Raw genomic sequence first — 51,410 nt, 5'->3', positions numbered from 1 at the left:
GGTTGCGGCAGGCGGTTTTCCAAAGCGAAGCCAGCCGAAAGCAACTCGGTGAGAAACCAAAGAAGGCCGTCCCAATCCGGGGCGGCCTTTTTCGTTAAGTCCCCAAAACATTGGTTGCACACATCTTGGTGTCGCACGCGAATACGCCAAGCTTGCGTTGAGTGGCGCCCCTCGACACAATTGCAGTCAGAAATGTCCTGTAGGGGAGGATAATGGGATGACCAAGCATGTTGAGATCGGCCGGACTGGGGTCAGGTTGCCGCAAATAGGGTTCGGTTCAACAGGGCTGGGAAGCATTCCACAGATATATGGATACGAAGTAGACGAAAGCCGTGCACTGGATACCATCAGGACAATTCTCCAACGTCCGGATGGCTTCATTGATACAGCGCGCGGGTATGCGTTGGGCCGAAGCGAAGAACGTATCGGGCAAGTCATTCGTGAGCTGGGCGGGTGGCCCGAGGGCCGGGTTCTGTCCACGAAACTGGACCGCGACATGGAGAGCAACAGGTTTGATGCGACACAAGCGCGAAGGTCGCTTGAAGCAAGCCTTGAAGCCCTTGGCGTCGACCAGGTGGATGTTCTTCACCTTCATGACCCTGAATACGCCGCAGATCTTTCCGAAGTGACCGGCACGGGCGGCGCGCTTGATGAGCTGTTTCGGATGAAGGAAGAGGGCTTGGCCAAAGCTGTGGGGCTTGCCGGTGGTCGAATTGACGTCCTGATGCCTATGCTACGCGATCGTGAGTTCGACGTCCTTCTGACGCACAACAGGCATACAGTCGTCAACATGAATTCCGCTCCGTTGATTGAACTTGCGCGTTCCAAGGGAGTGACCGTTCTGAATGCGGCGCCTTATTCCGGAGGAATATTGGCCAAGGGAAGTTCCGCTCATCATTTCTACGTATATCGGCCTGCAACCGAAGCTGTTCTGGGCCCGGTTCGTGCTGTCGAGAGTCTCTGTTCCCGCTACGATGTCCCGTTGGGGGCGCTAGCGTTGCAATTCTCGGTCAAAAACGCAGATATAGCTTCGACAATCTGCGGCGCGACATGGCCGCAGCACGTGGACCAGACATTCGAATGGGCCGACTGGTCTATCCCGGATGCGGTCTGGACAGAGCTGGCGGAATTGGGGCAATCCCAAAACGATCCTGAAGCCGGGTAGGGTCTTCAAGATTCAGCGCGGCGGCTCAACGCTCGTTGGACAATCCGCATTTGGGACTTGGTGGCATTTCCCCCTTGCCAAACAGCGCCAACCCCACTAAACCGCGCGAGTTCTCGGTGAGAACGTGAAGGCGGGGTGATTCCCGCCTTTTGGGTTCGATGAGGGTTGGCGATGAGCGCCCGTCCTCCTCTCAACTCCAACGCCTGAAAAAAGGCTGTAAATATGCAAAGCCAAAACATCCGTATTCGGCTGAAGGCATTTGACTATCGCGTCCTGGATGCCAGCACGCAAGAGATCGTCAACACTGCAAAGCGGACCGGCGCGAACGTGCGCGGCCCGATCCCGCTGCCGAACAAGATCGAGAAGTTCACGGTTCTCCGTGGCCCTCACGTTGACAAAAAATCCCGCGATCAGTTCGAGATCCGTACGCACAAGCGTCTTCTCGACATCGTAGATCCGACCCCCCAGACCGTGGACGCGCTGATGAAGCTCGACCTGGCCGCTGGTGTGGACGTCGAGATCAAGCTGCAGTCGTAAGATCGGAGGGTATTGATGATGCGCTCTGGTATTATCGCAAAAAAAGTCGGCATGACCCGCCTGTTCATGGAAGACGGCAAGCAGATCCCTGTAACCGTTCTTCACCTGGACAACCTGCAGGTCGTTGCACAGCGTACCGCTGACAAAGACGGCTACACCGCCGTTCAGCTGGGCGCCGGTGCCGCCAAGGCAAAACGCACCTCGAAGGCCATGCGCGGCCACTTCGCCGCCGCCAAGGTCGAGCCCAAGCGCAAGCTGGCCGAGTTCCGCGTGTCGGAAGACGCGCTGATCGAAGTGGGCGCCGAGATTTCGGCAGATCACTTCCTGGCTGGTCAGAAAGTTGACGTTTCGGGCACCTCGATCGGTAAAGGCTTTGCCGGTGCAATGAAGCGCCACAACTTCGGTGGTCTGCGCGCCTCGCACGGTGTTTCGATCAGCCACCGTTCGCACGGTTCGACCGGTCAGTGTCAGGACCCGGGCAAGGTGTTCAAAGGCAAGAAGATGGCCGGTCACATGGGTGCTGCCCGTGTTACCACCCAGAACCTCGAGGTCGTCAAAACCGACGCCGACCGTGGTCTGGTCTTCATCAAAGGCGCCGTTCCCGGACCGAAATCGGGCTGGGTTACCGTCAAGGACGCCGTCAAGAAGAAAGCACCGGAAGGCCTGCCTTTCCCGGCTGCTGTGAAATCGGCTGCAACCGAAGCACCTGCGGAAGAAGCACCCGCGGAAGGTGGTGAAGCATGAAACTTGATGTAATCAAACTGGACGGCAAGAAAGCCGGCAACATCGAGCTGGATGCGGACCTGTTCGGCTTGGAGCCGCGCGCGGACATCCTGCACCGTGTGGTCCGTTGGCAGCGCAACAACGCGCAGGCTGGCACCCACAAGGTGAAGACCCGCTCGGAAACCAGCTACTCGACCAAGAAGATCTACCGCCAGAAGGGCACCGGTGGCGCACGTCACGGTGACCGCAACGCGCCGATCTTCCGCAAAGGTGGCATCTACAAGGGTCCGACCCCGCGTTCGCACGGCCACGACCTGCCGAAGAAGTTCCGCAAGCTGGGCCTGCGCCACGCACTGTCGGCCAAGGCCAAAGCCGGTGAGCTGGTCGTGATCGAAAGCGCCGAAGCCGAAGGCAAGACCGCCGCACTGGCCAAGCAGGTTGCAAACCTGGGCTGGAAGCGCGCTCTGGTCATCGACGGCGCCACCGTGAACGAAGGGTTCGCCCGCGCAGCCCGCAACATCGAAGGTCTGGATATCCTGCCGTCGATGGGCGCAAACGTCTATGACATCCTCAAGCGTGACACCCTGGTGCTCACCAAGGCGGGTGTCGAAGCACTGGAGGCTCGACTGAAATGAGCGCGAAGGCAGAACACTACGACGTGATCCGCAAGCCGATCATCACCGAGAAAACGACCATGGCGTCCGAAAACGGCGCGGTTGTCTTTGAAGTGGCGATCGACAGCAACAAGCCGCAGATCAAAGAGGCCGTCGAGGCACTGTTTGGTGTGAAGGTCAAGGCGGTGAACACCACCGTGACCAAAGGCAAGGTCAAGCGGTTCCGCGGCCAGCTGGGCAAGCGGAAAGACGTCAAGAAGGCCTATGTGACCCTGGAAGAGGGCAACACCATCGACGTGACTACCGGTCTCTGATCGGACCCGTCCTTGGAGAGAGATGAAAGCCCCCGCCGAAAGGCGGGGGTTTTTTGATTTTAGACCTAAGTTGACTGACTGTGTTTCAAGGTGACCGAAACTGATGCGCAAAGAAGCGATTGAACTTGAGTTTGAGGTCTGACAGATTTCGACCCAGTGTCGTTCAACAGTCTTGCGATAGAAGAAATACTAATGATCCCCAAGCCAGCTCAGCAGGCGCGGTCGGACGGCCGCCGCGATTTTTGGAACCAGTTCTATCAGAGTTCTGCAGAGTCGTGGGAGTTGTCGCTACCATCGCAGTTCGCTGCGTTTGTGGCCAACGAAATTGATCGGAAGGCGCATGTTGTTGACATCGGGTGCGGCAACGCTCGTGACAGTTTTTTCTTTTCGCGACACGGGTTTCTAGTGACCGGATTGGACGCATCAGAAGTCGCTGTTGCCTCAGCCAGAGAACACACAAAGACACAGGGTGGAGACGGTCTAGAATTTGCAATTACAAACCTCAAAGACGGTATGGTTCAACAGGTGCTATCCAATCGGCGCGCGAAGGCGGTCTGTATCTATGCGCGCTTCTTTTTGCACGCAATCACTGATGACGAAGAAGATTCCTTGATCGATGCCCTGCATGAGGGGTGCCAGCCGGGGGACATTGTTGCGTTCGAGTATCGGACGCTGGCGGACCGCGACACAACAAAAGTAGCACCGCCGCATTTCCGGCGCTATCTATGCGCCGCGGAGCTGGACGAAAAAATGAAGCAATTTCAGTTTACCAAACGATACGGTGTCGAAGGAGTCGGGTTCGCAAAATACAAGGCAGAGGATGCGATCGTCGCCCGGGCAATCTATGAAAAAGGCCTATGACCGAAACAGAAATCATCAAAAAGCTGGCGTCGCTTCGTGCTGTTGTGTTTGAACATGCAACAGCACAGTCCGCCCTTCCGCGTCCGCGCAAAATCCGTCTGGCCGTTCAAGCCTTGCAAGATCCTGTTCGGGACTTGAACAACCCGGCGTTGTTTGACGATTGGGAAGAAATCGATCTTCTGCTTTGTTGTCACCGGCGATCAAGGGCCGCGCGAACGCATGGCAGACTCAAGCGGATGGAAAGACGCTATGCGCGCAAGGGGCAGGAAGCGCGGTTTGCGGCGTTTTTCGAGTGTGTCAAACAGGCTCTTCACCCCGATTTCATCACGCCGCATGGCTATAACAGAACCTTCGGGGAAATGAATACCGGCGACATTTTCCTGAAGCTCGAAGCTGAGTTGGCACCCGTCATCCAACTCGGCAAACCGATATTCCTTTACGCTGGTGCGTTGCTGGGCTACGTGCGCGATGGTCGATTGATCGACCATGACGATGACGTAGATTTTGCGGTGCACATGGGTGAGTCCACGCTTGAAGACATACCCGAAAAATGGGCCATGTACCAAAAAGCCCTGTTGGAAAGCGGCTGTCTGGATGCCACGCCATCAACCCGAAGCTCTCCTATATTCAAGGTGAGAAATGGGTTGGGGATCGACATTGATCTGTTTCCGGCCTGGACTGAAAACGGACGCTTCAGCGTCTACCCTTACTCTTTCAACGGCGTGCCCGAGAGTTCGATCTTTCCGCTCAGAGCATTAAGTGACGGGCAGATTATGCTGCCGCATGACCCGCCGGCCCTGCTGGTCCAGAGTTATGGGGAAAACTGGCGCATACCGGACCCGCTTTTTCACTTTGACTGGTCAGGCGCACGCCGCACGTTCGCTCCCTTGATCCAACATGATTTCAGTATCAAGTGACAGTGCTCACTAAGAGAGTGTGTTGCACCCTATTGCCCCCCGCCCCCAACCCTGCTAAACGCTCCCAATCTTGCGGCCTCGGATTCGTTCCGGGGCCTCTGATATTTGCAGCCGGGGACCTTCGGGGCCCTATAACCTGGGCACCTACGGGGGCCTCTCACATAGCGGGGATTGATCCTCGCGCTTGCTAAACGGAAGACAGAAAGCATGGCACTCAAGTCGTACAAACCGACGACGCCGGGCCAGCGCGGGCTGGTGCTGATCGACCGTTCGGAGCTTTGGAAAGGACGTCCGGTCAAGTCTCTCACTGAGGGTTTGACCAAATCGGGCGGCCGGAACAACACCGGACGGATCACTTCACGCCGCCGTGGCGGTGGCGCAAAGCGTCTCTACCGGATCGTTGACTTCAAACGGAACAAACTGGATGTGGCGGCAACCGTCGAGCGGATCGAATACGACCCGAACCGGACCGCGTTCATCGCACTGATCAAATATGACGATGGCGAGCAGGCCTATATCCTGGCGCCGCAGCGTCTGGCGGTTGGCGACAAGGTCATCGCTTCGGCCAAGGCCGACATCAAGCCCGGCAACGCGATGCCGTTCTCGGGTATGCCGATCGGTACCATCGTGCACAACATCGAGATGAAGCCCGGCAAGGGCGGTCAGATCGCACGTGCCGCGGGCACCTACGCCCAGTTCGTCGGCCGCGATGGCGGCTATGCCCAGATCCGTCTGAGCTCGGGCGAGCTGCGCATGGTGCGCCAGGAATGCATGGCCACCGTCGGTGCCGTGTCGAACCCCGACAACAGCAACCAGAACCTCGGCAAAGCCGGTCGTATGCGCCACAAGGGCGTGCGTCCGTCGGTCCGTGGTGTTGCCATGAACCCGATCGATCACCCCCACGGTGGTGGTGAAGGCCGGACCTCGGGTGGCCGTACGCCGGTTACGCCTTGGGGTAAGGACACCAAGGGTAAGCGTACCCGCAACAAGAACAAAGCGTCCCAGAAGCTGATCATCCGCTCGCGGCACGCCAAGAAGAAAGGGCGTTAAGAAATGTCTCGCTCTGTTTGGAAGGGTCCTTTCGTCGACGCTTACGTGCTGAAAAAAGCCGAAGCTGCGCGCGAGTCGGGCCGCAACGAAGTCATCAAGATCTGGTCGCGTCGTTCCACCATTCTGCCCCAGTTCGTGGGTCTGACCTTTGGTGTGTACAACGGCCAGAAGCATATCCCGGTAAACGTCTCGGAAGACATGATCGGTCAGAAGTTCGGTGAGTACTCGCCGACCCGGACCTATTATGGCCATGCCGCAGACAAAAAAGCGAAGCGGAAGTAAGTCATGGGCAAGGAAAAGAACCCCCGCCGCGTGGCTGAAAACGAAGCAATGGCAAAAACCCGTATGCTTCGCACCAGCCCGCAGAAACTGAACCTGGTTGCGCAAATGATCCGCGGCAAGAAAGTCGAGAAGGCTCTGACCGACCTGACTTTCTCGAACAAGCGTGTCGCGCAGGACGTCAAAAAGTGCCTGCAGTCCGCAATCGCGAACGCCGAAAACAACCACAACCTGGACGTGGACGAGCTGATCGTCGCCGAAGCATGGGTTGGCAAGAACCTGGTCATGAAGCGCGGTCGTCCGCGTGCCCGTGGCCGTTTCGGCAAGATCATGAAGCCGTTCTCGGAGATCACCATCAAGGTGCGTCAAGTTGAGGAGCAAGCCTAATGGGACATAAAGTCAATCCGATCGGCATGCGCCTTCAGGTCAACCGCACCTGGGACAGCCGTTGGTACGCAGATACCAAGGACTACGGTGATCTTCTGCTGGAAGACCTCAAGATCCGTGAGTTCATCAAGAAAGAGTGCAAGCAGGCCGGCATCGCCCGTGTGATCATCGAACGTCCGCACAAGAAGTGCCGCGTCACGATCCACACCGCGCGTCCCGGTGTCATCATCGGCAAGAAAGGCGCGGACATCGAGGTTCTGCGGAAGAAAATCGCGCAGATGACCGACAGCGAACTGCACCTGAACATCGTCGAAGTGCGCAAGCCGGAACTCGATGCGCAGCTGGTTGCCGAGTCGATCGCTCAGCAGCTGGAGCGCCGCGTTTCGTTCCGCCGCGCGATGAAGCGGTCGGTTCAGAACGCCATGCGCATGGGCGCCCTGGGTATCCGGGTGAACGTCGCTGGTCGTCTGGGCGGCGCCGAAATCGCACGGACCGAATGGTACCGCGAAGGCCGCGTGCCTCTGCACACCCTGCGTGCCGACATCGATTACGCACATGCCGAAGCGATGACCCCCTACGGGATCATCGGGATCAAGGTCTGGATCTTCAAAGGTGAGATCATGGAGCACGATCCGCAGGCACGTGACCGTAAAGCACAGGAACTCCAGGACGGCCCTGCACCTCGTGGTGCTGGTGGCGGTCGTCGCTAAGGAGGGAAAGATATGCTTCAACCAAAGCGTACAAAATTCCGCAAGATGCACAAAGGCCGGATCAAGGGCGAAGCCAAGGGCGGCTCTGATCTGAACTTTGGCACCTACGGTCTGAAGGCCCTGCAGCCCGAGCGCGTCACTGCACGCCAGATCGAAGCTGCGCGTCGTGCCATGACCCGTCACATGAAGCGTCAAGGTCGCGTCTGGATCCGGATCTTCCCGGATACTCCCGTGACCTCGAAGCCTACCGAAGTCCGTATGGGTAAAGGTAAAGGCTCGGTCGACTATTGGGCAGCCAAAGTGAAACCCGGTCGTGTGATGTTCGAGATCGACGGCGTCAACGATGAAATCGCGCGCGAGGCTCTGCGCCTGGCTGCGATGAAGCTGCCGATCAAGACCCGTGTGGTGGTCCGCGAGGACTGGTAAACCGGTCTTGCCAAGACTTCAGAAAACCCCGCCGAACCGGCGGGGTTTTTTGTTTTTCGGATGGTTTGGGTTAGGCTCAGCTTCAGCCTTTGATATTTTGGAAAAGCCTAGAACAGGGGGCCTCAAATGGTTTCGACGTCAGAGATTGAAAAGATTGACGACGGCTTCTTTGCCGCACTGAACGCTATGTTCGCGGGTGACGTTGCGCCGATGGAGGCGCTGTGGTCGCATGCGGACGATGTCATCTATATGGGGCCGTCACCCGATCTGTTCCACGTCGGGTGGAAAGTCACGGATCAGGATTGGGTCGCGCAGGGTCGGGCGCATCTGGGCGGGTCGATCAAAGTGCTGAACCGGCATGTTGTGGTTGGGGATACGCTTGCCACTGTGCATCACGTCGCCGAGGCGTCGGGGCAGGGCGATGGGTCCGGTATCCGGATGCGCGGCACGAATGTCTATCGCCATGAAGGTGGAGCGTGGAAGCTGATCGCGCATCACAGTGACCCGTTGCCCTATATTGACTTGTGACAGCAGCAGGGGTTTTCCCGATTCGAGGAAAGTTCCTCTATCGCGCCTTGTTGTCGAATGGGGTAATGGACGCCCATGGCACAGATTGAATCACTCTTCGTTACCCGTCTCTACCGCGCCGCTCTGTCTGAGTTCGATCCAAGGATCGATCCGGAGGAGCTGGAGAACTCGTGCCTTGTCATCGCTGAGGATGATGAGGCCGGGCTGGAGTGGTGCGAAAAGAACGGCTATCCGGGTTACACCAGCTATGCCTCGTTGACTGATCTGCCGTGGCGGTTCCCGATCTTTCAGGATTTGGTGAAGACTTTGGATCAGCACGTGGCTGCATTCGCAAAAGACCTTGAGTTTGATCTCGATGACCGGGAATTGAAGCTGGAGGATCTTTGGATCAACATCCTGCCCGAGGGTGGAATGCATGCCAGCCACATCCATCCGCACAGTGTGATTTCTGGAACGACCTATGTGTCAATGCCGGAAGGCGCCAGCGCGCTGAAGCTGGAGGACCCCCGCTCGGGCCGCATGATGGCCGCGCCGGTGCGCCACAAGGGCGCCCGACGCGAATTGCAGCCCTTCATTTATATGAAGCCGAAGGTCGGCGACGTTCTGCTGTGGGAAAGCTGGCTGCGCCACGAGGTGCCCATGAACATGGCCGAAGAAGAACGGATTTCGGTGAGTTTTAACTATAAGTGGGAGTGAACTCCTTGGGTCGTATTCAACTGCCGGCATTGTGCCGGTTTGATCTGCGCCCATAGGCGACGACTGTCGTCGTCCTGCGAACCGAAATCGATGCGTGACCGAAAGCCCCATTCCGCAGCCGTTCTCTGGCGCCGGTCGGTTCGAGATGCCTATACCTTCCCTGTGAAAATAAAGGCAGGTCCAGCGCAAGCCCCCTTTTGATCAGCTCCGCGCCGATGTCCTGCCCATTGGGTAGGTATGCAATTCCAACTAACCGGTCATAGGATGTTTCGCCGTTCAGCTTGACGGTAATCTCCTGACCCTTGCAGATTTCGACCATCGTCCACTTTGCCTTTAGGCCCCATGGCATGTCCAGCTCGGGCGCATCAATGCCGGCTAGACGGATCTTTGTTCCACGGACAATGATTGTGTCGCCATCGATCACATAAGCGCGCCCCGTCAGAACGCGGTTGGAGGGAACAACACTCGGCTGTTGTCGCGGGATTGCGCGGTTCCGTGTGGAGGCTTGCGGAGGTTTTTGATGGCCTCTATGACGGGCGACAAGGCGTGGCTTTCTTGATTTTAAAACAACTAGAAGTGCCGCAAACCCAATTAGGACAACCAGTTCCATTTTTTCCACCGTTCCTAAGTCAGCGGGATAAAGATACTTCAAGGGTTTCACGTGTCTTTTGAGTTTCTGCCAAACCCGTTTCCACAGAAGACAACGCGCAAGTGGTCAGGTTCTGACGTGACCCGTTGGTTGCCCGGTTCTGGTTGCAAAACTTCCTCTTGCCACCCACCCACCAAACCCTTATACGGCGGCATCCTGCGGTCTCCCGGCGTTGTCGGGCGATTCGCATGTCTATCATTCATCCACCAGGTCCAAGGTGACCCGTGTACGGGGCCTTCTGGTGTTTTGAGCAAAGGAAAAGGCGATGAACGCCCAAGAACTGCGTGAAAAGACCCCGGACCAGCTCCGCGAGGAACTGGCCAACCTGAAGAAAGAAAGCTTCAACCTGCGCTTTCAACAGGCCACCGGTCAGCTGGAAAACACTGCTGGTATCAAAGCGGCTCGCCGCAATGCTGCCCGCGTCAAAACCATTCTGAACGAAAAGGCCGCTGCCGCGGCATCCGAGGAGTAATCAGATGCCCAAGCGTATCCTGCAAGGCACCGTGACCAGCGACGCCAACGAACAGACCATCACCGTTCTGGTCGAGCGCCGTTTCAAGCACCCTCTGCTGCAGAAAACCGTTCGTAAGTCCAAGAAATACCGGGCTCACGACGAAAAGAACGCCTTCAAGGTCGGCGACACCGTACGCATCATCGAATGCGCGCCGAAATCGAAGACGAAACGTTGGGAGGTTCTGGAGGCCTAAGCCTCCGGGACTTTTCCATTTGTCGAAACCCTGGGGGATTTAACAAGACCAGCCCCCACAGGTCGGGAGAAACCACATGATCCAGATGCAGACCAATCTGGATGTCGCTGACAACTCCGGCGCCCGCCGAGTTCAGTGCATCAAGGTCCTGGGTGGTTCCAAGCGTAAATACGCCTCCGTCGGCGACATCATTGTCGTCTCGGTGAAGGAAGCCATCCCGCGCGGCCGCGTGAAGAAAGGTGACGTCCGCAAGGCCGTCGTCGTGCGCACCGCCAAAGAAGTCCGTCGCGAAGACGGCACCGCGATCCGCTTCGATCGCAACGCCGCCGTCATCCTGAACAACAACAACGAACCCGTCGGTACCCGTATCTTCGGCCCCGTTGTTCGTGAACTGCGCGCGAAGAACTTCATGAAGATCATCTCGCTGGCTCCGGAGGTGCTGTAATCATGGCTGCTAAACTCCGCAAAGGCGACAAGGTCGTCGTGCTGGCCGGCAAGGACAAGGGCAAAGAGGGGACTATCACCTCGGTCGACCCCAAAGCCGGCAAAGCTGTCGTTGATGGCGTGAACATCGCCATCCGCCACACCCGCCAGTCGCAAACGTCGCAAGGTGGCCGCCTGCCCAAGGCGCTGCCGATCGACCTGTCGAACCTGGCCCTGCTGGACAAGAACGGCAAGGCAACCCGCGTCGGCTTCCGCATGGAAGGTGACAAGAAGGTTCGTTACGCCAAGACCACGGGGGACGTGATCGATGCTTGATGCTGCAACCTACACCCCGCGTCTGAAAGCTCAGTACGCTGAAACCATCCGTGCCGCTCTGAAAGAAGAGTTCGGCTACAAGAACGATATGCAGATCCCCAAGCTGGAGAAGATCGTTCTGAACATCGGCTGTGGTGCCGAGGCGGTGAAGGACTCGAAGAAGGCGAAAGCCGCGGTCGAGGATCTGACGGCGATCGCCGGTCAGAAGGCCGTTTCGACCAAGGCGAAGAAGTCGATCGCGGGTTTCCGCGTCCGTGAAGACATGCCGCTGGGCGCCAAGGTGACCCTGCGCGGCGACCGGATGTACGAATTCCTCGACCGTCTGATCACCATCGCGATGCCTCGCGTACGTGACTTCCGCGGTGTGAAACCGTCCTTCGATGGCCGTGGCAACTTTGCCATGGGCATGAAAGAGCACATCGTGTTCCCGGAAATCGACTTCGACAAGGTCGATGAGGTCTGGGGCATGGACATCGTAATTGCCACCACAGCGAAAACCGACGCTGAAGCAAAGGCACTGTTGAAAGCTTTCAACATGCCGTTCAACGCGTAAGCGCCGGGAGGATTGAGACATGGCTAAAAAAGCAATGATCGAACGCGAGAAGAAGCGCGCACGCCTGGTGGCACAGTATGCCGAAAAGCGTGCGGCTCTGAAAGAGATCGCGAATGACGAGAGCAAGCCGATGGAAGAGCGTTTCAAAGCGCGTCTGAAACTGGCGAAACTGCCGCGCAACAGCTCGGCTACTCGTCTGCACAACCGTTGTCAGCTGACCGGTCGTCCTCACGCTTACTACCGTAAGCTGAAGGTCAGCCGTATCGCGCTGCGCGAGCTGGGTTCTGCTGGTCAGATCCCCGGCATGGTGAAATCGAGCTGGTAAGGGAGAGACAGATATGAACGATCCTATCGGCGATATGCTCACCCGTATCCGCAACGCGCAAATGCGCGGCAAGTCCACCGTTATCACTCCGGCGTCGAAACTGCGCGCCTGGGTTCTGGACGTGCTGGCGGACGAAGGCTATATCCGCGGCTATGAAAAGACGACCGGCGAAAACGGTCATCCGGCTCTGGAAATCAGCCTGAAATACTACGAAGGCACCCCTGTCATTCGCGAACTGAAGCGGGTCTCGAAGCCCGGCCGTCGCGTATACATGGGCGTCAATGACATCCCGCAGGTTCGTCAGGGCCTGGGCGTGTCGATTGTCAGCACTCCGAAAGGTGTGATGTCGGACGCAAACGCTCGCTCCAACAACGTTGGCGGCGAAGTGCTCTGCACCGTCTTCTAAGGAGGTCTGCAATGTCTCGTATTGGTAAGAAACCGGTCGAGCTGCCCAGCGGCGTTACCGCCTCTGTGTCGGGTCAGACCATCGAAGTCAAAGGTCCGAAAGGCACCCGCAGCTTCACCGCAACCGATGACGTCACCCTGACGGTCGAAGACAACGTGGTCAAAATCGACCCGCGTGGTTCGTCCAAGCGTGCGCGTCAGCAGTGGGGCATGAGCCGCACCATGGTCGCCAACCTGGTGACCGGTGTGACCGAAGGCTTCAAGAAGGAACTGGAAATCCAGGGCGTGGGTTACCGTGCTCAGATGCAGGGCAACACCCTGAAGCTGAACCTGGGCTACAGCCACGATGTTGATTTCGTTGCTCCGGAAGGTGTCACCATCACCGCGCCGAAGCAGACCGAGATCGTTGTGGAAGGCATCGACCAGCAGCTGGTGGGCGAAACCGCGGCGAAAATCCGCGAGTGGCGCCGTCCCGAGCCGTACAAAGGCAAAGGCATCCGCTACAAGGGCGAGTTCATCTTCCGCAAGGAAGGCAAGAAGAAGTAAGGACGAACACAATGGCAAACAGCAAAAGAACCCTGTTTCTGAAGCGCCGCCTGCGCGTTCGGAACAAACTTCGCAAGGTCAACGCGGGTCGTCCGCGTCTGTCCGTACACCGTTCGAACAAGAACATCTCCGTTCAGCTGATCGACGACGTACGTGGCGTGACCCTGGCCTCGGCCTCGACCCTGGAAAAGGATCTGGGTGTTGTTGGCAAGAACAACGTCGAAGCGGCCACCAAAGTGGGCGCAGCCATCGCCGAGCGGGCCAAGAAGGCCGGCGTCGAAGAGGCTTATTTCGATCGTGGCGGCTTCCTGTTCCACGGCAAGGTGAAGGCAGTTGCCGACGCTGCGCGTGAAGGCGGCCTGAAAATCTAAGACCTGTGGGCGGGTTTCGATCCGCCCCGATGATCCGGGGGCCTCGGCGTCGGTCGAGGCTCACTTGGATTGAAGAAAACGGCGTCAAGCGCCACATGAGAAAAGGGATGCCAAATGGCAGAACGTGAAAACCGTCGGGGCCGTGGCCGCGACCGTGAAGAAGCACCGGAATTTGCCGATCGTCTGGTCGCAATCAACCGCGTGTCGAAAACCGTAAAAGGTGGTAAGCGCTTTGGCTTCGCCGCTCTGGTGGTTGTTGGCGATCAGAAAGGCCGCGTGGGCTTTGGCAAAGGTAAAGCGAAAGAAGTACCTGAAGCCATCCGCAAGGCGACCGAGCAAGCCAAGCGTCAGATGATCCGCGTGCAGCTGCGCGAAGGCCGGACCCTGCACCACGACATCGAGGGCCGTCACGGCGCCGGTAAAGTGGTCATGCGCACCGCACCGGAAGGTACCGGTATCATCGCCGGTGGTCCGATGCGTGCCGTGTTCGAAATGCTGGGCGTAAAGGACGTTGTGTCCAAGTCGCTGGGCTCGCAGAACCCGTACAACATGATCCGAGCCACCATCGACGGCCTGAAGAAAGAACAGAGCCCGCGTTCGGTTGCCGCGCGTCGTGGCAAGAAGGTCGCCGATATCCTGCCCAAGCGGGATGAAGCACCGGCTGAAGCCGAAGCGTAAGGAGAGCGAGCAATGGCAAAAACCATCGTCGTCAAGCAGATCGGTTCGCCGATCCGTCGCCCCGCCGAACAGCGCGCAACCCTGATCGGTCTGGGCCTGAACAAGATGCACAAGACCCGCGAATTGGAAGACACTCCGTCGATCCGCGGCATGGTCAACAAGATCCCGCATCTGGTTGAGATCATCGAAGAGCGCGGCTGAGCGCCAACTTCGAAAGCCTAATGAACGCCTCCGATCTGATCGGGGGCGTTTTCATTTTTGGCCGTCGCCTGCGCGGAATGTCGGAAGACCGCCTTTTGCGGTGAACTAGGGCAAGGCCTGGCCAGGAATTTGCAGGTAGACACCTTTTTGCCCTCCGTCCTGACCCTGAAATTAAAACATAGCCAAACGGCTAACTTTTTCTTGACGCGGGTGGTGCGTTGAAATACTTAGCCTTATGGCTAACAAACTCGATACTTTTTTTTCTGCGCTGGCCGATCCGACCCGGCGTGCCGTGATCGAGCGGCTGATCACTGGCCCAGCGGCCGTGTCCGAGCTGCACGAAGCGCACGACATGACGCTGCCATCGTTTCTGAAGCATCTCGGCAAACTGGAATCCGCTGGAATGATCCGTTCGGAGAAGATCGGTCGGGTTCGCATGTTGCATATCGAAGCCGCCCCGATCGCCGAGGCGGAAGGTTGGTTGAAACAACAACGTCACCTCTGGGAAGGCCGGCTGGATCGCCTGTCTGCACTTGCCGAGCAAATTGAGAAGGAATCCGACGATGGCTGATTACGAAACTTTGATCCTGGAACGCGAGATTTCCTGCGCTCCCGACCGGCTGTTTCAGGTGTTGACCGACCGCGAGTTACGCCAGAAATGGGCCGCACCAGACGATGAAAGCGTAGTTCTGATTGATGTTTTTGACTGTCGACCCGGAGGCCGTGAGGAAACGCGGTGTGGACCGAAAGAGGCGCCAGAGTTCAATACGACCAGCCTGTTCCACGTGGTCTCGCCGGAGTTTCTTTCATTGACCGAAACACTGGTCATTCAGGGAGAGTTGGTCTCGGTCTCGCTGTGCGGACACGAAATCATGCCGAATGGCCAAGGCAGTACGCTGCGCGTCACGTTGCAGATCACAAGCCTGGCCGGGCCAGAACTATTTCAGGACTACAAAGGTGGCTGGTCTGCTGCTTTGGACAACCTGTCCCGGCTTGCGGCCGGTAGCGGTCACTCCTGATTTGCGCCGCTATGCCAAAAATGCATAGCGGCCAGTCCAAAACCATCGTTGTTAGCGATAACTGAAGTCCCTATCTCAACCCTGTCCAAGACAGGAACCAAGTAAGTGACATCGGGGAATACGCCCCGACATTCGAAAGGAAATGAGATAATGGCACACACAGCGACCCTGACACATGGCGGCTTCAACCTGACCGCCCGTATCGCAAACCTGATCGAGCGCGTGAAAGAAAACCGCGCCCGGGCCAGCGAATACACCCGCACGTATACCGAGTTGCAGCGTCTGAGCGACCGCGAGTTGAACGACATCGGCATCCGCCGGTGCGACATCGCCGACATCGCCCGCGAGCACGCCTACTGCTCGTAAGATACGGGACGACAACATATGAAGCAGAGGCGCCCAAGTGGCGCCTCTTTTGTGTTTACGGATCCCAAACGGGCAGGAAAATAGTTGCTACCACAACTGCGACGTTGCGCGGCGCCGGGAATTGGGTCACTCCAATGCAGGCAAGCCGTCAAGGCATGAACACATTGGGCAGAGAGGGCAGAACATGGCACGGGACTTCCAGATTGCAATGCTGTGGGTCGAGGGGCCGCTCAGCTTTTTGGAACTGCTGTGCATCCAGTCTTACTTGGATATGGGCCACAGCGTGCGGCTTTATACCTATAGCAATGTGACGAACATCCCCGAGGGTGTCGAGCACCGTGATGCCCGCGAGATCCTGCCGGATTCCGAATTTATCACGCATGAGCGTACCAATAGCCCCGCGCCGCATTCCGACAAGTTCCGCTACCGGATGCTGGCTCAGGAGCCCGACCTGATCTGGGCCGACACCGATGCCTATTGCCTGAAACCCTATTCAACGGCGAATGGTCATTACTATGGGTATCTCGAGGGTGAGGTGGCGATTGGGGTTCTGGGCCTGCCGCAGGACAGTGAAACTCTGGCCAAGCTGATCGAGTACACGAATGATCCCTACCGTGTCCCGCCCTGGCTGCCCCCGCGCCACCGTCGGCCGTTGGAAGAGGCGCGGGACGCCGGAAACCCGACCAACGTTCCCGAGGCGTTGTGGGGGGTGTGGGGACCAAAGGCATTCACCTGGGCATTGAAGGAAACAGGCGAGATAAAATACGCCCTGCCAGAGCATGTTTTTTACCCGATCAATTTTTCGCGGCGCCGGGCCCTTGCCCGGCCGAACGAAAATCTTGACCGGTTTTTTCACGAGGATACCGTCTCGATCCATTTGTACGGGCGCCGGATGCGGGCGATCATGCGCAAGAACCATGGTGGAATACCACATCCCGACAGCCTGGTCGGGCGACTTGTGGCCAAACATGGAATTGTGCCCCAAGACGCGCCCATTGCTGGCCGCGACGACTGAGCCGCTGCGGCAGGGCAATCAAAACTTGCAACTCGGGGCGCGAGGCTGTACTGCGCTCCGGTGGCGTGTTTGCCACAAGAATCAAAACCAAGAAATGCCGTGTTTGGCCCATCACGCTTCGGGGTCATTTCCGGCTTAGGAGAAGCGACATGAAACTGCACGAATTGCGCGACAATCCCGGCGCCGCACCGAAACGGACCCGCGTTGGCCGTGGTCCCGGCTCGGGCAAGGGTAAAATGGGTGGCCGCGGTATCAAAGGCCAGAAATCCCGTTCGGGTGTGGCCATCAACGGCTACGAAGGCGGCCAGATGCCGCTGTATCAACGCCTGCCCAAGCGCGGCTTCAACAAGCCGAACCGCAAGGAATTCGCCGTCATCAACCTGGGCCTGATCCAGAAATTCGTCGACGCCGGCAAACTGGACGTTAAATCGGCCATCACCGAGGACGCACTGGTTGCCTCGGGTCTGGTGCGCCGCAAGCTGGACGGTATCCGCGTTCTGGCCAAAGGCGAAATCAGCGCCAAGCTGAACCTCGAAGTGACCGGCGCGTCGAAAGCGGCGATCGAAGCCGTGGAAAAAGCGGGCGGTTCACTGAAGGTCACAAAAGCCGCTGCGGCAGAGTAAGCGCTTGTGAGCGGGCGCCGACCCGCTTACATAGACCTCAGAGTTTTCCAAGACGCCGCCCGAGCCGGAAAACGGTTCCGGGCGGCGTTTTCATAAGAGAGACCGATTTATGGTATCAGCAGCAGAACAAATGGCAGCCAACACAAGCTGGGCTGCTCTGGGCAAGGCCACCGATCTGCGCAACCGCATCCTGTTCACGCTGGGTTTGCTGATCGTCTATCGTCTGGGCACCTTCATTCCGGTGCCGGGGATCGACGGTCAGGCGCTGCGCGAGTTCATGGAACAGGCGGGGCAGGGCATCGGTGGGATGGTTTCGATGTTCACCGGCGGGGCGCTGGGGCGGATGGGTATCTTTGCCCTCGGCATCATGCCCTATATTTCGGCATCGATCATCGTACAGCTGCTGACCTCGATGGTGCCCGCGCTCGAACAACTCAAGAAAGAGGGCGAGCAGGGCCGCAAGAAAATCAACCAGTACACCCGTTTCGGCACCGTCGCGCTGGCCACCGTTCAGGCCTATGGCTTGGCGGTTTCGCTGGAATCGGGCGATTTGGCCACTGATCCGGGCCTGTATTTCCGCCTGTCGACGATGATCACTCTGGTCGGTGGCACCATGTTCCTGATGTGGCTGGGTGAGCAGATCACCGCGCGCGGCATCGGCAACGGCATCTCGCTGATCATTTTTGTCGGCATCATCGCCGAGGTTCCGGCTGCGCTGGCCCAGTTCCTGGCCTCGGGCCGTTCGGGCGCGATCAGCCCGGCCGTGATCGTCGGCGTGATCGTGATGGTGATCGCCGTTATCACCTTCGTGGTGTTCATGGAACGCGCGCTGCGCAAGATCCACATCCAGTACCCGCGCCGCAATGTCGGCATGAAAGTCTATGAAGGCGGCTCGAGCCACCTGCCGGTAAAGGTCAACCCGGCCGGCGTGATTCCGGCGATCTTCGCCAGCTCGCTGCTGCTGCTGCCGGTCACGATATCGACCTTCTCGTCGGGTGCGGCGAACGGACCGATCATGTCGTGGCTGCTGGCCAATTTCGGACCGGGACAGCCGCTGTACCTGCTGTTCTTCGCTTCGATGATCGTGTTCTTTGCGTATTTCTACACGTTCAACGTGTCGTTCAAACCGGATGACGTGGCGGACAACCTGAAAAAGCAGAACGGTTTCGTGCCCGGCATCCGTCCCGGAAAGAAGACCGCCGAGTATCTGGAATACGTGGTCAACCGCGTACTGGTTCTGGGCTCGGCCTATCTGGCGGCGGTCTGCCTGCTGCCTGAAATTCTGCGCGGCCAGTTCGCCATCCCGTTCTATTTCGGCGGCACCTCGGTTCTAATCATCGTCTCTGTGACCATGGACACAATCCAACAGGTTCAGAGCCACCTGCTGGCGCATCAATACGAAGGGCTGATCGAAAAGTCCCAGTTGCGCGGTAAAGGCAAGAAACGCGGCAGGAAGGGACCCGCTCGTCGATGAATATCATTCTTCTGGGCCCCCCGGGGGCAGGCAAGGGTACGCAGGCACGTCACCTGGTTGAAACGCGGGGCATGATCCAGCTCAGCACCGGTGACATGCTGCGCGAGGCCCGCAGCTCGGGAACCGAAATGGGCAAGAAGGTGGCCGCGATCATGGACGCGGGCAAGCTTGTCACCGACGAGATCGTGATTGGCTTGATCGAAGAGAAGCTAACCACCGAAAAGGGCGCTGGCTTCATCTTCGACGGCTTCCCGCGCACCTTGGCCCAGGCTGACGCCTTGTCGGCTCTTCTGACCAAGCTGGGCCAGTCGCTGCACACCGTGATCGAAATGCGCGTGGATGACGAGGCCCTGGTTGATCGGATCACTGCCCGGTCGACCTGTGGCGGTTGCGGCGAGGTCTACAATGACAAGACCAAACCGATCCCGGCCGATGGTAAATGCACCAATTGCGGCAAAGAAAACGATTTCGTCCGTCGTGCCGACGACAACGAGGAAAGCCTGCGCACCCGGCTTATGGAGTATTACAAGAAGACCTCGCCGTTGATTGGCTATTACTACGCCAAGGGCGATCTTCGACCGGTGAACGGGCTGGCGGACATCAAGGAAGTCCGAGCCTCGATCGCAGCCATATTGGGTTAAGCTTGCAAAGGGCTTGACGCCAAGCGCAAAAGCCCATATCGACCCCCATCCCTTTGGGGAATCAATCGCGCACGCGGGATTCGTTCCGCTTGTATAGACCACCTCGTATAATGCTGAACCCTCTGGCCACACTGCCACGGTTAGGCGTTGTGAAAAAAGGTTCTGGAATTACGGAACCGCAACGAAAGGAAAGTGACACGTGGCACGTATTGCCGGCGTAAACATCCCGACTGCAAAGCGGGTACCAATCGCCCTCACATATATCACCGGTATCGGCAACACCTCGGCCAAAGCGATCTGCGAAGCCGTTGGCATCGACACGACCCGTCGCGTCAATGAACTGTCTGATGCCGAAGTTCTGGCCATCCGCGAATACATCGACGCGAACTTCACCGTCGAAGGTGACCTGCGTCGCGAAGTTCAGATGAACATCAAGCGTCTGATGGACCTGGGCTGCTATCGCGGTCTGCGTCACCGCCGCAACCTGCCGGTTCGCGGTCAGCGTACCCACACCAACGCTCGTACCCGCAAAGGCCCCGCAAAGGCCATTGCTGGTAAGAAGAAATAAGGGAGGGTCTGACTGATGGCACGTGACAAGACTCGCGTTAAGCGCAAAGAGCGTAAGAACATCGCATCGGGCGTCGCCCATGTGAATTCGACCTTCAACAACACCAAGATCCTGATCTCGGACGTGCAGGGCAACGCCATTTCGTGGTCGTCGGCCGGCACCATGGGCTTCAAGGGATCGCGGAAATCGACCCCCTACGCCGCTCAGATGGCTGCAGAAGATGCAGGCAAGAAGGCGCAGGAACATGGCGTCAAGACGCTGGAAGTCGAAGTTCAGGGCCCCGGTTCGGGTCGTGAATCGGCTCTGCGTGCGCTGGCTGCCGTGGGCTTCAACATCACGTCGATCCGCGATGTGACCCCGATCGCCCACAATGGCTGCCGCCCGCCGAAGCGCCGCCGCGTCTAACCGATCGAATTACCAGGCTGGGGCCGTGTTTTTACACGGCCCCGGTTCGCCGTTTTGAAACCTCGGGCGTCTGCACCTGATTGGTCATGGGGCGCAGACAGGAATGGAGGGATTACATGATCCACAAGAATTGGGCAGAATTGATCAAGCCGACCCAACTGGAAGGCAAGCCGGGCAACGATCCCGCGCGGCAGGCAACCCTGTTTGCGGAGCCGCTTGAGCGTGGCTTTGGTCTGACCCTGGGCAACGCGCTGCGCCGTGTTCTGATGAGCTCGCTGCAAGGCGCCGCCATCACCAGCGTCCAGATCGACAACGTCCTGCACGAGTTCAGCTCGGTCGCAGGCGTTCGTGAAGACGTCACCGACATCATCCTGAACCTCAAGCAGGTCGCTCTGCGCATGGAAGTCGAAGGGCCCAAGCGCCTGTCGATCAATGCCAAAGGCCCCGCAGTTGTCACCGCCGGTGATATCAGCGAAAGCGCCGGCATCGAGGTTCTGAACCGTGATCACGTCATCTGCCACCTGGACGATGGCGCCGAGCTCTTCATGGAACTGACCGTCAACACCGGCAAAGGCTATGTCTCGGCCGAGAAGAACAAGCCCGAAGATGCGCCCATCGGCCTGATCCCGATCGACGCGATCTACTCGCCGGTCAAGAAAGTCGCCTATGACGTTCAGCCGACCCGTGAAGGCCAGGTTCTGGACTATGACAAGCTGACCATGAAGATCGAAACCGACGGCTCGATCACGCCCGAGGACGCGCTGGCCTTCGCCGCCCGCATCCTGCAGGATCAGCTGTCGATCTTCGTCAACTTCGACGAGCCGGAATCGGCCGGTCGCCAGGACGAGGACGATGGTCTGGAGTTCAACCCGCTGCTGCTGAAGAAAGTGGACGAGTTGGAACTGTCGGTTCGTTCGGCGAACTGCCTGAAGAACGACAACATCGTCTACATCGGCGACCTGATCCAGAAGACCGAAGCCGAGATGCTGCGCACCCCGAACTTCGGCCGCAAGTCGCTGAACGAGATCAAGGAAGTGCTGTCCGGCATGGGTCTGCACCTCGGCATGGATGTGGAGGATTGGCCGCCCGACAACATCGAAGATCTGGCGAAGAAATTCGAAGACGCGTTCTAAGCGCGTCTTCTCCAATGCCCGGGCTGCCGGGGACCGTATGGGCATTTCCGCCCCAAGGAGAGCCGGTGACACGCATCGCCGGCCAGACAAAGCAAAACGCGAAAGAAGGAATTGAAAAATGCGTCACGCACGTGGTTACCGCCGCCTGAACCGTACTCATGAGCACCGCAAGGCCCTGTTCTCGAACATGGCCGGCTCGCTGATCGAGCACGAACAGATCAAGACGACCCTGCCCAAGGCAAAAGAACTGCGCCCGATCGTTGAAAAACTGATCACCTTGGGCAAGCGCGGCGATCTGCACGCCCGCCGTCAGGCCGCAGCTCAGCTGAAGGAAGACAAGGACGTCGCCAAGCTGTTCGAGGTTCTGGGCCCGCGCTACAAGGACCGTCAGGGCGGCTATGTCCGTATCCTGAAAGCTGGCTTCCGCTATGGCGACATGGCTCCGATGGCGATCATCGAATTCGTTGATCGTGACATCGACGCCAAAGGCGCAGCCGACAAGGCCCGCGTCGCCGCCGAAGAAGTGGACGTTGACGAAGAATAAGAACCGGCTGCATTGCCGCTTCAAGGCCCCTGTCCGGATATCCCGGTCAGGGGCTTTTTCTTGTGGATCGCCTCGCTCACGGCGGACATGGCAGCGGCAAGGTTTCGCGTGCTCTATTGCATTCGCGTGCCGACCTCCGCATATCTTCGGCGGATGATGAACGGAGCTGTCATGATACGCACGATCCTGGCCGTATGCCTGATGACACTGGCCACCCATGCCGGTGCCGAGACACGGGTTCCTCAGTCACAGGTCGAGATTTCGATGGGTTTTGCCCCGGTGGTCAAAAAGGCGGCCCCGGCGGTGGTAAACATCTATGCCAAGATCGTCCGGCCTGGACGCAGCAGTCCGATTTTCACGGATCCGTTCTTTCGCGACTTTTTCGGCGGTGGGTTCGGTGCACCGCGGCCGCGGGTGCAAAACTCGCTGGGGTCGGGCGTCATCCTGACCGAGGACGGCTATGTCGTCTCGAACTATCACGTTGTCGGCACCGCGACCGAGATCCGGGTCGTGACCACGGATCGTCGCGAGTTCCAGGCCGAGGTCGTTCTGGGCGACGAGGAAAGCGACATCGCCATCCTGCGCCTGCGGGACGCGCAGGGACTGCCGTTTCTGCGTCTGCGGGATTCTGACCATGTCGAGGTGGGGGAACTGGCCCTGGCCATCGGCAACCCGTTCGGCGTGGGGCAGACCGTGTCGTCTGGCATCATCTCGGGGCTGGCGCGGTCTGGCACCGCCACTGGCAATGCACGGGGCTATTTCATCCAGACAGACGCGCCCATCAACCCGGGCAATTCCGGTGGCGCCCTGATCGACGTGAATGGTGACCTGATCGGCATCAACACCTCGATCCTGACGCGGTCGGGTGGATCCAATGGGATTGGCTTCGCCATTCCGGCCAATCTGGTCGCAGAGTTTCTGCGGCAGGCCCAGGAAGGAAACGTTGGTTTCGTCAGCCCTTGGGCGGGTATGGCCGGACAGACCATGAGCGCCGACATCGCCGAATCCCTTGGGCTTTCGTTGCCGCAAGGCGTTGTGATCTCGGACCTCCATCCGCTCAGCCCGTTGGCCGAGGCCGGCCTGCGGGTCGGGGACATCGTCACGCATGTGGACGGCGAAGAGGTGAATTCTCCGGCTGAGATGAAGTTCCGCATGTCTGTGGCGGGTGTTGGTGGGACATCCGTTCTGACCCGGCTCCGCGGTAGCGAGCGTGCTGAGGTCAGCGTCGATCTGGTGCCCGCGCCCGAGACGCCTCCGGCCGAGGAAACCACTCTAGACGATCGCACGGTTCTTCCGGGAATGACGGTTGCGCGCATCAACCCGGCAATGATTGCCAAGATGGGCCTGCTGCTGTCGCAGACCGGCGTGGTCGTGGTCGACCCCGGCCCCTACGGCGCGCGGGCCGGGTTGCGGCCCGGCGATGTCATCAATGCCGTGAACGGGCGACAGGCTGAACGTCCGCGTGACGTCGTTCGGGCGCTGCGCGATCCGGGGCGGCGGGTGCAGATCGACCTGGTGCGCGGTGGCAAACCCGTGTCGTTGCGGTTCAGGCTGTGACCGCATGAGTGACCTGTTCGACACCGAACGCCAGGCCTCGGAACCGGCCCCGAACCGCCCGCTGGCCGACCGGCTGCGGCCCCAGGCGCTGTCCGAGGTGATCGGGCAGCAACAGGTTCTGGGCCCCGAGGCGCCGCTGGGGGTGATGCTGGCGTCGGGCAGTCTGTCCAGCCTGATCCTCTGGGGGCCGCCGGGGGTGGGAAAAACCACGATCGCGCGGCTACTTGCCAAGGAAACCGACCTACATTTCGAACAGATCAGCGCGATCTTCACCGGCGTTCCCGACCTCAAGAAGGTGTTCGAGGCTGCCAAGTTGCGGCGGCGGAACGGCCGGGGGACGCTGTTGTTCGTGGACGAGATCCATCGTTTCAACAAGGCCCAGCAAGACGGGTTCCTGCCGCATATGGAGGACGGGACGATCCTTCTGGTGGGCGCGACCACCGAAAACCCCTCGTTCGAGTTGAACGCCGCCGTGCTCAGCCGCGCGCAGGTGCTGGTGCTGGAGCGGCTGGGGCTGGCCGATCTGGAACGCCTGACGCAACGCGCCGAAAAAGAGCTGGGCAAGGCGTTGCCCCTGACACCCGCGGCGCGGGACGCGCTGCAGGAGATGGCGGATGGAGACGGCCGGGCGCTGTTGAACCTGATCGAACAGATCGCGGCCTGGTCGGTAGACGCGCCGCTGGACCCCGACGCGCTGGCCAAGCGCCTGATGCGCCGCGCCGCGAAATACGACAAGTCGGGGGACGAACACTACAATCTGATCTCGGCGCTGCACAAATCGGTGCGCGGGTCCGACCCGGATGCGGCGCTGTACTGGTTCGCCCGGATGCTGACTGGGGGCGAAGATCCGCGATACTTGGCCCGCCGCATCACCCGAATGGCGGTCGAGGATATCGGACTGGCCGATCCGCAGGCCCAGTCGATCTGCCTGCATGCGTGGGAAGTTTACGAGCGGCTCGGGTCGCCCGAGGGTGAGTTGGCGCTGGCGCAGGCGGTCGTGTATCTGGCGCTGGCGCCCAAATCCAACGGGGCCTATGTGGGCTACAAGGCGGCGATGCGCCTGGCCAAACAGTCGGGCAGCGAGCCGCCGCCCAAACACATCCTGAACGCGCCGACCGGGTTGATGAAGGATCAGGGCTATGGCGCGGGCTATGCCTACGACCACGATGCCGAGGACGGGTTCTCGGGGCAGAACTACTTTCCCGAGACCATGAAACGCCCGGTCCTGTACCAGCCAGTCGAACGCGGGTTCGAGCGCGAGTTGAAAAAGCGTCTGGACTACTTTTCGAAACTGCGCAGTCAACGCAACGGGTCGTGACGCAAGGTCAAATCAGGCCGTGCCGTCGCGTTTTGCGCGACACCTAAGGCGCGGCCGGGTTTCCCTAGGGTTGCATGCCGCCAGGGAGGAGCGCAGATGACCGTTTCCATAGACAAGACAGACGACGTGTGGACCATCATCCACGACCGGCCCCAGGCCAGAAACGCCGTGGATGCCGAACACGCGGCAGCCCTGGCCGAGGCCTTCATCGCCTTCGAGGACAGCGCGGCCAAAGCCGCCGTGTTCTGGGGCAAAGGCGGCAATTTCTGCGCGGGCTGGGACCTCAAGATGGCAGCCACGCTGTCCGACCCGGACCTGCGCGAGCCCTATTTCGACAAGCATGCTTTTCCGATCGGGGCGGCGCCGTCGCTGCTGGGCCCGATGGGTCCGTCGCGGCTGGAATTGTCAAAGCCGGTCATCGGCGCGATCGAAGGCGCCGCTGTTGCCGGCGGCATGGAACTGGCCTTGTGGTGCGACATCCGGGTGATGGCCGAGGACGCCTATATGGGCGTCTATTGCCGCCGCTGGGGGATCACGCTGATGGATGGCGGTTCGGTGCGGCTGCCGCGGCTGGTCGGGCAGGGCAAGGCGCTTGAGATTGCGCTGACAGGGCGCAAGGTCAAGGCTGACGAGTGCGAACGGATCGGCCTGGCCGAGAAAATCGTGCCGCAGGGTGAAGCACGCACGGCGGCCGAAGCGATGGCGCAAGAGATCGCCCGGTTCCCGCAGGAGGCCGTCCGCGCCGACCGCCGCTCGATCATCGAAACCCGGGGGATGCCGATGCGCGAGGCGTTGAAGGTCGAATGGGCCAACGGACTGGACGCCATCCGCCGCGAGGGCACATCCGGCGCGGCTCGGTTTCGCGATGGGGCCGGGCGGCACGGAGATTTCACCGATATCTGAGCGGCCTTGGCCCTGCGAACCCGTCAGCCTGCTTGACTCTTGCCTTGCGGCGCGCGACAGACGCGGATGTTTTCTGAGGCACTGACACGGGCGATTTTCCGGGCGCGCAGCATCCGGTCGCAAGGGGTATTGGCATGAGCGGCGTACAGATGATCACGGTCGAGCCGGGCGACGGCCACCAGCGGTTGGACCGCTGGTTGCGGCGCCTGTTCCCGCATGTCAGCCAGGGCCGGATCGAAAAGATGTGCCGCAAGGGTGAACTGCGCGTGGATGGCGGCCGGGTCAAGGGCTCGACACGGTTGCAGGCGGGGCAGGTGGTGCGCGTGCCGCCCCTGCCGGACCCGGATCACAAACCGGCCCCGGCCCGCCCGCGCGTGACCGATGCCGATGCGAAAATGATACAGTCTTGCGTGATCTACCGGGATGACCACGTGCTGGCACTGAACAAGCCCCATGGCCTGCCCGTTCAGGGCGGCAGCGGCCAGGCCCGGCATGTGGACGGCGTCGCCGAGGCGCTGCGCTTTGGCTATGACGAGAACCCGCGGCTGGTGCACCGGCTCGACAAGGACACCTCGGGCGTGCTGCTGATGGCGCGTACGCGCGAAGCGGCCAAGGGGCTGACCGCGGCCTTCCGGCATCGCAACACGCGCAAGATCTACTGGGCGCTGGTGGCCGGCGTGCCGACCCCGTATCTGGGCGAGATCAAGACCGGGCTGGTCAAGGCCCCCGGTCATGGCAAGCAGGGCGAGGGCGAAAAGATGATCGCCGTCCATCTGAACGAGATCGACAGCACACCGGGTGCCAAACGGGCCCATACGCTCTATGCCACGCTGTATCGGGTGGCGGGGCGTGCATCTTGGGTCGCGATGGAGCCCGTCACCGGCCGCACGCACCAGCTGCGCGCGCATATGGCGGCCATCGGGCACCCGATCATCGGCGATGGGAAATATGGCGGTTCCGGTCAGGAAAACCTGGGCGATGGCTGGGGCGCACAATTGGGCGGGGTCATCAGCAAGAAGCTGCATCTGCACGCGCGAACCGCGTCGTTCAAGCATCCGATTACCGGCAAGCAGATCACGATCAACGCTCCGCTGCCGCCGCACATGAAGGACAGCTGGGATACTTTGGGCTGGACCGAAGATCTGGCCGCCGAGGACCCGTTCGAGGAGTTGCAATGACCGCGCCTCTGCGCCTGGTTCTGTTCGATGTCGACGGGACGCTGGTGGACAGCCAGGCCAGCATCGTGTCAGCCATGACCGCCAGTTTTCAGGCTCTGTCCCTTCCGGTGCCAGATCGCGCGGCGATCCTGTCGATCGTGGGGCTGTCCTTGCCGATTGCAATCGCGCGCCTCGCGGCGGATCAGTCGCAGGCAACTCAACGCCGTTTGGTCGAGGGCTACAAAGAGGCGTATCACGCTCATCGGCTTGAGATGGGGGCGGCAAGTTCACCGCTCTATCCCGGCGCGCGCGAGGTTATCGGATCGTTGCAGGCCGTGCCCGAGATCCTTCTGGGCGTGGCGACGGGTAAATCGCAGCGGGGGTTGAATGCCTTGCTCGAGGCGCACGGGTTGGATTCGGTCTTCGTCACCCGTCAGGTGGCGGACCATCATCCATCCAAGCCGCATCCCTCGATGATCGAAACGGCGCTTTTTGAAACAGGGGTTTCGACCGGTGACGCCGTGATGATCGGCGACACCAGCTTTGACATGGAAATGGCGCGGGCCGCCGGGGTTGCGGGGATCGGCGTGGGCTGGGGCTATCATGAACGGTCGCAGCTGGGTGCGGCGACCGCGGTGATCGACCGGTTCGAGCAGCTGCCCGGCGTCCTGTCCGCAGTCTGGGGATAACGATATGAGTGAGTGGAAACCGAAACGCTTTTGGACAGCCAGTGCCGTGGTCGCGACCGATGGCGGCTATACCGTCGAGTTGGACGGCCGCCGGGTACGGACACCGGCCAAGGCTGCTCTGGTCCTGCCCACCCGGGCCATGGCCGAGGCGGTGGCCCGCGAGTGGGACGCGCAGGAAAAGGAAATCGATCCGGCGACGATGCCCTTCACCCGCTCGGCCAACGCGGCAATCGACAAGGTGCAGCATCAGCACGCGGAAGTTGCCGACATGTTGTCGGACTATGGCGATTCGGACCTGCTCTGCTATCGCGCAACCCACCCCGAAGCCCTGATCGCACGTCAGCGCCGCGAATGGGATCCCGCGCTGGACTGGGCCGCGGAAACGCTGGGCGCCAGACTGATCCCGGTCGAAGGCGTCCGGCATCAGCCTCAGGCCCCCGAGGCGCTGGATCGGCTGCGTCGGCAGGTTCACGACCTGGACGCGTTCCGTCTGGCGGCGTTTCACGACCTTGTGAGTCTGTCGGGTTCGTTGATTCTGGGTTTTGCCGCTGCCCAAAACTGGCGCAACCCGGAGGAGATATGGCGCATTTCTCGGCTGGATGAATCGTGGCAGGCCGAGCAATGGGGGGATGACGACGAGGCGGTCCAAGCCGCCGAACTGAAGAAGATCGCCTTTTTGCACGCGAAAACCTTCTATGATCTATCGGTTTGAGCCTTTCTGGTCCTGATTTGAGAGGCTTGGGCAGTTGCCTTGCCGGGAACATATCGTTTTCACTGATCCGACCCTTGACGTTTGTTTATGAATGCGCCCAAACTCGGGCGCACTAAAGGGGAGACACCTTTGGGGTAACCTATCCGGCTACCTTTGTGTGTCGGACAAGATCCGTCCCGGGATGGGGCGGGAAATCAGGAAGAGGTAAAAATGAAAAAATCCGTAATCTTGGGCGCGGCGACGATTGCCGGTCTTGCTGCCGGCGCGGCCGCGGCAGGAACCATGGACGACGTCAAAGCGCGCGGCAAGCTGAACTGCGGTGTGACCACCGGTCTGGTTGGCTTTGCTGCACCTGACGCGAATGGCGAATGGCAGGGCTTTGACGTTGCTGTATGCCGCGCAGTAGCCGCCGCCGTTCTGGGTGACGCGAACGCTGTTGAATTCGTTCCCACCACCGGCAAGACTCGCTTCACCGCTCTGGCTTCGGGCGAAGTTGACATGCTGGCCCGTAACACCACCTGGACCTTCAGCCGCGACGTCGACCTGAAGTTCGAATTCGTGGGTGTGAACTACTACGACGGTCAGGGCTTCATGGTGCCCAAGGCACTGGGCGTCAGCTCGGCCAAGGAACTGGACGGCGCCACTGTCTGCATCCAGACCGGCACCACCACCGAGCTGAACCTGGCGGACTTCTTCCGCTCGAACAACATCAGCTACGAGCCGGTTCCGATCGAAACCAACGCCGAAGCGCAGCAGCAGTACCTGGCAGGTGCCTGTGACGTTTACACCACCGACGCTTCGGGCCTGGCCGCAACCCGCGCCACGTTCGAAAACCCCGGTGATCACGTTCTGCTGCCCGAAATCATCTCGAAAGAGCCGCTGGGCCCGCTGGTCCGTCACGGCGACAACGAGTGGGGCGACATCGTTCGCTGGACCCTGAACGCTCTGATCTCGGCCGAAGAGCTGGGCATCACCTCGGCGAACATCGACGAGATGGCTGCAGGTACCGAGAACCCGGAAATCAACCGTCTGCTGGGTAGCGAAGGCACCCTGGGCGAGATGCTGGGCCTGGACGCACAGTGGGCCATGCGCGCCATCAAGGCGGGTGGCAACTACGGCGAAGTGTTTGCCAAGAACATCGGTGAGGAAACCCCGATCGGTCTGGCACGCGGTCTGAACGCACAGTGGACCGATGGTGGCCTGCTGTACTCGCCGCCGTTCCGCTAAAATCCACGGAAAAGGGCGCAGGGCAACCTGCGCCCTTTTTTGCAAAACAGAATGCTACGGGCTGCTCGGGAGCGGGGAAAACCCTGCCGGGAAGGAAGCGTCCGAAAAGCACGGGGATCCCAAAATATGTCGACTATGACTGACCCACCGAAGGCTGACTTTCGGTTGTCGATGCTCATAAACGATACACGCTATCGCTCTCTTACATTTCAGGTGATCGCGGCAATCGTTATTGCGCTCAGCATCTGGTATCTTGGTAACAACCTGATCCAGAACCTTAGGGCCGCAGGGCTCAACATTTCTTATTCTTTCCTGGGCGATCCGTCCGGGTATGACATCAACCAGCGATTGATCGAATATGACAGCCAGTCCTCGCATGGGCGTGCGGCTGTCGTCGGCATTCTCAACACGCTTTTGGTTGCAGTCCTGGCTTGTATCACTGCCACGGTGTTTGGCGTGATCGCCGGCGTTTTGCGCCTGTCAAACAACTGGCTTGTATCCAAGCTGATGGCGGTCTACGTGGAAATCTTCCGGAATATTCCGGTTCTGATCTGGATCATCATCATCTTCACGATCATGACCGCCGTGCTGCCGGGACCGAGGGAGTTCCGGGGCGATAACCCAACATCCAGCATGCTGTTTGATCTGTTCGCCTTTACCAACCGCGGCGTCTATGTCCCGCGCCCCGAGTTTGCGAATGGGCTGTTCGGTTCGACCTTTCTGAATTGGCTGCTGGTCATCGCGGTTTTGGTCGCTTCGTGGTTTGCGTCTCGTGAAATTGAGAAACGCGCCACGCTCAAACAGGAACAGACGGGCGAGCGTCCAAAGACCGGCCTTGTGAAGCTTGCAGTTTGGCTTGTGCCTTTTGCGCTGCTGATGATTTTGATGGGCCTGACCTGGGATGTCCCCGCTCTGAAAGGTTTTAACTTCAGCGGTGGTATCAAGGTCGGCGGCCCGCTGATCGCATTGTGGTTCGCTTTGTCGATCTATACCGGCGCCTTCATCGCAGAAAACGTACGTGCAGGTATTCAAGCGATTTCAAAAGGTCAGACCGAGGCTGCGGCCGCGTTGGGCCTGCGTCCCGGCCGGATCATGAATCTTGTGATCCTGCCTCAGGCGCTGCGGGTCATCATCCCGCCGTTGATCTCGCAATATCTGAACATCACCAAGAACTCGTCTCTGGCGATTGCAGTCGGCTATGCGGATATCACCGCAACGCTGGGTGGCATCACGCTGAACCAAACCGGTCGTGCGATCGAGTGCGTCTTGCTGCTGATGCTGTTCTATCTGACAGCCTCGCTGCTGATTTCGATGGCGATGAACATCTACAACGCATCCGTCAAGTTGAAGGAGCGCTGAGCCATGGCTGATCAAACAACAAATCCGATCGCATTTGTGGCCGACGGCACCATTCCTCCGTCGCCTCCGCCGGCAAACCAGACGGGTATCGTCAAATGGCTGCGTGAGAACCTTTTCTCGGGTGTCACAAACACGATCCTTACCCTTCTGTCGATTCTGCTGATCTATGTGCTTCTCAAGAACACCTTGCCGTGGATTTTGAACGGCGTTTGGAATGCAGACTCGCTCGCGCAATGCCGCGAGATTCTGGACGGCAAGACCGGGGCCTGTTTCGCAGTTCTCACCGAACGCTGGCATCAACTGATCTACGGGTTCAAATATCCGGTAGAAGCGTATTGGCGCCCGAACTTGGCGTTTGTGCTGATGTTGGTGGCTGTGGCACCTGTTCTGTTCTTCGACCTGCCTCGAAAGTTGCTGCTGTTTACGGCGCTCTACCCGTTTATCGCTTTCTGGCTGATTTGGGGTGGAACCATCATGGTGCCTATCGTGGCCCTGCTGGGGTGTGTCGCGGCAGGCGTGGTATTCCAGAAATTTGGCCGCAACAGCTTTGCAGCCGGGTTCTTTGGGGCCATTGTCGTGGCGCTGGTCGTGTGGAATGTCGGCGGGGCACTAATTCCCGAAGACGCCAACGAAGGTGCGCTGCTGACTGCGGTGCCCAGCCGTGACCTGGGTGGTTTTATGCTGAACCTGATGTTGGGCGTGACCTGTGTTTCACTGTCTTTGCCCCTGGGTATTGCACTGGCTCTGGGTCGTCAGTCCGATATGCCGCTGATCAAGTGGGTTTGCGTCATCTTCATCGAATTCATCCGTGGCGTGCCTTTGATCACGCTGCTGTTCGTGGCTTCGGTGATGCTGGCCTATTTCTTCCCGCCTGACAGCACGGTCGACCTGTTTCTGCGCGTTGTGATCATGATCACCATGTTCTCTGCCGCCTATATCGCCGAGGTGATCCGCGGCGGTCTGGCTGCGCTTCCGCGCGGTCAGTATGAGGCAGCAGACAGTTTGGGTCTGGACTACCCGCAGGCGATGCGTCTGATCATCCTGCCACAGGCCTTGAAGATCTCAATCCCTGGTATCGTAAACGTGGCCGTTGGCCTGTTCAAAGATACCACGCTGGTTTCGGTCATCTCGATGTTCGATCTGGTGGGCATGATCCGGGGTCCCATCCTGGCGTCGACCGAATGGAACGGCGTCTATTGGGAGCTTCTGGGCTTTGCCGCGCTTCTGTTCTTCGTCGTCTGTTACGGCATCTCTCAATATTCCCAGTGGCTCGAGCGTCGCCTTGCCACGGATCATCACTAAGGAGTTCAACACATGTCTGAACTTGCAATCGACCGCGAAATTGACCGCTCTAAAATGCAGGTGAGCGACGAGGTCGCCATCGAAATCACCAACATGAACAAGTGGTACGGGTCCTTCCACGTGCTGCGCGACATCAATCTGACCGTCAATCAGGGCGAGCGGATCGTGATCGCGGGGCCGTCGGGGTCGGGCAAATCCACTCTGATCCGCTGCCTGAACGCGCTGGAAGAACACCAGCAGGGCAAAATCGTGGTGGACGGAACCGAGTTGTCGAACGATCTGAAGAACATCGACAAGATCCGGTCCGAGGTTGGCATGGTGTTCCAGCACTTCAACCTGTTTCCGCATCTGACCATTCTGGAAAACTGCACGCTGGCCCCGATCTGGGTGCGTAAAACGCCCAAGAAAGAGGCCGAAGAGCGCGCGATGCATTTCCTTGAGAAGGTCAAGATCCCCGAACAGGCCGACAAGTATCCCGGTCAGCTGTCGGGTGGTCAGCAGCAGCGTGTGGCGATCGCACGAAGCCTGTGCATGATGCCGCGGATCATGCTGTTTGACGAACCGACATCCGCTCTGGACCCCGAGATGATCAAAGAGGTGCTCGACACCATGATCGAATTGGCCGAGGAAGGCATGACCATGCTCTGCGTGACCCACGAGATGGGCTTTGCCCGCCAGGTGGCGAACCGCGTGATATTCATGGATGCCGGTCAGATCGTGGAACAGAACGAGCCGGAAGAGTTCTTCAACAACCCGCAAAGCGAACGGACCAAGCTGTTCCTCAGCCAGATTCTGGGTCACTGACGCGGGTTGAATACGACGTTGGAAAGGGCGGGGTGATCCCGCCCTTTTTTCATTCCAGCAACGCGCGCGGCGTGACGAATTCGATCACCTGGCCGTCGTACCAACCGATTCCGGACCAGTCCGCCATATCAAATTGAAGAACCGTGGTCGCACAGGTCGGATAGTCGAGGAACCGCGGGTGCTCCGGTGCAGACTGAGCAATACGTTCCGCAAACTCCGCGATCCCCGGATTGTGGCCCAGCAGCAGGACCGTTTGACCCGTCGCCCTGGACAACGCCTGCCGGATCTGGTCGGGCGAGGCATGATAGAGTTCGGAGAGGAACCGGATGTTGGACGCGCTCAGCCCCATCCGAAGCCAGGTCTCGCGCGTGCGCTCGGATGAAGAACTGAGGACCTCGTCGGGCCTATAACCATTGCGTCGCAGCCAATCGCCGATGGCGGAGGCCGAAGCTCGCCCGCGCTTGTTCAGTGGTCGGTCATGATCGGGCAGGCCGGGATGGTCCCAACTGGATTTTGCGTGGCGGGTCAGGATAAGTGTGCGGGTCATTCCGGGTGAAAGGCTCTCATGTGATGGGCGGATTGCTCGGCCCGACGTCCGGCCCCCACGCTGAGCGGACAGGCCAGCCGGGCTGCGCATCCCTGTGTCATGCAGGCCTGACCGGGCGGAGTTCTCAGGTAGCCGTGGCAGGCGTCGACGTCATAGAACGTTTTGGCGTTCAAGGCCCCGACCGGGCAGGCCGATGCGCAGGGCGCAGGGCAATTGATACATGGCGACGGGTCGTCTGCGACGGGAATGTCGAACTCGTGATCAAAGTGCAGGGCTCCACGCAATGAAATCATCATTCCCACCGTGTCGTGCACCAGCGCGCCCACCGGGCTTTGAAACGCACGTCCCGATTTCAACGCCCAATCTATGAATGGCGCATACGGGGGGCCGCCGAATGGATACAACGCCTGGGCGCCCAGGTCTTCCGCAAGGGTGCCGACCACTCGGAGCGACCAACGGTCGACCGGGTCTGGCTTGCCGTCCAACCACTCGGCCGAAGCGGTGAGGACCGGCCAAAAGCTGCTGCCTGCCCCGAGCAGAATAAGCGTGCCGCGATCCAACTGTTTGGCGCCACTCACCCGCGGGTGTTGTGCGCCCATGACGATCAGGCCCGCTGCCTCGGATGTGGACACCACTTGATCATAGGTCACTTGCGTCGAAACGGCAGAGCGAGGCTCCACCCCAGCTTCGTCGGTCGATCGTCCTGCCATTCCAGCCCCACCGTCATGTCATCGTGGCCGGCCTCGGGCTGTGCCACATATGTCCCCATCAAACGATCCCAGATGGATAATGCAAAGCCATAATTGCTGTCATGTTCCCTGCGCAGCACCGAATGGTGGACCCGGTGCATGTCCGGTGTGACCAGTATTCGGCGCATGGCGGCATCCACGGCGGCGGGCAGGCGGATGTTCGAATGGTTGAACAAAGCCGTGCCGTTCAGCAGGACTTCGAACAGGATGACCGCGAGCGCGCTGGGCCCCAGCAGGTAGACGAGACCGATCTTCAAACCCATCGACAAGGCGATTTCGACTGGGTGAAAGCGAACGGCCGTGGTGACATCCATATCCCGGTCGGCATGGTGCACACGGTGAAGACGCCACAGGATCGGCACTTTGTGGGTGATCAGATGTTGCGCCCAGATGGCGAAATCCAGCACCAGGACACAAAGGGTGACCTCGACCCATTTGGGCCAGTCCAGAGTGTTGAAAACTCCGACGCCCAACCGGCCGGCATCCAAGGCTGCCCCGACCGCCAGCAAAGGGAACCCGATCGCCATCGCCCGCAGTGTCAGTGTGTTCAAAAGGGTGACCGATAGGTTGGTCAGCCAGCGGCGCGATCGAGGCACGCGTAGTGGGCGGCGCGGGGCAAGCCTTTCGGCCAACGCGAAGGTCAGAAACAGCGTCAAAAAGATGCCCAAGCGGATGATGAGTTCACGCTCCATGTATTCAAATTTAAGAATGTGAGTGTGAACTGCAAGGGTGGGCTTGCTCGCTTCAGTCGGGGCGGATCAGAGACCCCGCACCATGTTCGGTGAACAGTTCCAGCAGCACGGCATTGGGGGCACGGCCGTCCAGAATGACCACGGCGCGCACGCCGCTGTGCAGCGCGTCCAGCGCGGTTTCGGTCTTGGGGATCATGCCGCCTGCGATAGTGCCCTCGCGGGTCATCTCGCGGATCTGGCCCGCCTTCAACTCGGTCACGACCTCTCCGGCGGCGTTCTTGACGCCGGACACGTCCGTCAGCAGCAGCAGGCGATCGGCCTTCAGTGCCGAGGCGATCGCCCCGGCGGCGGTGTCGCCGTTCACGTTGAACGTCTCGCCATTGCGGCCCGCCCCCAGCGGAGCGATCACCGGGATCACGTCATGCGAGAACAGGTCGTGCAGGATCTTGGGGTTCATTTCGGCGGGCGTGCCGACATACCCCAGCGACGCATCGGTCTGGTCACAGGTCATCAGGTTGGCATCCTTGCCCGACAGGCCGACGGCCGTTCCACCCTGGGCATTGATGGCCTGCACGATGCGCTTGTTGACCACGCCGGACAAAACCATCTCGACCACTTCGACCGTTGCGGCATCGGTAACGCGCTTGCCGTTCACGAAGTCCGACTGGATGTCCAGCTTGTCCAGCATCGCGTTGATCATCGGCCCGCCGCCATGCACGACCACCGGGTTCACGCCGACCTGACGCATCAGCACCACGTCGCGGGCAAAGCTCTCCATCGCTTCGTCGCTGCCCATGGCGTGCCCGCCCAGCTTGATCACGACGATCGCTCCGTCATAGCGCTGCAGATAGGGCAGGGCGCTGTTGAGCGTGGCGGCGGTGGCTATCCAATCCCGGTTCATGTCCTGTTTCTTCATGGCTGTCGTCCCTCTGGCCTTCCCTGTTAGGGCCTTTGGCCGGACCTGCCAAGCCCGGAACGGGCTGGCCACAGGTTTTGTTGCGTGGCGCGCCAAAAGGGGGACGCTGTCGCGCCACGCAGACGGGCGGCACCACAGGGGCACCGCCCGAACCGGTCAGTTGAATGCGCGCCGAACCGCGGGTATGTTGCTGAACACCAGCAGGTCGACGGCCAGCACCGCAAGCAGCGTCAGCCCGACCAGCGGAAAGGCCATGGCCGTGAACAGCCCGACCAGCACCGCGCCCTTCCACAGGGGCATCTCAGACGGCATCGGCGGCGCCGCCAGACGGCTGGCGCCGGAGGGCCGCCGCTTGATCCACATGACAACGCCGGACACGCAGACAAAGATCACCGACAGGCAGAACACCACGTTCAGGACAAAGTTCCACAGACCCGCCAGACCCATATGCAGAGGAATGCCCACCGCCATTGCCTTGCCCATCAGCGAGTAGTCCTGAAACCGCACGTCGGCCAGAATCTTTCCGGTGTACTGGTCGATATGGACGGTGCGGTCCTCGGTGGCGTCGGTCGAATCGCCGCTCATGCTGTCGCGGTTCAGGGTCCACACGCCCGTGTCACCGTTGGGATAGGCGACGCGGAACCGGTTCTGCATGCCCAGGGACTCACCCAGCGCAACCATCGCATCGATATTGACCGCAACGCCCGCCGGTATCCCGGCCACGCCCGCTTCCGAACCCGAGGCCGGCATCGGTGTCTGTTCCAGCGCCCAGGGCACGTCGTTCTGGCTGCCGTGGTTCATGCTGGCATGCAAATCGTCCGACAGTGGGACATTGTCCCATTTCTCGGCCGGAAAGCTGCTCCAGGCCTGCACGAACTTGCCGCCCCAGATCCCGGTCCAAGACATGCCCGAAATCAGGAACCCGACCAGCAGAAGCGACATCCAGAACCCGGTGACCGCGTGCAGCGATTTCCACAGGTTCCGGCCCCGCGCCCGCAGGTCGGGCACCAGGGCCGACACCACGTTGCCGCGCGGCCACCACATGTAAAGGCCGGTGAACACCAGCAGCAGCGCCATCCCGGCCGCGATTTCCAGAATGCGATCGCCGGTATCGCCCATCAGCAGGGTGGAGTGGATGTTGTCGGCCAGATCGTACCACCCCGCGCGACGGTCCCAGACCTGGATCACCTCGCCGGAATACTGGTCGATCGCCACCATGCGCTGGCCGGTTTCGGCCTTGACTCGGAACACGGTTGCCAGATCCGGCGCCTTGGGGCCGATCCATTCGACTACGCGGCCCGGAACGCGGGCCTGCACTAGATCGGCCAGTTCGGATGCGGGCATCGCCTGGCCCGTGATCTCGACTGCGATCTTTTCTCCGTCGCGGCCATCGGCTTGGGTAATGAACATCATCATCAGGCCGGTCACTGCCAGGATGATCAGGAAGGGGACAACAAAAAGCCCCGCATAGAAGTGCCACCGCCAGGCGGCCCTATAGAATTTTTGCGCGTGCTCGCGCCGGGCCGCCTGCGCGACCCCGGTTTGGCTGTCTTGTGCCATTTCAGTCTCCAGAAATTCGGAACATCCCCGGCCGGGCGGCCGAGGTTTCAGGTCTTGTTCGCGGATTCAGGAGACGTGGGGCGGACCCCGGGCATCATACCGGGCGTGGAACCCGGCGCTGCGATGAGTGAAATCCACATGCGCCCAACGCGCGGCAATCGGCCAGTCGGCAGGCAGTACCGTTCCCACTTCGGCCAATTGGCCTGCCAGAACAATCCCGCCATAGGGGCAGGCGCTGCGTTCGTCGGTGTCGTTGTGGTCCGGGGCGTCCTCGCCCGGGTCGATCCAGCGCTCGACCGGGCCGTCGCCGGTGCAGATCACCATCAGAATCGCCCCGTCCGAGTTGCGCGTGGGCATCCAGCCCATCGGGATTGCACCGGATACCATCACGGCAACCAGCGTCAGCACCGAAATGACGCGCATCAGCAGCATCATTCCAGATTGGCGATGATCGAACGCAGCGTCGGGATGCCGTCGCCCTTCTCGGACGAGGTCAGCACGATCTCGGGATAGGCAGCGGGGTGTTTGGACAGGGCACCGCGCACCTGTTCCAGAATCCTTTCGCGGTCCTTGGCCTTGACCTTGTCGGCCTTGGTCATCACGCATTGAAAGGTCACGGCGCTGGTGTCCAGCAGCTTCATGATCTCGTCATCCACGGGCTTCACGCCGTGGCGGGAATCGATCAGCACGAAGGCCCGGCGCAGGGTCTGCCGTCCGCTCAGATACTGCTTCAGAAGGCGTTGCCATTTCTCGACCACCTTGACCGGCGCATTGGCATAGCCATAGCCGGGCAGGTCAACCAGATACAGGTCGGGGCCCTGGGTGAAGAAGTTGATCTCTTGCGTGCGGCCCGGCGTGTTCGAGGCGCGGGCCAACCCTTTGGTGCCGGTCAGAGCGTTGATCAGGCTGGATTTACCCACGTTCGACCGGCCGGCGAAACAGACCTCAAGCCGGTCGGGGGCGGGCAGGCCGTTCATCGCCACCACGCCCTTGACGAACTCGGACGGTCCGGCAAACAGCTTGCGGCCGGCCTCTTTTGCCTGCTCGTCGGGATCGGCCGCCAGGGGAAATGGCAGAGCTGTCATAGAACCTGCACCTTGTCTCCGGGGCGGATCGTGCCTTGGCGAATGACTTCGGCGTATACTCCGAAATCCTGATGGTCCCAGCTGCGCAGAGCGCCTAGCGTATCCGCGTCCCGCACTCCGGTGTCGGGGTTCGCAGTCGTTGCCATGCAGCGCGTAATCCGTTCGCGCACGTGAAATACGGCCTCGCCGATCTGCACATCCTTATCCAGCCAATCGAATTCTTCCCAAAGAGGAAGGCCATCGAACCAGATGTTGCCACGCCAGCGGCAAATCGACAGTTCGCGGCCCAGACGCTGTTCGACCGCCCGGTGCGAGGCTATGTTGCACAGGCTGACCGAGGGATAGTCACTGTCGGTCATACCACGGCCGGGAACCCGGACGATCCGTGCAGATGCGGCGCGGTCGGTGGGCATCAGCGGGCGGACCCACTCCAGAAACAGGTCTTGTTCTGTGTCCGGGCGAAAGATCAGTTCGGGCCGATCCGGGTGGCTGAGGGTCACGCGATCCCCGTCCAGAACGGCCGATATCGCCATCAGCTGGGGCGCCTTCGAGCCGCGGCTGAAATTGGCGCAGGGCGCCCACTCGGATCCGTCGGCCTTGGACATCTCATGCGCCACCGCCCAAACGCGATCCCCGGGCATGGTCTGCCCGGGGATAATGGTGACTTCCTGCAGGGATTCTCTGCCATGGCTTTTGATCGGATGGCGCCAGATCTGCGTGACTTGCCCGGTCATTTCTTGTCCGTCTTGGGGGTTTTCTTGAACCCCGACTTGATGTTGCCAAACACATCCGGCGTATAGCCCTGGCTGCGCATGATCAGGTATTGCTGGGTGAACGTGATGGTGTTGTTTGCGATCCAGTAAACGACCAGCCCGCTGGCAAAGCTGCCCAGCATGAACATGAATACCCATGGCATCCAGGCAAAGATCATGGCCTGGGTCGCGTCGGTGGGCGCCGGGTTCAGCTTTTGCTGCAGCCACATCGAGATCCCCAGCAGCAGCGGTAGGATGCCGATGAAAATCGTCGCCATCAGCGTGCCCGGCTCAGGTCCGGCCCACGGCAGCCAGCCGAAGAAGTTGATGATCGAGGTCGGATCCGGCGCACTCAGGTCCCGGAAAGGACCGAACCAGGGGGCTTGCCGAAGTTCGATGGTGACGAAGATCACCTTGTAGAGAGAAAAGAAGATCGGGATCTGCAGCAGGATCGGTAGACAGCCGGCGGCCGGGTTGACCTTTTCCTTTTTGTACAGCTCCATCATGCCCTGCTGCATCTTCTGACGGTCGTCGCCGGCAGCTTCTTTCAGGGCTTCCATCTGTGGCTGCAATTCCTTCATCTTAGCCATCGAGACGTAGGATTTGAACGCCAGCGGGAACAGGATTGCCTTGATGATCAGGGTCAGCCCGATGATCGACCAACCCATGTTGCCGATCAGGGCGTTGATGTTGTGCAGCAGCCAGAAAATCGGCTTGGTCAGGAAGAAGAACCAACCCCAGTCAATGCTGTCGATAAACTTCTGAACGCCCCGGGCCTGATATTCGCGGATGGTCTCCCATTCCTTGGCCCCGGCAAACAGTCGGGTGGTAACCTCGGCGGATTCGCCGGGGGCAACCGTCATCGTCGGCAACACCGTTTCGGCCTGGTAGATCTTCCGACGCGCGTCATATTTCGCGGCCGCCTTGAAAGCCGACCCCGGATCGGGGATCAGCGTGGTCATCCAATAATGGTCGGTAAAGCCGATCCAGCCGTTTTCCTTGACCTGATAGACCTCGGCCTGTGCCCGTTCGTTGGGGTCGATGTCGAAATCGCGGACATCGCCATAGTCGACCTCGGACAGGGTCCCGTCGGCCATGCCGATCACACCTTCATGCAGGATGAAGAAGTTCTTCAACCCCGGCAGATCGCCATCCTCGCCGATGCCGTGGCGGGCCAGAATGCCGTATGGGGCCATTCCGACCTCGGCTCCGGTGCCGTTTTCGACGGATTGGGTCACGGTGAACATGTAATCCGCATCCACACCGATCGTGCGGCGGAATGTCAGGCCCGCGCCATTTTCCCATTTCAGGGTTACTGGGCTGTCTACCGACAGGGTCTCGCCCTGTTCCAGTGTCCAGATGGTATTCGGGCCCGGCACGTCCGAACCAGCCAAACCGGCACCGGGTGCCCACCCGTAGAGGGCGTAATAGGCCGAATTGGACCCAACGGGCGACAGCAGTTCGACGATCGGCGCGCCTTCGTCGATCGAGACCTTGTAGTCTTTCAGATACAGTTCGTCGATCCGTCCACCCGAAAGCGACAGGCTGCCCGACAGACGCGGCGTGTCGATTTGGATCCGCGGCGCGGTGGCTTCCGGCAGGGTTTCCTCTGCGGTGGCGGTTGCCTCGCCGACAGTCGTGCTTCCGGCGCTGGGCGTCTGAATCTCTTCCCCCTCCGAGGCGCTGATTTCAGCCTGCTCAGGCGTTGTGGTCGGTTCCGGTGGGGGGAACAGCACAAACCAGACCAGGATCACAAGGAAACTAAGCGCGGTTGCAAGGATAAGATTCTTGTTCTGATCGTCCATCTGGGACAGCCACCTTGAGCAGTGAAAGACAACGCAGGGTTCAACAGAGTGCAGCCCAAAAGGTCAAGCGGAATCGCCCCGGAAATCGTGAGTGTAGGGCAATCCAGTCCCCGAAATCAGGATTTCCGGCCCATTTCGCGGCCAATCCGCGGTGCGCCTCCCAGTTTCGCGCGGCGGTCCTTGATCCAGTCGAGCGTATGCTCGACCGGCATCGGCTTGCCGATCCCAAACCCTTGGACATGGTGACACCCCAATTGCGCCATCAGCGCGTGCTCGCCGGGGGTTTCCACCCCCTCGGCCAGGGTTTCAAGGTTCAATCTCTCGGCCATCATCAGAATGGCGCTGACCATTTGCTGCTGGGACGGTTCCCGGTCCGCATTGGACACGAAAGACCGGTCGATCTTGATGCGGGAGACATCAAAGCGTTTGATCGACGAAAATGATGCGTGACCAGTGCCGAAATCGTCCAGATCGATGCAACAGCCGAGCTTGGACAACTGGGTCACGTTGCGGGTGATGACATCATCGGGGCGGCGCGAAAAAACGGTTTCAAGGACTTCCACAGCCAGCCGGTCCGGCGAAAGGTCGAACTGGTCCAACTCCCATCGCACCCGGTCAACAAGTGAGGGGTCCCGCAATTCGTCCGACGAAAAGTTGATGCCGATCCGAGGAATGACGGCGCCAGCGCAGTCCCAGTCACGCATCGCGCGAAAGGCGTGGTGGCGGATCGTCTGGCCCAACTTGTCCATCAGCTTGGCCTGTTCGGCAAAAGGCAGAAACACCTGCGGCCCGACAACTCCCTTGGAAGGGTGTTCCCATCGAGCAAGGGCCTCAAACCCGGTGATGTCGCCGGTGTCCGTTGAAACCTGTGGTTGAAACCATGGGCGGATCTGACCGGTTTCCAGAGCAGTCTCCAACTCCTTGCGGAAATTGATATGGACGACTGATGTGCGTCGCGTGGCCTCGGAGTAGGCGCGGATCGTGGAAGGCCCGTTCCGCTGTGCTTCGGCCAGCGCGGCCCGAGCGGCCTCGATCCAGCTGTCCGGCGCTTCATCGGCAACGGCAGAGTGCAGGCAAAATCCAGCAGAGCAGGACAGATAGAGGCTGGCATTGTCCAAAGCGATCGGTTCCTCCACCGTGCTTTGTATGCGGCCCGAGGTTTGGATGCAGCTTTCCAAGTCCAGATGCCGTGAGGGCCGCAACCCGATCAGGAACGTGTTTCTCGACAGGCGTGTTGCAATATCCTCGCTTCGGATCACCGCCAGGATGCGGTCGCAGAAGCGCCCTGCCACATAGTCGGCTGCCGCAGTGCCGTGCAGCTCTTCGACATCGTCGAAATCATCCAGTGACACAACGATGCAGGCTGAATCCTCTCCGGTTGCCCGCGATGTGCTGTGCAGGTACTCCATCTCGGCGTAGAAAGCATCGCGTGGCAACAGCCCCCTGGGCCGCATGTGCGTCGCCGAACCAAGACCTGCACCCGGTTGAAGCCGTTGGGCAGCCGAAAACAACAGAGGCAGTCCCAGAGCGACAACGACCAACGCCGTGTCGCCGCCCAGCCAGAAAGCAGCCAGGCACAATGCAGGTACGAATGCCAAAACCTGCGGCATTGCCAGAACGGTCAGCAGAGCATTCTGAAAACTCTGGAGTGAGAACCTTTTCAGCATCGATTCCGGCCTTCCAATTGCGCGAACTGCGTCCAATCGGAGGCTAGGAAATCATTCTGAGTCAGACGTTAACGCAGAAGCGGAATTTCTTCCGAATTTTCGCCGTTTTTGCCGGGGTCCAGCATCAGGCCGGCAAAATCGAACAGCTTGGGATCCAGCAAGTGCGAGGGCCGGGCATTGGTCAGCGCGCGGAACATCACCTGCCGGCGGCCGGGGCTGTTCTTTTCCCATTGGTCCAGAATCTGTTTGACCTGCTGTCGTTGCAGGCCGTCCTGACTGCCGCACAGGTCGCAGGGGATGATCGGATAGTTCATCGCCTTGGCGAATTTCTCGCAATCGGCCTCGGCCACATGGGCCAGCGGGCGATAGACGAACAGGTCGCCTTCTTCGTTCACCAGTTTCGGAGGCATGGTCGCCAGACGGCCGCCGTGGAACAGGTTCATGAAGAAGGTTTCTAGGATGTCATCGCGGTGATGCCCCAGCACCACGGCCGAGCACCCTTCCTCGCGCGCGATCCGGTACAGGTTGCCACGGCGCAGGCGCGAGCACAGTGCGCAATAGGTGCGGCCCTGCGGTACCTTGTCGACCACGATGGAGTAGGTGTCCTGATACTCGATCCGGTGCGGCACGCCCATGCGTTCCAGAAACTCGGGCAGCACGGTGGCCGGAAAGCCCGGCTGCCCCTGATCCAGATTGCAGGCCAGCAGGTCCACGGGCAGCAGGCCGCGCCATTTCAACTCGTACAGAACGGCCAGCAGGGTATAGCTGTCCTTGCCGCCCGACAGGCAGACCAGCCAGCGCGGCGGCTTGCCGTCCTTGTCGTGGGCCGACGGGTCAACCATGCCGTATTGCTCGATCGCCTCGCGCGTCTGGCGCACGATGCGTTTGCGCAGCTTCTTGAACTCGGTGGTCGAGGGCGCACCGGCAAACAGCGGATGGATATCGTCGGCATCGTCGAACATGCGCAGCCCCTACCGCAGATGCGCCGACCGGGCAAGGCCCGCCTAGCCGGACAGCCGGCCCAGCAGGGCGTCAGTGTCCAGCCCCGAGACCGATCCGGGTACGCGCCCGCTTTCGCCCAGAACCCGGGTGGCGATGTATCCATCGGCCACCGCACCGGGCGCGTGGCGCAGCAGCAGTGCGGCGGTGAGCAGATGCGCGGTGGCCTCGGCGAACCAGCGGGCCTCGGCCTCGGGGGGCAGGGTCGGCCAACGGTCGCGATGCGCCTTCAGCGCGGCGTCATAGCGGCGGTCGGCTCCGGTTGCCGCGTCCAGTTCGGCCTGCACGGTCTGGGCGGCCAGCGGGTCGCGCGCAAGGCTGCGCAGAATGTCCAGGCAGATCACGTTGCCAGACCCCTCCCAGATGCCGTTCAGGGGCGCTTCGCGATAGATCATCGGCATCGGCGTGTCGTCGACATAGCCCATGCCGCCCAGCACCTCCATCGCCTCGACCGCAACGACGGGGCAGCGCTTGTTCGACAGGAACTTGGCAAGCGCCACCCCGATCCGGGCAAAGGCGCGGTCTTCGGCAGTGTCCCCGTCAAAGGCGCGGGCCACGCGCAGGCCGAGGGTCAGCGCGCCTTCCCAGTCCAGTACCAGATCGGCCAGAACGGCGCGCATCAGAGGCTGGTCGATCAGGCGGCGCTGAAAGGCGCTGCGATGGCTGACCCAGTGATGTGCTTCGGACAGGGCCGCGCGCATCAGGCCGGCGGGGGCCATCGCGGTGTCGAGCCGGGTGTGATGCACCATCTCGATGATCGTGCGCACGCCGGCCCCCTCATCCCCCAGCTGATAGGCCAGCGCGTCATGGAACTCGACCTCGGACGAGGCATTGGCGCGGTTGCCCAGCTTGTCCTTGAGGCGCATCAGGTGGATGGCGTTGCGCTCGCCTTCCAGCCAGCGGGGCACCAGAAAGCAGGTCAGCCCGCCGGGCGCCTGCGCCAGCGTGAGGAACCCGTCGGACATCGGGGCCGAGCAGAACCATTTGTGGCCGCGCAGCCGCCAAGCATCGCCGTCGCGGGTGGCCGTGGTGGTATTGGCGCGCACGTCCGAGCCGCCCTGTTTTTCGGTCATCGCCATGCCCAAGGTCGCCGAGCGTTTTTCTCTGATCGGGCGGGGGGCTGGGTCATAAGTGTCGGCGGTCAGTTTCGGGCGCCAGATTTCGGCCAGTTCGGGGTTGGTGGCCAGCGCCGGCACGGCGGCATAGGTCATGGTCAGCGGGCAGCAATGGCCCGGCTCGACTTGGCTGGCCAGATAGACCATCGCGACATGGGTCGCGTGACCGCCCGGTTCTCCGTCCCAGGCAAGCGAAGCATAGCCTGCCGATTGGCTCAGATCCATCACGTGATGATAGGCCGGGTGGAACCGCACCTCGTCCAGACGGCGGCCGCCCCGGTCGAAGAGGCAGAGTTCGGGCGGGTGCAGGTTGGCGTCGTGCCCGGCGTCGCGCGTTTCGGCCCGGCCCAGAGCGGCCCCGTAGGCGGCCAGCGGAGTCGCCCGTGCCCCGGCGCGCGTGGCGCAGTCGCGCAGAACCGGGTCCGAGGTCCACAGGTCAACGTCGCCGCGCTCGGGCGGTTGGTTCGTCACTTCATGCGTGGGCAGAGATTGGCGGGCGTTGGATCTGGACATGGGCGCCTCGGACGGTTGTTGCTGACACCGATGTTCAGCGGCGCACCCCCCTGGGGTCAAGCGTGACGGGGTGTCAGATCAGGGCGCGTCGGGTTTGTCGTCGGGCACCGGGTCATAGCCGTCGCCGCCCCAGGGGTGGCAGCGCCCGATGCGGCGCGCGGCCAGCCATGCGCCCTTGATCGGGCCGTGCTTTTCCAGCGCTTCCAGCGCATAGGCCGAGCAGGTCGGCTGATAACGGCAGTTGAACCCCACCCAGGGGCTGAAGATCAGCCGGTAGGCCCGGATTGGCAGCGCGAGGATATGGGCAAGCAGGGTCATTTGCGCGGGCTGTGGATCTTGCGCAGGGCCTGGCGCAGATCGTCCAGCAAGGCGTCAAAGGGGCGGGCGGCGGTCACCTCGGCCCGTCCGATCAGGACGTAATCCCACCCGTCCCGGCCATGGTCCGGCAGAACGGCGCGGGCCGCCTCGCGCAGGCGGCGCTTGGCCCGGTTGCGGGCTACGGCATTGCCGACCTTTTTCGAGCAGGTGAAACCGACGCGAATGCCCTCGGCCTCATCCGGCGCGCGCTTGCGGGCCTGCACCATCATGGAAGGCGTGCCCTGTCGTCGGGCCCGTGCGGCCCTGAGGAAATCGCTGCGCTTGCGCAGCACCGACAGAGCAGGCGCGCAAACGGACGCCGCCGGGGGCATATCCCCGGGGTGGTCAGTGCCATCCACAGGGGCCTCCGGCGGCGTCATGTTCAAAACCTGAAAGGTCGCGCGGTTTATGCGCTCAGCGACTTGCGGCCGCGGGCACGGCGAGCGTTCAGGATCTTGCGGCCGGCCTTGGTGGCCATGCGCGCGCGGAAACCGTGGCGGCGTTTGCGAACCAGGTTCGAAGGCTGATAGGTGCGTTTCATCGCTCCGTCTCCAATCTTTGGCGGTCGGGTGCGGCGCGGATTCGCCTGCCCGTGGTGTTCGAAGCCCGTCCTCTACTGGGAACCGGCGGGCAAGTCAAACCCCATCGCAACGGTTTTCGTGCCTTTTGCAACAATTCTGTCGGGCGACCGGTCAAAAGTTTCAGAATCAGCCCGAGGACGGCGGATTTCTCACATTGAACCGGTGCGTGTTCAACCCGGCGTGAAGACCCTGTTGCACAGGAGGCCCAACGCGCATCTTGTGAGGCAGATGAAGCATTCGAACCCGGACGACAAGATGACCGAAACCACCCAGGTGCCGCGCAGTGGGCTGGCGCGACATATTCCCTTGCTTGTGATCCTGATGGTTGCCGCTGTCGGATTCTTTGCGCTGGGCGACTACCTGACCTTTGAAACCCTACGCGACAATCGCGAGGCGCTGTTGGCCTGGCGCGATGCCAATTACTGGTCGTTGGCGGGCGTTTTCATCCTGGTTTACGTCCTGATCGTCACCTTTTCTTTGCCCGGTGCGGCCGTGGCCTCGATGACGGGCGGGTTCCTGTTCGGGCTGTTCGCGGGCACCGTGTTCAACGTATTTGCCGCAACCGTGGGGGCCTCGGCGATCTTTCTGGCGGCCCGTTGGGGGTTGGGTGAGACGTTGACGGCGCGGCTGGAGGCTTCGGAAGGCACCGTCAAGCGAATCAAGGACGGGTTGCGCGAGAACGAGATTCCGGTGCTGTTCCTGATGCGGCTGGTGCCGGTGGTGCCGTTCTTCGTCGCCAATCTGGTGCCGGCGCTGGTGGGGGTGAAGTTCCGGAACTTTCTGCTGACCACGGCGCTGGGCATCATTCCGGGCGGCATTGTCTATACTTGGATCGGCGTCGGTCTGGGCGGTGTGTTCGACCGGGGCGAGACGCCGGACCTGTCGCTGCTGACCGAGCCCTTCGTGATCGGCCCGATCCTGGGGCTGTGCGCGCTGGCGGCTCTGCCGATTCTCCTCAAACTCATTCGCGGCCGAAGGGGCCTTTGATCCATGCAAGAACTTAAGACCGACATCCTGGTGATCGGGGCCGGGTCGGGTGGCCTGTCGGTGGCTGCCGGGGCCAGCCAGATGGGTGCCGACGTGATCCTGCTGGAAGGGCACAAGATGGGGGGCGACTGTCTGAATTATGGCTGCGTCCCGTCCAAGGCGCTGCTGGCCAGTGCCAAGCTGGCCCATGCGCAGAGCCATGCCGAGCCGTTCGGCGTTGCCGACCACGCGCCACAGGTGGACTATGCCGCCGCAAAGGACCATGTGCGGGACGTGATCGCTCAGATCGAGCCCATGGACAGCCAGGAACGGTTCGAAGGGTTCGGCGTGCGCGTCATTCGCGACTGGGGGACTTTTCTGTCGCCCACGCAGGTGCAGGCCGGCGATTTCGTCATCACCCCCCGCCGCGTGGTGATCGCCACGGGCTCGTCGCCGCTGGTGCCGCCTATCCCGGGGCTGGATGGCGTGCCGTTTGAGACCAACGAGACCATCTTCGACCTGCGCGTCAAGCCCGACCACCTGCTGATCATTGGCGGGGGGCCCATCGGCATGGAGATAGCGCAGGCGCATGTGCGACTGGGCTGCAAGGTAACGGTGATCGAAGGCGCGCGGGCGCTGGGCAAGGATGACCCCGAGGCGGCCGCAGTGGTATTGGAGGCTCTGCGCGCCGAAGGGGTCGAGATTCTGGAACACGCGATGGTGGCCCGGGTGCGCGGGAAGGCCGGAGCGGTCGAGGTCGTCACCGAGGATGGCGCGGTCCATGCAGGCTCGCACCTGCTGCTGGCGGTGGGGCGCAAGGCCAACACCGACCGCCTGAACCTGCAGGCTGCCGGGATCGACCGGACGCACACGGGCATCAAGGTGGATGACAGCCTGCGCACCACCAACCGGCGGGTCTATGCGATTGGCGACGTCGCGGGCGGGATGCAGTTCACCCATGTGGCTGGGTATCATGCCGGGGTCATCATCCGTTCGGCCCTGTTCGGGCTGCCGTCCAAGGCCAAGACGGCGCATATCCCCTGGGCAACCTATACCGACCCCGAACTGGCCCAGGTCGGCCTGACCGAGGCGCAGGCGCGCGACCGCCACGGCGACAAGGTCGAGATCGCCCGGTTCGACTATGCCCACAACGATCGCGCCGTGGCTGAACGCAAAACGACCGGGTTCATCAAGGTCATGGTCGTCAAGGGGCGACCGGTGGGGGCCACAATCGTGGGGCATCAGGCCGGCGAACTGATCAACTTGTGGTCTCTGGCGCTGGCCAATAACCTGAAGATGAGCCAGATCGCGGCGATGGTGTCGCCCTATCCCACGATCGGAGAGCTTAACAAACGGGTGGCGGGCGCCTATTTCTCGCCAAGACTGTTTGAGAATCAGATGGTTGAACGAGTGGTCAGGCTGGTCCAGCGCTGGATCCCCTGATCGGGAAAGGAGCGCCACTTGAACTCGCTGTCGGGTCGTTTCCTGATCTTGACGACGGTCTTCGTGATGTTGGCCGAGGTGCTGATCTTCGTGCCGTCGATCGCGCGCTTCCGCGAGGATTTCCTTCTGAACCGGCTGGAACGCGCCCAGATCGCCTCGTTGGCGCTGCTGGCCGACGACATGCTGGCAGACGAACTTGAGGCCGAGCTTCTGGCCAATGCCGGGGTCTACAACGTGGTGCTGCGCCGGGACGAGGTGCGCCAGCTGATGCTGTCTTCCCCTATCCCAGACCAGGTCGCCAGGACCTATGATTTGCGAGGCGCCGGGCCTTGGGTTCTCATTCGGGACGCGATGATCCGTTTCTTCACGCCCGAGAACCAGGTCATTCGCGTCATCGGGCAGCCTGTGCGGGATGCGGGTTTGCTTATCGAGGTTACCATGGACAGCGCGCCCTTGCGTATGGCGATGATCGATTATGGCCTGCGCATCCTCGGTCTGTCCTTTGTCATCTCGATCATCACCGCGTTTTTTCTGTTTCTCGCGGTGCGGGTGGTTCTGGTTCGCCCGATCAAAAGCGTGGTGGGCTACATGCAGCGCTACGCCCGGGCACCCGAAGATGCGCGCGGCATCATTTCTCCCCAATCCAAGGTGACCGAACTGCGCGAGGCTGAAGAAGCCCTGCAGATGCTGCAGACCGACCTGACCCAGGCCCTGAAACAGCGCGAGAGGCTGGCACAACTGGGTGGCGCGGTGGCCAAGGTCAGCCACGATCTGCGCAACATCCTGACCTCGGCCCAGCTGTTCACTGACCGGATCGAAGCCAGCGACGACCCGTTGGTCCGACGGATGGCGCCCAAGCTGGTCAACTCGATCACCCGGGCGGTGTCCCTGTGCGAAAGTACGCTGGCCTTCGGGCGGGCCGAAGAGCCCGCGCCCACCCTGACCATGGTGCGGTTGCGCGATATCGCTGCCGACGTAGCGTCCAGCGAGGCTCTGGCCGTAGACGGCGGTTGTATCGAAATTGCCAACGACGTTCCCGAAGATCTGGTTGTTCGGGCCGATCCGGAACAGATGTTCCGGGTCATCATGAACCTTGTGCGCAACGCACGCCAAGCACTTATTACATCCGGCCAACCAGGAAAAATCACGATCTCGGCCTCCGAAGATCAAGACGCATGGGTCATCGAGGTTCGGGATACCGGCCCCGGTTTGCCGCCGCGAGCGCAGGAGAATCTGTTCACGCCGTTTCAGGGTGGTGTGCGCAAAGGTGGCTCGGGCCTGGGTCTGGCGATTTCGCAGGAGCTGGTGCGCGGCCACGGGGGAGAATTGGTGCTGACCAGCACCGGCCCGGAGGGCACGGTCTTTGAAATAAGGCTCCCACGGGGGGAGATGGGTTTTTGAATTATTTTTGAAGAATCGGGTTGCACGTCCCGAACGCCGGGTCTAAATACCGCTTCACCAACGCGGACCGATAGCTCAGCTGGATAGAGTACTTGACTACGAATCAAGGGGTCGGGGGTTCGAATCCTCCTCGGTCCGCCATTTGGTACTGAAAACATTGACGAAATTCCGATCAACGTTTTCCTGCCCCTGATCTGCCACTAAATTCGAAACGCTTGCCGGTTTACCCCTGCGATGCCGAGTGAGTCCGAATGTCGTACCCCACCCCCCGGCCTCACCCGGACGCCGCACGGTTTTGTTTATACCCCACGCATACCAAGCGCGGGGTATCTGGACTTTTTGACTGATAGGTCAGGTGAGATATGGCCACTCCCGCGCGGCTACAAACTCGTTACGCCGAGAGTACATCAGCTGCTTGGCCATTTGGCGCACTTAGCACGAAAGACCGCTTTGAAGTCCACGCAGACACCCGATCCATTCCGATGATTATCCGCAATGCGGGACAATACTGTCACTCGCCTGTTGAGGGTGGATGACTACAGGGCAGCCCGAAGCGGACCTTCGCAACCAAGCTTTGCTAACTCCGAAATACACAACGAAACGGCCAGTTGCAGAGGTTGTATCGGCGGTGGCAACCAACCATTCATGTCGTCGACTAACCTGTTCAACGTCGCACTACAACTTCTCCGAACTGATCCCACGAGGACCTAATCTTCGAAGCGTTCATTTGGCTCGACCACATTTACTTGCTTCGGAACTTGGTCGGTGTCATTCCGGTCTGACCTCGGAAAAAGCGAGTGAAATGGGACTTGTCAGAATAGCCGAGCATCAGTCCGATCTCTGCAATTGTCATCTGGTTTTGTTTGAGGTGCTCCTTGGCGACATCGATACGCAGCCGTTTGATTTCGCGCGGTAGCGTTGTGCCTTGTTTTTGAAGCGCTTTCAGAAACCGTTCCGGTTGTATTCCCAGCATTCCAGCCACCATCTCTGGTCCCAAATCGGTTTCATCCAGTTTGTCGCGTAAGACAGATCGCAAAGCTGCCAC

66 protein-coding genes and 1 tRNA gene (1 of these 67 only partly in view) are annotated in these 51,410 nt (G+C 60.6%); 50 read left to right on the top strand and 17 right to left on the bottom strand.

Annotated features, from left to right (window positions below; translation table 11 throughout):
* Nucleotides 1–217 precede the first annotated feature (217 nt).
* From ACR0JC_RS18255 to ACR0JC_RS18190, 14 genes are all read left to right on the top strand, one after another.
* Entirely contained in the window at nucleotides 218–1,165 is a 948-nt protein-coding gene (locus ACR0JC_RS18255) for an aldo/keto reductase (protein WP_170343453.1), read from the top strand.
* Nucleotides 1,166–1,387: 222 nt separating this feature from the next.
* Nucleotides 1,388–1,702, top strand: a complete 315-nt coding sequence (rpsJ, locus tag ACR0JC_RS18250) for a 30S ribosomal protein S10 (RefSeq protein WP_008756422.1) — start codon at nucleotides 1,388–1,390, stop codon at nucleotides 1,700–1,702.
* An 18-nt stretch (nucleotides 1,703–1,720) separates the two neighbouring features.
* On the top strand, nucleotides 1,721–2,446 hold the full coding sequence (rplC, locus tag ACR0JC_RS18245) for a 50S ribosomal protein L3 (protein ID WP_170343454.1): 726 nt from the start codon (nucleotides 1,721–1,723) through the stop codon (nucleotides 2,444–2,446).
* On the top strand, nucleotides 2,443–3,060 hold the full coding sequence (gene rplD, locus ACR0JC_RS18240) for a 50S ribosomal protein L4 (RefSeq protein ID WP_170342972.1): 618 nt from the start codon (nucleotides 2,443–2,445) through the stop codon (nucleotides 3,058–3,060). The genes rplC and rplD overlap by 4 nt, the downstream gene beginning before the upstream one ends.
* Nucleotides 3,057–3,353, top strand: a complete 297-nt coding sequence (locus ACR0JC_RS18235) for a 50S ribosomal protein L23 (protein ID WP_093965341.1) — start codon at nucleotides 3,057–3,059, stop codon at nucleotides 3,351–3,353. Before rplD ends, ACR0JC_RS18235 begins: the two co-directional genes overlap by 4 nt.
* A gap of 192 nt (nucleotides 3,354–3,545) precedes the next feature.
* On the top strand, nucleotides 3,546–4,214 hold the full coding sequence (locus ACR0JC_RS18230; RefSeq protein WP_254430837.1) for a class I SAM-dependent methyltransferase: 669 nt from the start codon (nucleotides 3,546–3,548) through the stop codon (nucleotides 4,212–4,214).
* Entirely contained in the window at nucleotides 4,211–5,131 is a 921-nt protein-coding gene (locus tag ACR0JC_RS18225) for a hypothetical protein (RefSeq protein WP_170343456.1), read from the top strand. The genes ACR0JC_RS18230 and ACR0JC_RS18225 overlap by 4 nt, the downstream gene beginning before the upstream one ends.
* Before the next feature lie 207 nt (nucleotides 5,132–5,338).
* Nucleotides 5,339–6,181 (top strand): 50S ribosomal protein L2, encoded by an 843-nt coding sequence (rplB, locus tag ACR0JC_RS18220; RefSeq protein ID WP_093965344.1) that lies wholly within the window; start codon nucleotides 5,339–5,341, stop codon nucleotides 6,179–6,181.
* A gap of 3 nt (nucleotides 6,182–6,184) precedes the next feature.
* On the top strand, nucleotides 6,185–6,463 hold the full coding sequence (gene rpsS / locus ACR0JC_RS18215) for a 30S ribosomal protein S19 (RefSeq protein ID WP_005980699.1): 279 nt from the start codon (nucleotides 6,185–6,187) through the stop codon (nucleotides 6,461–6,463).
* 3 nt (nucleotides 6,464–6,466) lie between these two features.
* Nucleotides 6,467–6,847: a 50S ribosomal protein L22 gene (rplV, locus tag ACR0JC_RS18210; RefSeq protein ID WP_039538267.1), complete on the top strand. Its 381-nt coding sequence runs from the start codon at nucleotides 6,467–6,469 to the stop codon at nucleotides 6,845–6,847.
* Nucleotides 6,847–7,557, top strand: a complete 711-nt coding sequence (rpsC, locus tag ACR0JC_RS18205; protein WP_093965346.1) for a 30S ribosomal protein S3 — start codon at nucleotides 6,847–6,849, stop codon at nucleotides 7,555–7,557. The genes rplV and rpsC overlap by 1 nt, the downstream gene beginning before the upstream one ends.
* A 12-nt stretch (nucleotides 7,558–7,569) precedes the next feature.
* Nucleotides 7,570–7,983: a 50S ribosomal protein L16 gene (gene rplP, locus ACR0JC_RS18200; protein ID WP_005980704.1), complete on the top strand. Its 414-nt coding sequence runs from the start codon at nucleotides 7,570–7,572 to the stop codon at nucleotides 7,981–7,983.
* Between the two features lie 126 nt (nucleotides 7,984–8,109).
* Nucleotides 8,110–8,511: a YybH family protein gene (locus tag ACR0JC_RS18195; protein ID WP_170343457.1), complete on the top strand. Its 402-nt coding sequence runs from the start codon at nucleotides 8,110–8,112 to the stop codon at nucleotides 8,509–8,511.
* A gap of 75 nt (nucleotides 8,512–8,586) precedes the next feature.
* Nucleotides 8,587–9,207 carry a 2OG-Fe(II) oxygenase family protein gene (locus tag ACR0JC_RS18190; RefSeq protein WP_170343458.1) on the top strand — a complete coding sequence of 207 codons (621 nt, stop codon included), beginning with the start codon at nucleotides 8,587–8,589 and terminating at the stop codon, nucleotides 9,205–9,207.
* A 16-nt stretch (nucleotides 9,208–9,223) separates the two neighbouring features.
* Here the strand turns inward: ACR0JC_RS18190 and ACR0JC_RS18185 are convergent, their stop codons facing one another.
* Complete coding sequence (locus ACR0JC_RS18185) at nucleotides 9,224–9,868, bottom strand: thermonuclease family protein (protein WP_170439921.1); 645 nt, start codon at nucleotides 9,866–9,868, stop codon at nucleotides 9,224–9,226.
* Nucleotides 9,869–10,121: 253 nt separating this feature from the next.
* Between ACR0JC_RS18185 and rpmC the strand changes: the two genes are divergently transcribed.
* From rpmC to ACR0JC_RS18025, 32 genes are all read left to right on the top strand, one after another.
* Complete coding sequence (gene rpmC, locus ACR0JC_RS18180; RefSeq protein WP_093965352.1) at nucleotides 10,122–10,328, top strand: 50S ribosomal protein L29; 207 nt, start codon at nucleotides 10,122–10,124, stop codon at nucleotides 10,326–10,328.
* Nucleotides 10,329–10,332: 4 nt separating this feature from the next.
* Nucleotides 10,333–10,563 (top strand): 30S ribosomal protein S17, encoded by a 231-nt coding sequence (gene rpsQ, locus ACR0JC_RS18175; RefSeq protein ID WP_170342963.1) that lies wholly within the window; start codon nucleotides 10,333–10,335, stop codon nucleotides 10,561–10,563.
* A gap of 76 nt (nucleotides 10,564–10,639) precedes the next feature.
* The gene (rplN, locus tag ACR0JC_RS18170; protein ID WP_005621870.1) at nucleotides 10,640–11,008 is read left to right on the top strand and encodes a 50S ribosomal protein L14; all 369 of its coding nucleotides are present in this window, start codon (nucleotides 10,640–10,642) and stop codon (nucleotides 11,006–11,008) included.
* 2 nt (nucleotides 11,009–11,010) lie between these two features.
* Nucleotides 11,011–11,322, top strand: coding sequence for a 50S ribosomal protein L24 (gene rplX, locus ACR0JC_RS18165; RefSeq protein WP_093965356.1), 312 nt, complete (start codon nucleotides 11,011–11,013; stop codon nucleotides 11,320–11,322).
* Complete coding sequence (gene rplE / locus ACR0JC_RS18160; protein WP_093965358.1) at nucleotides 11,315–11,875, top strand: 50S ribosomal protein L5; 561 nt, start codon at nucleotides 11,315–11,317, stop codon at nucleotides 11,873–11,875. Before rplX ends, rplE begins: the two co-directional genes overlap by 8 nt.
* A 19-nt stretch (nucleotides 11,876–11,894) precedes the next feature.
* Complete coding sequence (rpsN, locus tag ACR0JC_RS18155; protein WP_093965360.1) at nucleotides 11,895–12,200, top strand: 30S ribosomal protein S14; 306 nt, start codon at nucleotides 11,895–11,897, stop codon at nucleotides 12,198–12,200.
* Nucleotides 12,201–12,213: 13 nt separating this feature from the next.
* Nucleotides 12,214–12,606, top strand: a complete 393-nt coding sequence (rpsH, locus tag ACR0JC_RS18150) for a 30S ribosomal protein S8 (protein ID WP_093965361.1) — start codon at nucleotides 12,214–12,216, stop codon at nucleotides 12,604–12,606.
* An 11-nt stretch (nucleotides 12,607–12,617) separates the two neighbouring features.
* On the top strand, nucleotides 12,618–13,151 hold the full coding sequence (gene rplF / locus ACR0JC_RS18145; RefSeq protein WP_093965363.1) for a 50S ribosomal protein L6: 534 nt from the start codon (nucleotides 12,618–12,620) through the stop codon (nucleotides 13,149–13,151).
* Nucleotides 13,152–13,162: 11 nt separating this feature from the next.
* Nucleotides 13,163–13,522: a 50S ribosomal protein L18 gene (rplR, locus tag ACR0JC_RS18140; RefSeq protein ID WP_010437103.1), complete on the top strand. Its 360-nt coding sequence runs from the start codon at nucleotides 13,163–13,165 to the stop codon at nucleotides 13,520–13,522.
* A gap of 114 nt (nucleotides 13,523–13,636) precedes the next feature.
* The gene (gene rpsE / locus ACR0JC_RS18135) at nucleotides 13,637–14,200 is read left to right on the top strand and encodes a 30S ribosomal protein S5 (protein ID WP_093965365.1); all 564 of its coding nucleotides are present in this window, start codon (nucleotides 13,637–13,639) and stop codon (nucleotides 14,198–14,200) included.
* 12 nt (nucleotides 14,201–14,212) lie between these two features.
* A complete protein-coding gene (gene rpmD / locus ACR0JC_RS18130; RefSeq protein ID WP_093965366.1) occupies nucleotides 14,213–14,401 on the top strand; it encodes a 50S ribosomal protein L30 in 189 nt (62 codons plus the stop codon).
* A 235-nt stretch (nucleotides 14,402–14,636) separates the two neighbouring features.
* Entirely contained in the window at nucleotides 14,637–14,972 is a 336-nt protein-coding gene (locus ACR0JC_RS18125; protein WP_170343460.1) for an ArsR/SmtB family transcription factor, read from the top strand.
* Nucleotides 14,965–15,420: an SRPBCC domain-containing protein gene (locus ACR0JC_RS18120; RefSeq protein ID WP_170343461.1), complete on the top strand. Its 456-nt coding sequence runs from the start codon at nucleotides 14,965–14,967 to the stop codon at nucleotides 15,418–15,420. Before ACR0JC_RS18125 ends, ACR0JC_RS18120 begins: the two co-directional genes overlap by 8 nt.
* 150 nt (nucleotides 15,421–15,570) lie before the next feature.
* A complete protein-coding gene (locus tag ACR0JC_RS18115; RefSeq protein WP_170343462.1) occupies nucleotides 15,571–15,786 on the top strand; it encodes a DUF1127 domain-containing protein in 216 nt (71 codons plus the stop codon).
* 184 nt (nucleotides 15,787–15,970) lie between these two features.
* The gene (locus ACR0JC_RS18110; RefSeq protein ID WP_254430829.1) at nucleotides 15,971–16,801 is read left to right on the top strand and encodes a hypothetical protein; all 831 of its coding nucleotides are present in this window, start codon (nucleotides 15,971–15,973) and stop codon (nucleotides 16,799–16,801) included.
* Nucleotides 16,802–16,950: 149 nt separating this feature from the next.
* Entirely contained in the window at nucleotides 16,951–17,424 is a 474-nt protein-coding gene (gene rplO / locus ACR0JC_RS18105; RefSeq protein ID WP_170343463.1) for a 50S ribosomal protein L15, read from the top strand.
* Between the two features lie 109 nt (nucleotides 17,425–17,533).
* Nucleotides 17,534–18,898, top strand: coding sequence for a preprotein translocase subunit SecY (gene secY, locus ACR0JC_RS18100; RefSeq protein WP_093965375.1), 1,365 nt, complete (start codon nucleotides 17,534–17,536; stop codon nucleotides 18,896–18,898).
* A complete protein-coding gene (locus tag ACR0JC_RS18095) occupies nucleotides 18,895–19,539 on the top strand; it encodes an adenylate kinase (protein WP_170343464.1) in 645 nt (214 codons plus the stop codon). The genes secY and ACR0JC_RS18095 overlap by 4 nt, the downstream gene beginning before the upstream one ends.
* 199 nt (nucleotides 19,540–19,738) lie before the next feature.
* Nucleotides 19,739–20,107 carry a 30S ribosomal protein S13 gene (gene rpsM, locus ACR0JC_RS18090; protein WP_093965378.1) on the top strand — a complete coding sequence of 123 codons (369 nt, stop codon included), beginning with the start codon at nucleotides 19,739–19,741 and terminating at the stop codon, nucleotides 20,105–20,107.
* A gap of 15 nt (nucleotides 20,108–20,122) precedes the next feature.
* Nucleotides 20,123–20,512 carry a 30S ribosomal protein S11 gene (gene rpsK / locus ACR0JC_RS18085; protein ID WP_008757289.1) on the top strand — a complete coding sequence of 130 codons (390 nt, stop codon included), beginning with the start codon at nucleotides 20,123–20,125 and terminating at the stop codon, nucleotides 20,510–20,512.
* Between the two features lie 116 nt (nucleotides 20,513–20,628).
* Nucleotides 20,629–21,645 carry a DNA-directed RNA polymerase subunit alpha gene (locus ACR0JC_RS18080; protein WP_170343465.1) on the top strand — a complete coding sequence of 339 codons (1,017 nt, stop codon included), beginning with the start codon at nucleotides 20,629–20,631 and terminating at the stop codon, nucleotides 21,643–21,645.
* Nucleotides 21,646–21,763: 118 nt separating this feature from the next.
* Nucleotides 21,764–22,189, top strand: coding sequence for a 50S ribosomal protein L17 (gene rplQ, locus ACR0JC_RS18075; RefSeq protein WP_093965383.1), 426 nt, complete (start codon nucleotides 21,764–21,766; stop codon nucleotides 22,187–22,189).
* A gap of 171 nt (nucleotides 22,190–22,360) precedes the next feature.
* Nucleotides 22,361–23,746, top strand: a complete 1,386-nt coding sequence (locus ACR0JC_RS18070) for a trypsin-like peptidase domain-containing protein (RefSeq protein ID WP_170343466.1) — start codon at nucleotides 22,361–22,363, stop codon at nucleotides 23,744–23,746.
* A 4-nt stretch (nucleotides 23,747–23,750) separates the two neighbouring features.
* A complete protein-coding gene (locus tag ACR0JC_RS18065; protein WP_170343467.1) occupies nucleotides 23,751–25,064 on the top strand; it encodes a replication-associated recombination protein A in 1,314 nt (437 codons plus the stop codon).
* Nucleotides 25,065–25,160: 96 nt separating this feature from the next.
* Complete coding sequence (locus ACR0JC_RS18060) at nucleotides 25,161–25,967, top strand: crotonase/enoyl-CoA hydratase family protein (RefSeq protein ID WP_170343468.1); 807 nt, start codon at nucleotides 25,161–25,163, stop codon at nucleotides 25,965–25,967.
* Between the two features lie 134 nt (nucleotides 25,968–26,101).
* The gene (locus tag ACR0JC_RS18055) at nucleotides 26,102–27,145 is read left to right on the top strand and encodes an RluA family pseudouridine synthase (protein ID WP_170343469.1); all 1,044 of its coding nucleotides are present in this window, start codon (nucleotides 26,102–26,104) and stop codon (nucleotides 27,143–27,145) included.
* A complete protein-coding gene (locus ACR0JC_RS18050) occupies nucleotides 27,142–27,813 on the top strand; it encodes an HAD-IA family hydrolase (protein ID WP_170343470.1) in 672 nt (223 codons plus the stop codon). Before ACR0JC_RS18055 ends, ACR0JC_RS18050 begins: the two co-directional genes overlap by 4 nt.
* 4 nt (nucleotides 27,814–27,817) lie before the next feature.
* On the top strand, nucleotides 27,818–28,525 hold the full coding sequence (locus ACR0JC_RS18045) for an ATP12 family chaperone protein (RefSeq protein WP_170343471.1): 708 nt from the start codon (nucleotides 27,818–27,820) through the stop codon (nucleotides 28,523–28,525).
* A gap of 210 nt (nucleotides 28,526–28,735) precedes the next feature.
* Nucleotides 28,736–29,752 (top strand): amino acid ABC transporter substrate-binding protein, encoded by a 1,017-nt coding sequence (locus ACR0JC_RS18040; RefSeq protein ID WP_170343472.1) that lies wholly within the window; start codon nucleotides 28,736–28,738, stop codon nucleotides 29,750–29,752.
* 126 nt (nucleotides 29,753–29,878) lie between these two features.
* The gene (locus ACR0JC_RS18035) at nucleotides 29,879–31,111 is read left to right on the top strand and encodes an amino acid ABC transporter permease (protein ID WP_093965394.1); all 1,233 of its coding nucleotides are present in this window, start codon (nucleotides 29,879–29,881) and stop codon (nucleotides 31,109–31,111) included.
* 3 nt (nucleotides 31,112–31,114) lie between these two features.
* A complete protein-coding gene (locus ACR0JC_RS18030) occupies nucleotides 31,115–32,413 on the top strand; it encodes an amino acid ABC transporter permease (protein WP_170342939.1) in 1,299 nt (432 codons plus the stop codon).
* 12 nt (nucleotides 32,414–32,425) lie between these two features.
* Nucleotides 32,426–33,217 (top strand): amino acid ABC transporter ATP-binding protein, encoded by a 792-nt coding sequence (locus ACR0JC_RS18025; protein WP_093965397.1) that lies wholly within the window; start codon nucleotides 32,426–32,428, stop codon nucleotides 33,215–33,217.
* A gap of 49 nt (nucleotides 33,218–33,266) precedes the next feature.
* Here ACR0JC_RS18025 and ACR0JC_RS18020 read toward each other — a convergent pair whose 3' ends face one another.
* The 15 genes from ACR0JC_RS18020 to rpmH form a co-directional block, all read right to left on the bottom strand.
* Nucleotides 33,267–33,764, bottom strand: coding sequence for a SixA phosphatase family protein (locus ACR0JC_RS18020; protein WP_170343473.1), 498 nt, complete (start codon nucleotides 33,762–33,764; stop codon nucleotides 33,267–33,269).
* Nucleotides 33,761–34,414, bottom strand: coding sequence for a ferredoxin (locus tag ACR0JC_RS18015; RefSeq protein ID WP_170343474.1), 654 nt, complete (start codon nucleotides 34,412–34,414; stop codon nucleotides 33,761–33,763). The genes ACR0JC_RS18020 and ACR0JC_RS18015 overlap by 4 nt, the downstream gene beginning before the upstream one ends.
* Entirely contained in the window at nucleotides 34,411–35,205 is a 795-nt protein-coding gene (locus tag ACR0JC_RS18010; protein WP_170343475.1) for a sterol desaturase family protein, read from the bottom strand. The genes ACR0JC_RS18015 and ACR0JC_RS18010 overlap by 4 nt, the downstream gene beginning before the upstream one ends.
* A gap of 52 nt (nucleotides 35,206–35,257) precedes the next feature.
* Nucleotides 35,258–36,121 carry an acetylglutamate kinase gene (gene argB / locus ACR0JC_RS18005; protein ID WP_093965404.1) on the bottom strand — a complete coding sequence of 288 codons (864 nt, stop codon included), beginning with the start codon at nucleotides 36,119–36,121 and terminating at the stop codon, nucleotides 35,258–35,260.
* Nucleotides 36,122–36,277: 156 nt separating this feature from the next.
* Nucleotides 36,278–37,681: a PepSY-associated TM helix domain-containing protein gene (locus ACR0JC_RS18000; RefSeq protein WP_170343476.1), complete on the bottom strand. Its 1,404-nt coding sequence runs from the start codon at nucleotides 37,679–37,681 to the stop codon at nucleotides 36,278–36,280.
* Nucleotides 37,682–37,747: 66 nt separating this feature from the next.
* Complete coding sequence (locus ACR0JC_RS17995; RefSeq protein ID WP_480764005.1) at nucleotides 37,748–38,116, bottom strand: DUF2946 family protein; 369 nt, start codon at nucleotides 38,114–38,116, stop codon at nucleotides 37,748–37,750.
* Entirely contained in the window at nucleotides 38,113–38,766 is a 654-nt protein-coding gene (gene yihA / locus ACR0JC_RS17990) for a ribosome biogenesis GTP-binding protein YihA/YsxC (RefSeq protein WP_170343477.1), read from the bottom strand. Before yihA ends, ACR0JC_RS17995 begins: the two co-directional genes overlap by 4 nt.
* Nucleotides 38,763–39,500: an MOSC domain-containing protein gene (locus ACR0JC_RS17985; protein WP_170343478.1), complete on the bottom strand. Its 738-nt coding sequence runs from the start codon at nucleotides 39,498–39,500 to the stop codon at nucleotides 38,763–38,765. The genes yihA and ACR0JC_RS17985 overlap by 4 nt, the downstream gene beginning before the upstream one ends.
* Entirely contained in the window at nucleotides 39,497–41,323 is a 1,827-nt protein-coding gene (gene yidC, locus ACR0JC_RS17980; RefSeq protein ID WP_170343479.1) for a membrane protein insertase YidC, read from the bottom strand. Before yidC ends, ACR0JC_RS17985 begins: the two co-directional genes overlap by 4 nt.
* Nucleotides 41,324–41,439: 116 nt before the next feature.
* Nucleotides 41,440–42,990: a putative bifunctional diguanylate cyclase/phosphodiesterase gene (locus ACR0JC_RS17975; RefSeq protein ID WP_254430831.1), complete on the bottom strand. Its 1,551-nt coding sequence runs from the start codon at nucleotides 42,988–42,990 to the stop codon at nucleotides 41,440–41,442.
* A 68-nt stretch (nucleotides 42,991–43,058) separates the two neighbouring features.
* The gene (gene ttcA / locus ACR0JC_RS17970) at nucleotides 43,059–43,952 is read right to left on the bottom strand and encodes a tRNA 2-thiocytidine(32) synthetase TtcA (protein WP_170343480.1); all 894 of its coding nucleotides are present in this window, start codon (nucleotides 43,950–43,952) and stop codon (nucleotides 43,059–43,061) included.
* A gap of 42 nt (nucleotides 43,953–43,994) precedes the next feature.
* Entirely contained in the window at nucleotides 43,995–45,617 is a 1,623-nt protein-coding gene (locus ACR0JC_RS17965) for an acyl-CoA dehydrogenase family protein (protein WP_170343481.1), read from the bottom strand.
* A 78-nt stretch (nucleotides 45,618–45,695) separates the two neighbouring features.
* Nucleotides 45,696–45,935, bottom strand: coding sequence for a membrane protein insertion efficiency factor YidD (gene yidD / locus ACR0JC_RS17960; protein WP_170343482.1), 240 nt, complete (start codon nucleotides 45,933–45,935; stop codon nucleotides 45,696–45,698).
* Nucleotides 45,932–46,354, bottom strand: coding sequence for a ribonuclease P protein component (gene rnpA / locus ACR0JC_RS17955; RefSeq protein WP_170342922.1), 423 nt, complete (start codon nucleotides 46,352–46,354; stop codon nucleotides 45,932–45,934). The genes yidD and rnpA overlap by 4 nt, the downstream gene beginning before the upstream one ends.
* Before the next feature lie 26 nt (nucleotides 46,355–46,380).
* The gene (gene rpmH / locus ACR0JC_RS17950) at nucleotides 46,381–46,515 is read right to left on the bottom strand and encodes a 50S ribosomal protein L34 (RefSeq protein ID WP_005980833.1); all 135 of its coding nucleotides are present in this window, start codon (nucleotides 46,513–46,515) and stop codon (nucleotides 46,381–46,383) included.
* A 268-nt stretch (nucleotides 46,516–46,783) separates the two neighbouring features.
* On the opposite strand from rpmH, the gene ACR0JC_RS17945 reads away from it, so the two are divergent.
* The 4 genes from ACR0JC_RS17945 (at nucleotide 46,784) to ACR0JC_RS17930 (ending at nucleotide 50,506) form a co-directional block, all read left to right on the top strand.
* On the top strand, nucleotides 46,784–47,542 hold the full coding sequence (locus ACR0JC_RS17945; protein WP_254430832.1) for a TVP38/TMEM64 family protein: 759 nt from the start codon (nucleotides 46,784–46,786) through the stop codon (nucleotides 47,540–47,542).
* A 3-nt stretch (nucleotides 47,543–47,545) separates the two neighbouring features.
* On the top strand, nucleotides 47,546–48,964 hold the full coding sequence (locus ACR0JC_RS17940) for a dihydrolipoyl dehydrogenase family protein (RefSeq protein WP_170343483.1): 1,419 nt from the start codon (nucleotides 47,546–47,548) through the stop codon (nucleotides 48,962–48,964).
* An 18-nt stretch (nucleotides 48,965–48,982) separates the two neighbouring features.
* Nucleotides 48,983–50,365 (top strand): sensor histidine kinase, encoded by a 1,383-nt coding sequence (locus ACR0JC_RS17935; protein ID WP_254430833.1) that lies wholly within the window; start codon nucleotides 48,983–48,985, stop codon nucleotides 50,363–50,365.
* A 64-nt stretch (nucleotides 50,366–50,429) separates the two neighbouring features.
* Nucleotides 50,430–50,506: transfer RNA gene (locus tag ACR0JC_RS17930), tRNA-Arg, on the top strand.
* 601 nt (nucleotides 50,507–51,107) lie between these two features.
* Here the strand turns inward: ACR0JC_RS17930 and ACR0JC_RS17925 are convergent.
* Nucleotides 51,108–51,410, bottom strand: partial view of a helix-turn-helix domain-containing protein gene (locus ACR0JC_RS17925; RefSeq protein WP_170343484.1) — the 3' end only. Its footprint extends 705 nt past the window's final position; the window shows 303 of its 1,008 coding nt (coding positions 706–1,008); the start codon falls outside the window, past its right edge; it ends in the stop codon at nucleotides 51,108–51,110.

Source organism: Ruegeria sp. CH5 (genome assembly GCF_056537025.1).
This window is presented reverse-complemented; position numbering and strand designations above follow the sequence as displayed.

Bases quoted from the DNA above. Each gene is read 5' to 3' on its own strand.
- ACR0JC_RS18255 (WP_170343453.1), top strand. From the start codon at position 218: ATGACCAAGCATGTTGAGATCGGCCGGACTGGGGTCAGGTTGCCGCAA.
- rpsJ (WP_008756422.1), top strand. From the start codon at position 1,388: ATGCAAAGCCAAAACATCCGTATTCGGCTGAAGGCATTTGACTATCGC.
- rplC (WP_170343454.1), top strand. From the start codon at position 1,721: ATGCGCTCTGGTATTATCGCAAAAAAAGTCGGCATGACCCGCCTGTTC.
- rplD (WP_170342972.1), top strand. From the start codon at position 2,443: ATGAAACTTGATGTAATCAAACTGGACGGCAAGAAAGCCGGCAACATC.
- ACR0JC_RS18235 (WP_093965341.1), top strand. From the start codon at position 3,057: ATGAGCGCGAAGGCAGAACACTACGACGTGATCCGCAAGCCGATCATC.
- ACR0JC_RS18230 (WP_254430837.1), top strand. From the start codon at position 3,546: ATGATCCCCAAGCCAGCTCAGCAGGCGCGGTCGGACGGCCGCCGCGAT.
- ACR0JC_RS18225 (WP_170343456.1), top strand. From the start codon at position 4,211: ATGACCGAAACAGAAATCATCAAAAAGCTGGCGTCGCTTCGTGCTGTT.
- rplB (WP_093965344.1), top strand. From the start codon at position 5,339: ATGGCACTCAAGTCGTACAAACCGACGACGCCGGGCCAGCGCGGGCTG.
- rpsS (WP_005980699.1), top strand. From the start codon at position 6,185: ATGTCTCGCTCTGTTTGGAAGGGTCCTTTCGTCGACGCTTACGTGCTG.
- rplV (WP_039538267.1), top strand. From the start codon at position 6,467: ATGGGCAAGGAAAAGAACCCCCGCCGCGTGGCTGAAAACGAAGCAATG.
- rpsC (WP_093965346.1), top strand. From the start codon at position 6,847: ATGGGACATAAAGTCAATCCGATCGGCATGCGCCTTCAGGTCAACCGC.
- rplP (WP_005980704.1), top strand. From the start codon at position 7,570: ATGCTTCAACCAAAGCGTACAAAATTCCGCAAGATGCACAAAGGCCGG.
- ACR0JC_RS18195 (WP_170343457.1), top strand. From the start codon at position 8,110: ATGGTTTCGACGTCAGAGATTGAAAAGATTGACGACGGCTTCTTTGCC.
- ACR0JC_RS18190 (WP_170343458.1), top strand. From the start codon at position 8,587: ATGGCACAGATTGAATCACTCTTCGTTACCCGTCTCTACCGCGCCGCT.
- rpmC (WP_093965352.1), top strand. From the start codon at position 10,122: ATGAACGCCCAAGAACTGCGTGAAAAGACCCCGGACCAGCTCCGCGAG.
- rpsQ (WP_170342963.1), top strand. From the start codon at position 10,333: ATGCCCAAGCGTATCCTGCAAGGCACCGTGACCAGCGACGCCAACGAA.
- rplN (WP_005621870.1), top strand. From the start codon at position 10,640: ATGATCCAGATGCAGACCAATCTGGATGTCGCTGACAACTCCGGCGCC.
- rplX (WP_093965356.1), top strand. From the start codon at position 11,011: ATGGCTGCTAAACTCCGCAAAGGCGACAAGGTCGTCGTGCTGGCCGGC.
- rplE (WP_093965358.1), top strand. From the start codon at position 11,315: ATGCTTGATGCTGCAACCTACACCCCGCGTCTGAAAGCTCAGTACGCT.
- rpsN (WP_093965360.1), top strand. From the start codon at position 11,895: ATGGCTAAAAAAGCAATGATCGAACGCGAGAAGAAGCGCGCACGCCTG.
- rpsH (WP_093965361.1), top strand. From the start codon at position 12,214: ATGAACGATCCTATCGGCGATATGCTCACCCGTATCCGCAACGCGCAA.
- rplF (WP_093965363.1), top strand. From the start codon at position 12,618: ATGTCTCGTATTGGTAAGAAACCGGTCGAGCTGCCCAGCGGCGTTACC.
- rplR (WP_010437103.1), top strand. From the start codon at position 13,163: ATGGCAAACAGCAAAAGAACCCTGTTTCTGAAGCGCCGCCTGCGCGTT.
- rpsE (WP_093965365.1), top strand. From the start codon at position 13,637: ATGGCAGAACGTGAAAACCGTCGGGGCCGTGGCCGCGACCGTGAAGAA.
- rpmD (WP_093965366.1), top strand. From the start codon at position 14,213: ATGGCAAAAACCATCGTCGTCAAGCAGATCGGTTCGCCGATCCGTCGC.
- ACR0JC_RS18125 (WP_170343460.1), top strand. From the start codon at position 14,637: ATGGCTAACAAACTCGATACTTTTTTTTCTGCGCTGGCCGATCCGACC.
- ACR0JC_RS18120 (WP_170343461.1), top strand. From the start codon at position 14,965: ATGGCTGATTACGAAACTTTGATCCTGGAACGCGAGATTTCCTGCGCT.
- ACR0JC_RS18115 (WP_170343462.1), top strand. From the start codon at position 15,571: ATGGCACACACAGCGACCCTGACACATGGCGGCTTCAACCTGACCGCC.
- ACR0JC_RS18110 (WP_254430829.1), top strand. From the start codon at position 15,971: ATGGCACGGGACTTCCAGATTGCAATGCTGTGGGTCGAGGGGCCGCTC.
- rplO (WP_170343463.1), top strand. From the start codon at position 16,951: ATGAAACTGCACGAATTGCGCGACAATCCCGGCGCCGCACCGAAACGG.
- secY (WP_093965375.1), top strand. From the start codon at position 17,534: ATGGTATCAGCAGCAGAACAAATGGCAGCCAACACAAGCTGGGCTGCT.
- ACR0JC_RS18095 (WP_170343464.1), top strand. From the start codon at position 18,895: ATGAATATCATTCTTCTGGGCCCCCCGGGGGCAGGCAAGGGTACGCAG.
- rpsK (WP_008757289.1), top strand. From the start codon at position 20,123: ATGGCACGTGACAAGACTCGCGTTAAGCGCAAAGAGCGTAAGAACATC.
- ACR0JC_RS18080 (WP_170343465.1), top strand. From the start codon at position 20,629: ATGATCCACAAGAATTGGGCAGAATTGATCAAGCCGACCCAACTGGAA.
- rplQ (WP_093965383.1), top strand. From the start codon at position 21,764: ATGCGTCACGCACGTGGTTACCGCCGCCTGAACCGTACTCATGAGCAC.
- ACR0JC_RS18070 (WP_170343466.1), top strand. From the start codon at position 22,361: ATGATACGCACGATCCTGGCCGTATGCCTGATGACACTGGCCACCCAT.
- ACR0JC_RS18065 (WP_170343467.1), top strand. From the start codon at position 23,751: ATGAGTGACCTGTTCGACACCGAACGCCAGGCCTCGGAACCGGCCCCG.
- ACR0JC_RS18060 (WP_170343468.1), top strand. From the start codon at position 25,161: ATGACCGTTTCCATAGACAAGACAGACGACGTGTGGACCATCATCCAC.
- ACR0JC_RS18055 (WP_170343469.1), top strand. From the start codon at position 26,102: ATGAGCGGCGTACAGATGATCACGGTCGAGCCGGGCGACGGCCACCAG.
- ACR0JC_RS18050 (WP_170343470.1), top strand. From the start codon at position 27,142: ATGACCGCGCCTCTGCGCCTGGTTCTGTTCGATGTCGACGGGACGCTG.
- ACR0JC_RS18045 (WP_170343471.1), top strand. From the start codon at position 27,818: ATGAGTGAGTGGAAACCGAAACGCTTTTGGACAGCCAGTGCCGTGGTC.
- ACR0JC_RS18040 (WP_170343472.1), top strand. From the start codon at position 28,736: ATGAAAAAATCCGTAATCTTGGGCGCGGCGACGATTGCCGGTCTTGCT.
- ACR0JC_RS18035 (WP_093965394.1), top strand. From the start codon at position 29,879: ATGTCGACTATGACTGACCCACCGAAGGCTGACTTTCGGTTGTCGATG.
- ACR0JC_RS18030 (WP_170342939.1), top strand. From the start codon at position 31,115: ATGGCTGATCAAACAACAAATCCGATCGCATTTGTGGCCGACGGCACC.
- ACR0JC_RS18025 (WP_093965397.1), top strand. From the start codon at position 32,426: ATGTCTGAACTTGCAATCGACCGCGAAATTGACCGCTCTAAAATGCAG.
- ACR0JC_RS18020 (WP_170343473.1), bottom strand. From the start codon at position 33,764: ATGACCCGCACACTTATCCTGACCCGCCACGCAAAATCCAGTTGGGAC.
- ACR0JC_RS18010 (WP_170343475.1), bottom strand. From the start codon at position 35,205: ATGGAGCGTGAACTCATCATCCGCTTGGGCATCTTTTTGACGCTGTTT.
- argB (WP_093965404.1), bottom strand. From the start codon at position 36,121: ATGAAGAAACAGGACATGAACCGGGATTGGATAGCCACCGCCGCCACG.
- ACR0JC_RS18000 (WP_170343476.1), bottom strand. From the start codon at position 37,681: ATGGCACAAGACAGCCAAACCGGGGTCGCGCAGGCGGCCCGGCGCGAG.
- ACR0JC_RS17995 (WP_480764005.1), bottom strand. From the start codon at position 38,116: ATGATGCTGCTGATGCGCGTCATTTCGGTGCTGACGCTGGTTGCCGTG.
- yihA (WP_170343477.1), bottom strand. From the start codon at position 38,766: ATGACAGCTCTGCCATTTCCCCTGGCGGCCGATCCCGACGAGCAGGCA.
- ACR0JC_RS17985 (WP_170343478.1), bottom strand. From the start codon at position 39,500: ATGACCGGGCAAGTCACGCAGATCTGGCGCCATCCGATCAAAAGCCAT.
- yidC (WP_170343479.1), bottom strand. From the start codon at position 41,323: ATGGACGATCAGAACAAGAATCTTATCCTTGCAACCGCGCTTAGTTTC.
- ACR0JC_RS17975 (WP_254430831.1), bottom strand. From the start codon at position 42,990: ATGCTGAAAAGGTTCTCACTCCAGAGTTTTCAGAATGCTCTGCTGACC.
- ttcA (WP_170343480.1), bottom strand. From the start codon at position 43,952: ATGTTCGACGATGCCGACGATATCCATCCGCTGTTTGCCGGTGCGCCC.
- ACR0JC_RS17965 (WP_170343481.1), bottom strand. From the start codon at position 45,617: ATGTCCAGATCCAACGCCCGCCAATCTCTGCCCACGCATGAAGTGACG.
- yidD (WP_170343482.1), bottom strand. From the start codon at position 45,935: ATGACCCTGCTTGCCCATATCCTCGCGCTGCCAATCCGGGCCTACCGG.
- rnpA (WP_170342922.1), bottom strand. From the start codon at position 46,354: ATGACGCCGCCGGAGGCCCCTGTGGATGGCACTGACCACCCCGGGGAT.
- rpmH (WP_005980833.1), bottom strand. From the start codon at position 46,515: ATGAAACGCACCTATCAGCCTTCGAACCTGGTTCGCAAACGCCGCCAC.
- ACR0JC_RS17945 (WP_254430832.1), top strand. From the start codon at position 46,784: ATGAAGCATTCGAACCCGGACGACAAGATGACCGAAACCACCCAGGTG.
- ACR0JC_RS17940 (WP_170343483.1), top strand. From the start codon at position 47,546: ATGCAAGAACTTAAGACCGACATCCTGGTGATCGGGGCCGGGTCGGGT.